Source organism: Actinoplanes sp. HUAS TT8 (genome assembly GCF_051380535.1).
Taxonomy (GTDB): Bacteria; Actinomycetota; Actinomycetes; order Mycobacteriales; family Micromonosporaceae; genus Actinoplanes.
Window position 1 is genome coordinate 3939298 of the sequence record NZ_CP195646.1, and the last position, 57228, is coordinate 3996525.

At 71.3% G+C, this 57228-nt stretch carries 49 protein-coding genes (2 of these 49 cut by a window edge); 24 read left to right on the top strand and 25 right to left on the bottom strand.

Translation table 11 applies throughout. From position 1 onward, the window contains the following. The 6 genes from ACSHV8_RS17905 to ACSHV8_RS17930 all read right to left on the bottom strand — a co-directional run. Window positions 1-116, bottom strand: partial view of a hypothetical protein gene (locus tag ACSHV8_RS17905; RefSeq protein ID WP_436534485.1) — the 5' portion only. 460 nt of this gene lie to the left of the window's left edge; 116 of the gene's 576 nt are visible here — the first part of the coding sequence; it begins with the start codon at window positions 114-116; the stop codon falls past the left edge of the window. A 63-nt stretch (window positions 117-179) separates the two neighbouring features. Then, the gene (locus ACSHV8_RS17910; RefSeq protein ID WP_436534487.1) at window positions 180-1136 is read right to left on the bottom strand and encodes an anti-sigma factor RsbA family regulatory protein; all 957 of its coding nucleotides are present in this window, start codon (window positions 1134-1136) and stop codon (window positions 180-182) included. Then, window positions 1133-1933, bottom strand: coding sequence for an MEDS domain-containing protein (locus ACSHV8_RS17915; RefSeq protein WP_436534489.1), 801 nt, complete (start codon window positions 1931-1933; stop codon window positions 1133-1135). The genes ACSHV8_RS17910 and ACSHV8_RS17915 overlap by 4 nt, the downstream gene beginning before the upstream one ends. Before the next feature lie 48 nt (window positions 1934-1981). Then, window positions 1982-3814: a putative bifunctional diguanylate cyclase/phosphodiesterase gene (locus ACSHV8_RS17920; RefSeq protein ID WP_436534491.1), complete on the bottom strand. Its 1833-nt coding sequence runs from the start codon at window positions 3812-3814 to the stop codon at window positions 1982-1984. Continuing rightward, window positions 3811-6447: an amino acid permease gene (locus tag ACSHV8_RS17925; RefSeq protein ID WP_436534493.1), complete on the bottom strand. Its 2637-nt coding sequence runs from the start codon at window positions 6445-6447 to the stop codon at window positions 3811-3813. Before ACSHV8_RS17925 ends, ACSHV8_RS17920 begins: the two co-directional genes overlap by 4 nt. Window positions 6448-6487: 40 nt before the next feature. After that, a complete protein-coding gene (locus tag ACSHV8_RS17930) occupies window positions 6488-7045 on the bottom strand; it encodes a GNAT family N-acetyltransferase (protein WP_436534495.1) in 558 nt (185 codons plus the stop codon). A 50-nt stretch (window positions 7046-7095) separates the two neighbouring features. On the opposite strand from ACSHV8_RS17930, the gene ACSHV8_RS17935 reads away from it, so the two are divergent. Beyond that, window positions 7096-7686 (top strand): TetR/AcrR family transcriptional regulator, encoded by a 591-nt coding sequence (locus tag ACSHV8_RS17935; protein WP_436534497.1) that lies wholly within the window; start codon window positions 7096-7098, stop codon window positions 7684-7686. A 40-nt stretch (window positions 7687-7726) separates the two neighbouring features. Here ACSHV8_RS17935 and ACSHV8_RS17940 read toward each other — a convergent pair whose 3' ends face one another. Continuing rightward, window positions 7727-8938: an EAL domain-containing protein gene (locus tag ACSHV8_RS17940; RefSeq protein ID WP_436534499.1), complete on the bottom strand. Its 1212-nt coding sequence runs from the start codon at window positions 8936-8938 to the stop codon at window positions 7727-7729. 182 nt (window positions 8939-9120) lie between these two features. Between ACSHV8_RS17940 and ACSHV8_RS17945 the strand changes: the two genes are divergently transcribed. The 4 genes from ACSHV8_RS17945 to ACSHV8_RS17960 all read left to right on the top strand — a co-directional run bounded on the left by ACSHV8_RS17945 (window position 9121) and on the right by ACSHV8_RS17960 (window position 15308). Next, on the top strand, window positions 9121-10350 hold the full coding sequence (locus ACSHV8_RS17945) for a lactate racemase domain-containing protein (RefSeq protein ID WP_436534501.1): 1230 nt from the start codon (window positions 9121-9123) through the stop codon (window positions 10348-10350). A gap of 28 nt (window positions 10351-10378) precedes the next feature. Then, complete coding sequence (gene larB, locus ACSHV8_RS17950; protein WP_436534503.1) at window positions 10379-11044, top strand: nickel pincer cofactor biosynthesis protein LarB; 666 nt, start codon at window positions 10379-10381, stop codon at window positions 11042-11044. Window positions 11045-11421: 377 nt separating this feature from the next. Next, window positions 11422-12717, top strand: coding sequence for a carbohydrate-binding protein (locus ACSHV8_RS17955; RefSeq protein ID WP_436534505.1), 1296 nt, complete (start codon window positions 11422-11424; stop codon window positions 12715-12717). Between the two features lie 275 nt (window positions 12718-12992). Continuing rightward, window positions 12993-15308 carry a glycoside hydrolase family 9 protein gene (locus ACSHV8_RS17960; protein ID WP_436534507.1) on the top strand — a complete coding sequence of 772 codons (2316 nt, stop codon included), beginning with the start codon at window positions 12993-12995 and terminating at the stop codon, window positions 15306-15308. Between the two features lie 22 nt (window positions 15309-15330). On the opposite strand, the gene ACSHV8_RS17965 is transcribed toward ACSHV8_RS17960, so the two are convergent. Together ACSHV8_RS17965 and ACSHV8_RS17970 are read right to left on the bottom strand one after the other, a co-directional pair. Next, the gene (locus tag ACSHV8_RS17965; protein ID WP_436534509.1) at window positions 15331-15879 is read right to left on the bottom strand and encodes a DUF6817 domain-containing protein; all 549 of its coding nucleotides are present in this window, start codon (window positions 15877-15879) and stop codon (window positions 15331-15333) included. A gap of 10 nt (window positions 15880-15889) precedes the next feature. Next, window positions 15890-16867, bottom strand: a complete 978-nt coding sequence (locus tag ACSHV8_RS17970; protein ID WP_436534511.1) for a cation diffusion facilitator family transporter — start codon at window positions 16865-16867, stop codon at window positions 15890-15892. Window positions 16868-17105: 238 nt separating this feature from the next. On the opposite strand from ACSHV8_RS17970, the gene ACSHV8_RS17975 reads away from it, so the two are divergent. Next, window positions 17106-17990 carry a pyridoxamine 5'-phosphate oxidase family protein gene (locus tag ACSHV8_RS17975; protein ID WP_436534514.1) on the top strand — a complete coding sequence of 295 codons (885 nt, stop codon included), beginning with the start codon at window positions 17106-17108 and terminating at the stop codon, window positions 17988-17990. Here ACSHV8_RS17975 and ACSHV8_RS17980 read toward each other — a convergent pair. Genes ACSHV8_RS17980 through ACSHV8_RS17995 form a run of 4 tightly spaced genes read right to left on the bottom strand, consistent with a single transcriptional unit; the run spans window position 17974 to window position 21356 of the window. Further along, complete coding sequence (locus ACSHV8_RS17980) at window positions 17974-18837, bottom strand: flavodoxin family protein (RefSeq protein WP_436534516.1); 864 nt, start codon at window positions 18835-18837, stop codon at window positions 17974-17976. The two genes, ACSHV8_RS17975 and ACSHV8_RS17980, sit on opposite strands and share 17 nt — an antisense overlap. Beyond that, complete coding sequence (locus tag ACSHV8_RS17985; RefSeq protein ID WP_436534518.1) at window positions 18834-19256, bottom strand: VOC family protein; 423 nt, start codon at window positions 19254-19256, stop codon at window positions 18834-18836. The genes ACSHV8_RS17980 and ACSHV8_RS17985 overlap by 4 nt, the downstream gene beginning before the upstream one ends. Next, on the bottom strand, window positions 19249-20583 hold the full coding sequence (locus ACSHV8_RS17990; protein WP_436534520.1) for an FAD-binding oxidoreductase: 1335 nt from the start codon (window positions 20581-20583) through the stop codon (window positions 19249-19251). The genes ACSHV8_RS17985 and ACSHV8_RS17990 overlap by 8 nt, the downstream gene beginning before the upstream one ends. Further along, on the bottom strand, window positions 20580-21356 hold the full coding sequence (locus ACSHV8_RS17995) for an SDR family NAD(P)-dependent oxidoreductase (protein ID WP_436534522.1): 777 nt from the start codon (window positions 21354-21356) through the stop codon (window positions 20580-20582). The genes ACSHV8_RS17990 and ACSHV8_RS17995 overlap by 4 nt, the downstream gene beginning before the upstream one ends. A 174-nt stretch (window positions 21357-21530) precedes the next feature. Here ACSHV8_RS17995 and ACSHV8_RS18000 point away from each other — a divergent pair, with 174 nt between their 5' ends. Beyond that, a complete protein-coding gene (locus ACSHV8_RS18000; protein WP_436534524.1) occupies window positions 21531-22157 on the top strand; it encodes an MBL fold metallo-hydrolase in 627 nt (208 codons plus the stop codon). On the opposite strand, the gene ACSHV8_RS18005 is transcribed toward ACSHV8_RS18000, so the two are convergent. From ACSHV8_RS18005 to ACSHV8_RS18040, 8 genes are all read right to left on the bottom strand, one after another. After that, window positions 22154-23362, bottom strand: coding sequence for a glycoside hydrolase family 1 protein (locus tag ACSHV8_RS18005; protein WP_436534526.1), 1209 nt, complete (start codon window positions 23360-23362; stop codon window positions 22154-22156). The two genes, ACSHV8_RS18000 and ACSHV8_RS18005, sit on opposite strands and share 4 nt — an antisense overlap. After that, a complete protein-coding gene (locus ACSHV8_RS18010; protein WP_436534528.1) occupies window positions 23362-24138 on the bottom strand; it encodes an ATP-binding cassette domain-containing protein in 777 nt (258 codons plus the stop codon). The genes ACSHV8_RS18005 and ACSHV8_RS18010 overlap by 1 nt, the downstream gene beginning before the upstream one ends. A 5-nt stretch (window positions 24139-24143) precedes the next feature. Next, entirely contained in the window at window positions 24144-25181 is a 1038-nt protein-coding gene (locus ACSHV8_RS18015) for an ABC transporter permease (protein ID WP_436534530.1), read from the bottom strand. Between the two features lie 11 nt (window positions 25182-25192). After that, window positions 25193-26173, bottom strand: a complete 981-nt coding sequence (locus ACSHV8_RS18020) for a sugar ABC transporter substrate-binding protein (protein ID WP_436534532.1) — start codon at window positions 26171-26173, stop codon at window positions 25193-25195. A 146-nt stretch (window positions 26174-26319) separates the two neighbouring features. Further along, entirely contained in the window at window positions 26320-27237 is a 918-nt protein-coding gene (locus ACSHV8_RS18025) for a ketopantoate reductase family protein (RefSeq protein WP_436534534.1), read from the bottom strand. Next, window positions 27234-28199 carry a heme-binding protein gene (locus ACSHV8_RS18030; RefSeq protein ID WP_436534536.1) on the bottom strand — a complete coding sequence of 322 codons (966 nt, stop codon included), beginning with the start codon at window positions 28197-28199 and terminating at the stop codon, window positions 27234-27236. Before ACSHV8_RS18030 ends, ACSHV8_RS18025 begins: the two co-directional genes overlap by 4 nt. A 278-nt stretch (window positions 28200-28477) precedes the next feature. Beyond that, window positions 28478-29359, bottom strand: coding sequence for an LLM class F420-dependent oxidoreductase (locus tag ACSHV8_RS18035; RefSeq protein WP_436534538.1), 882 nt, complete (start codon window positions 29357-29359; stop codon window positions 28478-28480). 23 nt (window positions 29360-29382) lie between these two features. Further along, window positions 29383-30483 (bottom strand): acyl-CoA dehydrogenase family protein, encoded by a 1101-nt coding sequence (locus ACSHV8_RS18040; RefSeq protein ID WP_436534540.1) that lies wholly within the window; start codon window positions 30481-30483, stop codon window positions 29383-29385. A 169-nt stretch (window positions 30484-30652) separates the two neighbouring features. Between ACSHV8_RS18040 and ACSHV8_RS18045 the strand changes: the two genes are divergently transcribed. The 14 genes from ACSHV8_RS18045 to ACSHV8_RS18110 all read left to right on the top strand — a co-directional run bounded on the left by ACSHV8_RS18045 (window position 30653) and on the right by ACSHV8_RS18110 (window position 48349). Beyond that, window positions 30653-31960, top strand: a complete 1308-nt coding sequence (locus ACSHV8_RS18045) for an NtaA/DmoA family FMN-dependent monooxygenase (RefSeq protein ID WP_436534542.1) — start codon at window positions 30653-30655, stop codon at window positions 31958-31960. 170 nt (window positions 31961-32130) lie between these two features. Further along, window positions 32131-33171: an LLM class flavin-dependent oxidoreductase gene (locus ACSHV8_RS18050; RefSeq protein ID WP_436534544.1), complete on the top strand. Its 1041-nt coding sequence runs from the start codon at window positions 32131-32133 to the stop codon at window positions 33169-33171. A gap of 90 nt (window positions 33172-33261) precedes the next feature. Next, entirely contained in the window at window positions 33262-34980 is a 1719-nt protein-coding gene (locus ACSHV8_RS18055) for an ABC transporter substrate-binding protein (RefSeq protein WP_436534546.1), read from the top strand. Further along, the gene (locus ACSHV8_RS18060; RefSeq protein WP_436534548.1) at window positions 34977-35939 is read left to right on the top strand and encodes an ABC transporter permease; all 963 of its coding nucleotides are present in this window, start codon (window positions 34977-34979) and stop codon (window positions 35937-35939) included. Before ACSHV8_RS18055 ends, ACSHV8_RS18060 begins: the two co-directional genes overlap by 4 nt. Next, window positions 35936-36784 carry an ABC transporter permease gene (locus tag ACSHV8_RS18065; protein ID WP_436534549.1) on the top strand — a complete coding sequence of 283 codons (849 nt, stop codon included), beginning with the start codon at window positions 35936-35938 and terminating at the stop codon, window positions 36782-36784. The genes ACSHV8_RS18060 and ACSHV8_RS18065 overlap by 4 nt, the downstream gene beginning before the upstream one ends. Further along, a complete protein-coding gene (locus tag ACSHV8_RS18070; RefSeq protein ID WP_436534551.1) occupies window positions 36781-38445 on the top strand; it encodes a dipeptide ABC transporter ATP-binding protein in 1665 nt (554 codons plus the stop codon). Before ACSHV8_RS18065 ends, ACSHV8_RS18070 begins: the two co-directional genes overlap by 4 nt. A 9-nt stretch (window positions 38446-38454) precedes the next feature. Then, a complete protein-coding gene (locus ACSHV8_RS18075; protein ID WP_436534553.1) occupies window positions 38455-39660 on the top strand; it encodes an LLM class flavin-dependent oxidoreductase in 1206 nt (401 codons plus the stop codon). Continuing rightward, window positions 39657-40562 carry an LLM class flavin-dependent oxidoreductase gene (locus tag ACSHV8_RS18080; protein ID WP_436534555.1) on the top strand — a complete coding sequence of 302 codons (906 nt, stop codon included), beginning with the start codon at window positions 39657-39659 and terminating at the stop codon, window positions 40560-40562. Before ACSHV8_RS18075 ends, ACSHV8_RS18080 begins: the two co-directional genes overlap by 4 nt. After that, window positions 40559-41785 (top strand): acyl-CoA dehydrogenase family protein, encoded by a 1227-nt coding sequence (locus tag ACSHV8_RS18085; protein ID WP_436534557.1) that lies wholly within the window; start codon window positions 40559-40561, stop codon window positions 41783-41785. Before ACSHV8_RS18080 ends, ACSHV8_RS18085 begins: the two co-directional genes overlap by 4 nt. Before the next feature lie 9 nt (window positions 41786-41794). Next, window positions 41795-42817, top strand: a complete 1023-nt coding sequence (locus ACSHV8_RS18090; protein WP_436534559.1) for an aldo/keto reductase — start codon at window positions 41795-41797, stop codon at window positions 42815-42817. Then, on the top strand, window positions 42814-43782 hold the full coding sequence (locus ACSHV8_RS18095) for an aldo/keto reductase (protein ID WP_436534561.1): 969 nt from the start codon (window positions 42814-42816) through the stop codon (window positions 43780-43782). Before ACSHV8_RS18090 ends, ACSHV8_RS18095 begins: the two co-directional genes overlap by 4 nt. A 3-nt stretch (window positions 43783-43785) precedes the next feature. Beyond that, a complete protein-coding gene (locus ACSHV8_RS18100) occupies window positions 43786-44829 on the top strand; it encodes an LLM class flavin-dependent oxidoreductase (protein ID WP_436534563.1) in 1044 nt (347 codons plus the stop codon). Further along, the gene (locus ACSHV8_RS18105) at window positions 44826-46136 is read left to right on the top strand and encodes an NtaA/DmoA family FMN-dependent monooxygenase (RefSeq protein WP_436534565.1); all 1311 of its coding nucleotides are present in this window, start codon (window positions 44826-44828) and stop codon (window positions 46134-46136) included. Before ACSHV8_RS18100 ends, ACSHV8_RS18105 begins: the two co-directional genes overlap by 4 nt. After that, the gene (locus ACSHV8_RS18110) at window positions 46133-48349 is read left to right on the top strand and encodes a putative bifunctional diguanylate cyclase/phosphodiesterase (RefSeq protein ID WP_436534567.1); all 2217 of its coding nucleotides are present in this window, start codon (window positions 46133-46135) and stop codon (window positions 48347-48349) included. Before ACSHV8_RS18105 ends, ACSHV8_RS18110 begins: the two co-directional genes overlap by 4 nt. A gap of 88 nt (window positions 48350-48437) precedes the next feature. Here ACSHV8_RS18110 and ACSHV8_RS18115 read toward each other — a convergent pair whose 3' ends face one another. Continuing rightward, window positions 48438-48950, bottom strand: a complete 513-nt coding sequence (locus ACSHV8_RS18115; RefSeq protein WP_436534569.1) for a LytR C-terminal domain-containing protein — start codon at window positions 48948-48950, stop codon at window positions 48438-48440. Window positions 48951-49020: 70 nt separating this feature from the next. Here ACSHV8_RS18115 and ACSHV8_RS18120 point away from each other — a divergent pair, with 70 nt between their 5' ends. After that, window positions 49021-50487 (top strand): gamma-glutamyltransferase, encoded by a 1467-nt coding sequence (locus ACSHV8_RS18120; protein ID WP_436534571.1) that lies wholly within the window; start codon window positions 49021-49023, stop codon window positions 50485-50487. Here the strand turns inward: ACSHV8_RS18120 and ACSHV8_RS18125 are convergent. The 3 genes from ACSHV8_RS18125 to ACSHV8_RS18135 form a co-directional block, all read right to left on the bottom strand. After that, window positions 50477-51928: a diguanylate cyclase domain-containing protein gene (locus ACSHV8_RS18125; protein WP_436534573.1), complete on the bottom strand. Its 1452-nt coding sequence runs from the start codon at window positions 51926-51928 to the stop codon at window positions 50477-50479. The two genes, ACSHV8_RS18120 and ACSHV8_RS18125, sit on opposite strands and share 11 nt — an antisense overlap. Before the next feature lie 132 nt (window positions 51929-52060). Further along, window positions 52061-55144, bottom strand: a complete 3084-nt coding sequence (locus ACSHV8_RS18130; protein WP_436534575.1) for an NACHT domain-containing protein — start codon at window positions 55142-55144, stop codon at window positions 52061-52063. 21 nt (window positions 55145-55165) lie between these two features. Then, entirely contained in the window at window positions 55166-55630 is a 465-nt protein-coding gene (locus ACSHV8_RS18135) for an Lrp/AsnC family transcriptional regulator (protein WP_436534578.1), read from the bottom strand. A 111-nt stretch (window positions 55631-55741) separates the two neighbouring features. Here ACSHV8_RS18135 and ACSHV8_RS18140 point away from each other — a divergent pair, with 111 nt between their 5' ends. Together ACSHV8_RS18140 and ACSHV8_RS18145 are read left to right on the top strand one after the other, a co-directional pair. Beyond that, window positions 55742-56968 (top strand): APC family permease, encoded by a 1227-nt coding sequence (locus tag ACSHV8_RS18140; RefSeq protein ID WP_436534580.1) that lies wholly within the window; start codon window positions 55742-55744, stop codon window positions 56966-56968. Window positions 56969-57044: 76 nt separating this feature from the next. Continuing rightward, window positions 57045-57228 carry the 5' portion of a restriction endonuclease gene (locus ACSHV8_RS18145; RefSeq protein WP_436534582.1) on the top strand. The gene runs 1427 nt beyond the window's last position, so 184 of the gene's 1611 nt are visible here — the first part of the coding sequence; its start codon is at window positions 57045-57047; its stop codon lies beyond the right edge, outside the window.

The following is a 57228-nucleotide window of genomic DNA, read 5'->3' on the forward strand; positions in this document are numbered from 1 at the left end:
CTGGAGATCAGCGGCAGCCCGGAATCCCGCGCCACCCACACCGCCGCCAGGAAACTCTCCCCGGCGTCCAGGTGCTCGCCGACTCGCGCTCGCAGCTCAGCCTGCCGCCGCGCCACCAGCCCGGATCCGCTCACCGCTCCACCCCGGAAGTGAGCCTACCGGCCCGCCCCCAGACGTGGTCAGTGGCTCGGGTCGCCGACGGTCAGGCGGATGGTGAAGCCGTCGGAATGCCGGTACAGCGCCACGTGGCTGCACGTCTGGTGGGCGATCCACAGGCCGAGCCCGCCATTGGCACCGTCGCCGGCCGGCAGCAGGCCCGCGAACGGATCTTTCGGGCCGGCGCCGCTGTCGGTGACGGTCACGACGATGCGGTCGGTGCCGCTCCAAAGTCTGAGCCGGATCGGCCCGCGCCCGTGCCGCTGGGCGTTGGCCACGGCTTCGCTGACCGCCACGATCAGGTCGTCCACCTCGGCCGGGGGAACATGACCCCGGTCGGCCGCGCGGACCGTCCGGCGGGCCTCGGAGAGGTCGGGGTCGACCAGGTCGGCCACCGGGTCGGCGTGCTGGAGCGGGTCCGGGATCGGGGCGCGGGGTTCGCTGAGGTAGAGCGTCGGGTCGGTGAAGTCGGCGTTGGGCCGGTGCTGCCCGTCCGGCCCGGCCGTCCGCGGGTGGGTGCGCATCACGTCGGCCAGTGCGGTCGGCGGGGTCACCCGGGTGTCGTAGGCGCAGATGCTCCACAGCGGGAACTCGTCGTAGGCCTGGTTGATGGCCGATTCGTAGCGGGCCCACCAGTCCCAGGTGGCGTCCAGCGCGACCTGGGTCAGTTCGCCGAGGATGCGGATCTGGGTGGCTCCGGCGGCGACGTGGTCGGTGAGCAGTTTCCGGTACGACCGGATGACCGTGGCCGGCCGCTGGTACACCGCCCCTTCGGGCAGGAAGGTCACCGGGGCGCTCGCGGGCAGCGCCGAGCGCAGCAGCTCCCGGTTGTGCCCGGTGAGGGCGACCACGCTCGGTTCGCCGTGCGCGACACCGTCCAGCAGGAAGGGGACGGCCAGGCCGAGCAGTTCCTCGTCCGACCCGAAGCATCCGGCGGTGTGGAAATACCCGACGTGTCCGCTCGCCGCGCCCGACCTCATCGCGCCAGCTCCACCCGTACGTCGGGGAGGTCGAGGAGGTCGGCCAGGCGGGCGGCCGAGGTCAGCCGGGTGCGGACCACCGCGGTCAACCGGCGGGCGTTCGCGTAACGCTGCAGGACGAACAGGGATCGATGGTCGATGAAGCGCAGCCCGGTGGCGTCCACGGTCACCTCGCCACCGACCGGTTCCAGGTCGGTGCGCCACAGGGCGGTGCTGAACAGTTCCTCGCCGGCCATGTCCAACTCGCCGTCGAGCAGCGCCTCACCCGGTGTCGAGCCCGCGTGCAGCTGGAACGTCACGCCTTCGGCCCGGCTCTGCTCGTGCAGGCAGGCCAGCTCGCCGACCAGCGGATCGCCCAGCTCGGCCCGGTCGTAGGTGCACAGCGCCCGCATCGGCGCGTTGCGCATGTACCGCCCGATCGCATACTCGTAACGGGCGAAGGCTTCCCGCTGGGCGCGGGTGCGCACCAGCGCGGTGACGTCGGCCACCACCCGGAAGCCGGTGAACCCGTCGGCCAGCGCCTGCTCGGTGACCGCGGTGTAGGCCGCCACCTGGGCGTCCGGGTCGATCACCAGCCCGTCGGCGTAGGCCTCCTGCCACGAGATGATCCGCACGGCCCCGGCCCGGGTGACGCCGCGCAGCCAGTCGGCGGTGGCCGTCCCGGAGCGGGCGCCGGGCACGAACCAGACCCGTTCGCCGGCGGCGAGGCCCGCTTGCAGGAACTGTCGCGCATGCCGGTCCAGCTCGTCGTGATCGTCATATGACCAGCACGCGTGCAGGGCCGCGGCGTCAGTCATGGCGCAACAGTAGTCATCCCCCGGGCCGGCCGTCGAGGCGCGTCCGCCTCATCCCGCGCCGACGATGGCGGCGATCTCGTCGGGATCGACCGGGGTCGAGAAGAGGAAGCCCTGGCCGGACGAGCAGTCCTGCTGCAGCAGGTAGGCCCACTGCTCCTCCTCCTCGATGCCTTCGGCGATGGTACGGAGGCCGAGGGCGGAAGCCATGTGCAGGACGCTGCCGACGAGAACGGCCGCCTTGGGCCGCTCGATCAGGCCGTCGACGAACGACTTGTCGATCTTGAGGATGTCGACGTCGAGTTCCAGCAGATAGGCCAGCGAACTGTAGCCACTGCCGAAATCGTCGATCGCCACCCGTACGCCGATGCGATGCAGTTCCGCGAGCACGGCGCGGGCCCGGCCGTAGTGGTCGACCAGGACCTGCTCGGTGATCTCCAGGACCAGGCTGTGCGGGTCCAGGGCGGATTCGCGCAGGCAGTCCTGGACGTAGTCGAGCAGGCCCGGGTCGGCCAGCTGGGTCGGTGACAGGTTGACGCTCATGTACAGGGTCTCGCCCGCCGGCAGCTGCCGGTTCCAGGCGCCCAGCTGGCGGCAGGCGGTACGCAGCACCCAGGCGCCGAGCTCGGTCATCAGGCCCAGGTCCTCGGCGAGCGGGATGAAGCTGGCCGGGGCGATGACGCCGCGCTGCGGGTGGTGCCAGCGCAGCAGCGCCTCGGTCCCCTGCGTCCGACGGGTGCGCATGTCGACGATCGGCTGGTAGACGAGCCGGAACTGGTCGAGCCGGAGGGCGGAACGCAGGTCGGCCTCGACGACGGCGCGTTCCATGACGGCGACGCGCATCGGCGGTTCGAACCGGGCGAAGCGGGCCTTGCCGCTGTTCTTGGCCGCGTACATCGCCAGGTCGGCGTCGCGGAGCAGGCTCAGGGCGTTCTCGTCGTCGGCGCCGGACGACTCGGCGACGCCGATGCTGGTGTCGATGGTCAGCGGGCGGCCCTCCAGCCAGGTCTGTTCCTGGAGGGCGGCCAGCATCCGTTCGGCCAGGTCCTCGGCGATGCCCGGGTCCTCGGCCTGCTCGACGAGGACGGCGAACTCGTCGCCGCCGAGCCGGGCGACGATGTGGTCCTCACCCACGCAGGCGGCGAGCCGGCCGGCCGCGATGGTCAGCAGCTGGTCGCCGGCGAGGTGGCCCAGGCTGTCGTTGACGGTCTTGAAGCCGTCCAGGTCCAGCAGGAAGACCAGGGCCGGAAGCCCGGTGGTACGGGCGCGGGCCAGCGCCGCCTCGGCCCGGTCGAGGAACATCGCCCGGTTCGGCAGGTCGGTCAGTGGGTCGTGGAAGGCCTGGTGGTGCAGCTTGTCCTGGGCCTGCTCGGCCGCCGTGCGCAGGCCACGCTCGGTGGTCAGGGACTCGACCAGTCGCTGGACGAGCGGCCGGGTCACCGATCCGGCCAGGCGGGCCTCGCCGCGGGCGGCCGCCTTCACCGCCTCGGCCAGTTCGACCCCGCTGGTGCCCTTGACCAGGTAGCCGTGCGCCCCGGACATCAGGGCCTCGATGACCAGGGACTCGTCGCCGTAGGCGGACAGGACGATGACCGCGGGCGCGTCGGGCAGGGCGGTGATCGCCTTGGTCGCGGTCAGGCCGTCCATGCCGGGCATGCGCATGTCCATCAGCACGACCGACGGGCGGAGCTGCATGGCCATGGACACAGCCTCGCCGCCGTCGCGGGCCCCGCCGACCACCTCGATCCCGGGGACACGGTTCATCAGGCGGATCAGGCCGTCGCGCACCTCGTCGACGTCGTCGACGACCAATGTCCGTACGTCGGAAATTGTTGTCGTTCGTGAATTTCCCGGCTGCTGTTCGGTCCACTGATGTCCGGTCATGACGTGGCGACCTCACGCTCGGTTGCCGGCATCCAGATCTGGACCCGGGTGCCGTGGCCGGGGGTGGAATCGATCGTGTAGCGCCCGGCGGTCAGCTCGGCCCGCTCACGCATGCCGGCCAGGCCGAAGTGGCCGCCGGAGACGAACGACGGCATGTCCTCCAGGGCGAAGCCGACACCGTCGTCGACGATGGTCAGCTCCACGCCGTCGCCGCCGGGCGCGTCGGTCAGTTCGACCCGGGCGCGGTGAGCGCGGGCGTGATTGGCGATGTTGGTCAGCGCCTCCTGCACGACCCGGTAGAGCACGGTCTCGGCCTCGGGGCTCATCCGCCGGGCGGTGGAGACCGCGACGGGGCAGTCCAGGCCCGTACGCCGGCTGAAGGAGCCGGCCAGGTCGCGCAGCGCCGGTTCGAGGCCCTGCTCGTTGAGGGCCGGCGGGCGCAACTCGGTCATCAGCGAGCGCAGGCCGCGAATCTCCTGCTCCAGGCGTTGCTGGGACTCGGCCAGCAACGCCTTGCTGTCGGCCACGTCGTCGTATTCGAGGGCCAGCGAGGCCTCCTCGAAGCCGTAGCGGACGGCGGTCAGCCGCTGGATCGGGCCGTCGTGCAGTTCCGCGGCCAGCCAGGTGCGTTCGTCCTCACGGCCGCGGATCGTCTGGGCCAGCAGCTGTCGACGTTCGCGCTCGACGGTCTCCAGGTCGTGCAGGGTCTGCGCGAGTTGCTGGCGCTGTTCGGTCAACTCGCCCGCGCGCTGCTCGATCTCCTGGTTGGCCGCTTCCAGGGCCATCGTGCGCTGGGCGACGAGATCCTCCAGGTGATCGCGGTAGTTGCGCAGCTCCTCGCGGGCCACGTCGAGCGCGATGGCGGCCTTGGCGATCTGGCTCTGCATGACGTTGAAGTTCTCGGCCATCACGCCGATCTCGTCGCGGGTGTGCACCGTCACCGGGGTCTCGTCGACCTGGGCGTGCGCGTCGTCGAGACGACCGCCGGCCAGGGCTTCCATGGCCTTGGTCAGGTCGGCCAGGGTGCCCTGGGCGAGCCGGTCGGCGCTGGCCGCCAGCTGCCCGGCGGCCTGCGCGATCGTGCCCGGCAGGACCAGCCCGACGGTGACGGTGAGGATCGCGACCGCGACGAAGATGTCCTGCAGGACCGTGGTGAGCATGAGCTGGCCGCGGTCGACGGTCTGCACGGCGAGCAGGTAGCCGGCGCCGTCGAGCACCATCACGGCCAGCATCGCGCCGGTCAGCTTGAGGTGCATCGAGCGGAAGTAGATGGGCAGGCCGGCGTCGCGGCGGTCCCGGATGACCCGCCAGGTGTAGAAGATCGCTCCGGAATAGGCCAGGGCCAGGCCGAACAGTACGGTCGGCAGGCCGTACTGCTCGAAGCCGAGCACCGTCGACAGGCCCCAGACGGCCGCCGCACCCACGCCCAGCATCACCGTGCCCCGGGGCGCGCGCCACGGCCGGGGCAGCTCCGGGGCGTGCCGGCGCAGCAGCCACACGGCGACGCTGGGCAGGCCGATGCCGATCAGGTAGGTGAAGTTGGCCGCCGCGATCATCCAGACCGGGTCGCCGGCCAGCAGGAACGCGATCGCCAGGGCGGCGGTCAGGGTGGTCGCCACCCACGGGGTGTCGGTGCGCGAGCGGTGCGACAGGACCCGGGGCAGCAGCCCGTCCTCGGACAGCTGCGACAGCGTCCGGGCCGCCCCGGCCAGGGGCTGCAACGTCCCGTGGAACATGTTGAAGATCATGAACATGATCGCGCCCGACTTGGCCGCCGCGCCCAGGATCGTGCCGTAGACCGGGCCGAGGCTGACGGCCAGGTCGGCGCTGAGCCCGTCGGTGCCGATCACACCGAGCCAGACGACCGGGACGAACAGGAAGTAGACGCCGGCCATGGCGCCGCTGGCGATCATCGCGCGGCGCACGTTCCGTACCGGATCCTTGGTCTCGCCGACATGGCAGGTGGCCGCCTCGAACGCGGGCGCCGCGAACCCGATCAGGTACAGCCCGGCCATCGCGCTGGTGATCTCGCCGAAGACGCCGGCGAACGGCGAGACCAGGTGGAACGTCGCCGCCTGACGCCAGTCGACACTGCCGGTGACCACCGGCCCGACGACCGACAGGAACGCCAGCACGGCCGACCCGACCGCGATCGGGCTGGCCAGGCGGGTCACCCAGCGCACGCCGGCCAGGTTGACGGCGGTGAAGAAGACCACGATGGTGACCGCCAGGACCGACACCGGCACCTGCGGGAGCACCCACTGGTGGATCGCCGAACCGGACAGGATCGCGGTCAGCCCGCAGGTCGGGATCCAGCCCCACCAGTAACAGACGCCGGTCAGGTTGGCCAGGACCGCACTGTACGGCCGGAACGCCTCGGCGCAGGTGGCGGCGATCCCGCCGACCCGGTTCGGCCACATCAGGACCAGTTCCAGCCAGCCCGGCGCGGCCGCCCAGGACAGCAGCAGGCCGACGACCAGCAGCGGAACGGCGGCACTGCCCTGGGAGACGACGAGGGCGGGGATGAGGAACAGGCTCTGGTTCGACCCGCCCATGGCCAGCGCGGTGGTCCCGAACCAGCCGATCGTCCGGGGATGCTCGCGCAGGGACCAGTCCTCGGCCACAGCGGTCATCGCGCGCACTCACCACCCCTCGTCGCCCCTATCGGCGCGATCAGGGTTTGCCTGAGCCCACTTTCCATTCCGGGGCGAGAATCGCCCAGACCTGCTTGTCGTAGCGCACACCCCGGAACGGCCAGGCCTCGCGCCGGACCCCCTCCAGGGTCATGCCGAGACGCTTGGCCACGGCGGAACTGCGGTCGTTGTCGGCCCGGCAGTGCCACTCGGCCCGGTGCAGGCCGCGGGTGGTGAACGCCCAGTCCAGCAGGACGGTGCTCGCCCGGGTGATCAGGCCGTGGCCCTCGGCCGACGGCTCCAGCCAGCAGCCGACCTCGCAGTTGCCGAACGCGGCGCTGAAGTCGGTGAACATGACCCCGCCGACCAGGGTGCCGTCGAGCCGGATGCCGAAGATGCGGGCGCCGTCGGCCGCCTGGCGCTCGGCGTACCGGCTCAGGGTGCCCCGGGCCTCGTCGACGCCGGTGGTGACGAACGCCGGGCCGACCCAGGGGCGGATGTGCTCGCGGGCCCGGTCCATGTGCTCGGCGAACTCCTGGGCGTGCCACACCTCAAGCGGGATGAGGTGTGCGTTGTCCCGCAGTGGTACCTCGAACATCCGGGCCTCCCGTTCACATAACGCTTGTTGTGTGAATGTAGCGTGGCGGGATGCCACGCACCAAGGGAGATCACGAGGCGCGCCGACGCGACGTCTCCGAGGCGGTCTGGAACGTGCTGGCCGGACGCGGATTCGCCGGGCTGACCCTGCGCGCGGTGGCGGCCGAGCTGGGGGCGACGACCGGGCTGCTCACCCACTACTTCCCGACCAAGCAGGCGCTGGTGTCGCACGCCCTCGACCTGCTGGAACAGCGGACCCTGGCCCGGCCGCGGCGCGAAGGCGGTGACGGACTCGCGGCGGTGCGGGACGCGCTGCTCGACGTACTGCCACTGACGGCCGAGGCGGTCGACAGCAACCGGATCTGGGTCAGCTCGTGGGATGCGGCACTGTCCGACCCGGGGTTGAGCGCCGACTACGCCCGGAAGTACGCGGCGGGCCGGGAACGGCTGGGCCTGCGGATCGCCGCCGCCCAGCGGCTGGGTGAGCTGCCGCCGGGCGATCCCGCGTCCCTCGCGGCGGCGGCCCACGCCTTCGTCCTGGGTCTGGTGGTCCAGGCACTCTTCGACCCGGCGGCCTTTCCCCCGGCGCGGCAGGTCGAGCTCCTGGACGCCTACCTCGCCGCGCTCCACGCCACGGCGTGAGGCGCCGGGAAGACCACCCGGGCGAAAGAACTGGCCGGGGTCACAGCGCCGGCAGGGACACCGAGTCGAGTCGCTGCAGGACCACGCGGCCGATCGAGGCGACCAGCTCGGGGTCCTCGGTGCGCAGCACACCCACGCCCGTTCGGTGGCACAGTGCCACCGAGTGGTGCGGGGTCATCACGATCAGACAGCTCTCGCCCGGGAACGGGGTGGACGGCCCGTCCGGGGCCAGGACGGCCGTGTAGAGGGCCTGCCGGCTCACCTGATCGGCCTGCGGCTGCCACTTGGCCAGCTCGTCCGGGCTGCAGTAGGAGCCGAGGGCCACCGCGTGCTGCCGGCCGTCGACGGCCGCGGCCACCCGTTCCAGGTCGCGGCGGGCCGACGCCTCGTCGATGACGTGCGCGCCGCCGGACTCGGCCACCTCGTACGGGCTGCCGACCGGCCGGTGCAGGCCGGCCCGGGGCGAGCGCAGCCCGGTCGACGTCGCGAGCGCGGAGAAGCGCAGGTCGGCCGGTCGTGCCGGTCGCCCGAAGTGCCATCCCTGGCCCCAGTCGGCGCCGAGCGCGCGGGCCGTGACCACGTCCTCGGCGGTCTCGATTCCTTCCGCGATGATCTTCGCTCCGGTACGGCGGGCCGTGGCGGCGACGACCGCGCACACCTCCGCGGTCGAGGCGGCGTCCGGGTTCCGCAGCAGGTTCATGTCCAGCTTGATGACGTCCGGGTCGACGAACGGCAGGAACGCCAGGGACATCGGGTCGGCGCCGACGTCGTCGAGCGCGATGCCGTTGCCGAGTTCGTGCGACTGCCCGGCGATGCCCAGCAGCGCGGCCGGGACCGCGGACAGCGCCCGTTCGGTGAACTCGGTGATGACCCGGAACGGCAGCCCGCCGAGCAGCAGTCGCATCAGGCGCGGCGACAGCGGCTGGTTCAGGGCGGCCGGTTCGGCGTTGATGAACACCAGCGGCGGCGTCAGCGGCATCTCGAGCGCGGCTTCCAGGCCCCGTTCGGCGCAGAGCATGTCGAGCGGGGCGAGCAGGCCGGCCCGGGTGGCCGCGGCGAACAGCTGGTCCGGGCGTTCCAGGGCGGTGCCGGCCGGGCCGCGCGCAAGCGCTTCGACGCCGACGACGGCGCCGGTGGCCAGGTCGACGATCGGCTGGAGCACGGGCATGACCTGCCGCTCGCGGATGAGCGTCGCCAGGTCAACGTCCACGGCGACGGCCGGAGCCCGGTCGTCCACTGCCACCTGCGCCACGCCGTCCCCCGCCCGTTTCTGTCTGACCGTTGTCGGTCAAGCTCCGAACACATCGGCGCTGCCGGGCACCGCCTGAAGGATTCCGACGACATGAGGGACGTGACCGTCGGTTTGCCGGGGCCGACGGCTTGGATCGCATTGATCGGTTGCGGTGAACCGCCCGCAGGCCGCATCGTGCGGGCATGGCTGAGAGCATCGGTGCCCCTGAGGGCATCATTGACGATTTCGACGTACGGGCATTCGTGCTCGACCGGCTCGCGTCCGAAGAGCTCGACGGCGCCCGGGTGTGCGTGATCGTCCCGGACGCGACCCGCAGCTGCCCGCTCCCCCTGCTGCTGGGCGCCGTGCACGAGGCGCTGCACGGCCGGGCCGCCGCGGTCACCGTCCTGATCGCGCTCGGCACGCATGCCCCGATGTCCGAGGAACAGCTGGCCAAGCACCTCGGCGGGCCGTACGAGGGGTTCGACATCCGTAACCACGAGTGGTGGCTGCCCGAGACCCTGGTGTCGCTCGGCGAGATCAGCGCCGAACGCGTCGCGCAGCTGTCCGAGGGCCGGATGCGCCAGGCGATCGACGTCACCCTCAACCGGGCGGTCGTCGAACACGACGTGTGCCTGGTGATCGGGCCGGTCTTCCCGCACGAGGTGGTCGGGTTCTCCGGCGGCAACAAGTACTTCTTCCCGGGCATCGCCGGGCAGGAGATCATCGACTTCTCGCACTGGCTCGGCGCCCTGATCAGCAGCGCCGAGATCATCGGCACCCGCGGGATCACCCCGGTGCGGGCGCTCATCGACGAGGCGGCCGCGATGATCCCGGCCCGCCGGCTCGCACTGTGCCTGGTCGTGGAGTCGGGCCGCGGGGCGTTGCACGCCGCGTCGTTCGGTGCGCCGGAAGACGCGTGGGCGGCCTGCGCCGACGTGTCCGCGCAGACCCACGTGCGCTACCTCGACGCGCCGGTGCGGCGGGTGGTGTCGATCATCCCGGAGAAGTACGACGACATGTGGACCGGGGCGAAAGGGTTCTACAAGGTCGAGCCGATCGTGGCCGACGGCGGCGAGGTGATCATCTACGCCCCGCACATCACGCGGATCTCGGCCATGCACCCCGAGATCGAACAGCTCGGGTATCACTGCCGGGACTACTTCGTGAAGCAGTGGGACCGGTTCAGCGATCAGCATTGGGGGGTGCTCGCGCACTCGACTCATCTGCGCGGGGCGGGCACATGGGATCCGGTCGCCGGGGAGCGGCCTCGCGTGACGGTCACGCTGGCCACCGGCATACCCGAGTCCGTGGTACGCGGCGCGAATCTCGACTACCTGGACCCGAGGGCGGTCGACCTGGACGCGCTGGCCGCCGACCCGTCCACGTTCGTCGTCCCGCAGGCCGGGGAAATCCTCTTCCGCCTCCGATGACCACGCCCCCGATCGATAGGGTTCACCGATGTACGCCGACCTCGATCTGGACCGGACCGCCCGGCGGGGATATCCGGAGGCCGTCTACTGCGCCGGGAAAACTCCGGCGCAGGTGGCCGGTATCGCCGCCACGGTCCGCGGACGACCGGATGTGATCACCCTGTTCACCCGGGCCGAGCCGGAACACGCGGCCGCGGTCCTGGCCGAGCTGCCCGACGCCCGCCACGATGCCGACGCGGGACTGCTGGCCTGGCCGCCCACTCCTCCGACGCCGGCCGGCGGGCTGGTCGTGGTGGTCGCCGCCGGCACGTCCGACCTGCGGTACGCCCGCGAGGCCAAACTGACCGCCCGCTACCTCGGCCGGCCCACCGAACTCGTGGTCGACGTCGGCGTCGCCGGGCTGCATCGCATCCTCGGCCACCTCGAACTGCTGCGCCGAGCCCGGGTCGTCGTGGTCGCCGCCGGGATGGACGGCGCCCTGCCCAGCGTCGTCGCCGGCCTGATCGCGGCGCCGGTGGTCGCGCTGCCGACCTCGGTCGGCTACGGCGCCGCCTTCGGTGGACTCGCGCCCCTGCTGGCCATGCTCAACGCCTGCGCCCCCGGCGTTGCTGTGGTCAACATCGACAACGGCTACGGCGCCGGCCACCTGGCCGCCCAGATCGCCGCCGACCCACCCGCCGCCGACCGGCCCTGAATCCTTGCCGCCTTGGATCCCGCAGCCCCACCCCGGCTTGCACCGATTCACCGCCGCGCCCCGGGCCGGGACCGCCCTGGGCGCCGGCCGGGTGGAGGGTCGCGGGCGTGCACGGATTTGTTGCTCTGACCGCGACCAACCGACCAGATCGCCCTTGCGGGCTGAGCGTTCTGGGCGCGCCAGCGCCCTGCTCAGACCGGAAGGGTCCCCGCGGGAGCGACGGTCTGTACCCCGGCGGACCGAGGCAATGAAGAACTTGAAGTTGATCTAACGGATTGCCTCCTCGACGGCCGGGGCGAAGCGGGTCTTGACATCGATGCGTTTGAACTCTTCTATTAGGCAAGTTAACTAACCATTGCCGTCCGGGAGAGTTCCCCATGTATCGAACACGATCAGCCGTTCTCGCGGCCGTGTCGGCCGCCGTCGTGGCCGCGGCCGGTTTCGTCGCGCTCGCACCCGACGCCCAGGCCGCGACCACGTCGCGCATCCCGGCCCACGTCTTCGCCCCCTACTTCGAGGCCTACAACGGCGACAGCCTCAACGGACTGTCGCAGCAGTCCGGCAACAACTTCCTGACCCTGGCCTTCATCCAGACCGCGAGCGCCGGGTCCTGCACCGCGCAGTGGAACGGCAACACCGCCATCTCGTCGGCCACCTACGGCTCGGACATCACCGCGATCCGGGCCCGCGGCGGCGACGTCATCCCGTCGTTCGGCGGATTCGCGGCCGACAACACCGGCACCGAACTGGCCGACTCGTGCAACAGCGTGGACGCGATCGCAGCCGAGTTCCAGCGGGTCATCACCACCTACGACATCACCCGCATCGACCTCGACATCGAGGACAACTCGCTGAGCCGCGCCGACGGGATCGACCGCCGCAACAAGGCGATCAAGAAGGTCGAGGACTGGGCGGCCGGCACCGGCCGGCTCGTGCAGTTCACCTACACGCTGCCGACCACCCCGAACGGCCTGGAGTCCAACGGCCTGGCCGTCCTGCAGAACGCGGCCCAGAACCAGGCCCGGATCGACCTCGTCAACATCATGACGTTCGACTACTACGACGGCGCCACCCACGACATGGCGGCCGCCACCCAGACCGCCGCGACCGGACTGTTCAACCAGCTCAAGGGTGTCTGGCCGGGCAAGACGGACGCGCAGTACTGGAACATGGTCGGGATCATCGAGATGAACGGCCAGGACGACTACGCCAACGACACCGGCAACCTCAACGCCGAAGTGTTCACCCTGGCCAACGCGACCACGGTGACCAACTGGGCCAAGTCCAAGGGCGTCGGCGCCCTGTCCTTCTGGGCCCTGCAGCGCGACAACGGCGGCTGCCCCGGCCAGGCCCCGGGCGAACGCAACTGCTCCGGCATCTCCCAGTCGACCTGGCAGTTCAGCCACCTGATGCAGGGCTTCACCTCGGGCGGGACCAGCACCCCCGGTTCGCCGAGCCCCAGCACCCCGTCGTCGAGCCCGTCCAAGCCGGCGTCGCCGTCCCCGTCCGCCTCGGTCTCCACCCCGGCCGGCACGGCGTGGGCGCCCGGGGTCGCGTACAAGGTCGGGCAGATCGTCACCTACAACGGCAAGCGCTACCAGTGCCGCCAGGCCCACACGTCCATCGTCAGCTGGGAGCCGCCGAACGTGCTCGCCCTCTGGCTGCCCCTCTGACTCTCATCCCGGCTCGGCCCACCAGCCGGGCCGGGCAACTCCCCGACACACAAAAGCCCGGCCACATCGGCCGGGCTTCGGGTTCAGGCAGGTCAGTGCCACCGCCGTTGTGGTCAGAGCGGGTCGACTTCGGCTCCCCGAGCCCGCCGCAGTGAGCATCGATGCGGTGGTGGCCGGCAGGGCACAGCCCCGGCGCTTCGGTCATCGTGGCTTCACAAAGTGGAAACGAAACTGTTCAATGTCTGGGAGCGCTCCCACTCCCGAAGGGCACCATCATGCGTCGTGTCTTGCTCGTCGCCGTTGCTCTGGCTCTCATGATTTCCGGGCTTTCGCTGCTCGGCCGCCCGGCCACCGCCGCGGGCGCCTACAACTACGGTGAGGCCCTGCAGAAGTCCATGTTCTTCTACCAGGCGCAGATCGCCGGGCCGAAACCGTCCTGGAGCCAGGTCTCCTGGCGCGGTGACGCGGCCGTCAACGACGGCGCCGATGTCGGGCGGGATCTCAGCGGCGGCTGGTTCGACGCCGGGGATCACGTGAAGTTCGGCTTCCCGATGGCGTTCACCACGACCATGCTGGCCTGGGGCGCGGTCGAGTACCGGGACGCCTACGCCTCGTCGGGCCAGCTGACCACGCTGTTGAACAACCTGCGGGTGCCGAACGACTATTTCATCAAGGCGCATCCATCGGCCAACGTGCTCTACGGCCAGGTCGGCAAGGGCGACGACGACCACAAGTGGTGGGGCCCGGCCGAGGTGATGCCGATGGCCCGGCCGTCGTACAAGATCGACGCCACCTGTGGCGGCTCGGATCTGGCCGGCGAGACGGCGGCGGCGATGGCGGCCAGTTCGATGGTGTTCCGGCCGACCGATGCGGCGTACGCCGACAAGCTGCTGACCCACGCGCGTCAGCTGTACACGTTCGCCGACACCGTCCGGAAGGCGTACAGCGACTGCATCACCGACGCGGCCTCCTACTACAAGTCGTGGAGCGGCTACCAGGACGAGCTGGTCTGGGGCGCGATCTGGCTGTACCGGGCGACGGGCGAGGCGACGTACCTGAGCAAGGCGGAGAGTGAGTACGACGCGCTCGGCACCGAGCCGCAGAGCTCGACCCACTCCTACAAGTGGACAATCGCCTGGGACAACAAACAATTCGGCGCGTACGTACTGCTGGCCAACCTGACCGGCAAGCAGAAGTACATCGACGACGCGAATCGCTGGCTGGACTGGTGGACGGTCGGCGTCAACGGCGAGAAGGTGCGGTACTCCCCCGGCGGCGAGGCGGTTCTCGACAGCTGGGGTTCGCTGCGGTACGCCGCCAATACCGCGTTCGTGGCCCTCGTGTACAGCGACAAGACGTCCGACGCGACACGAAAGACCCGCTATCACGACTTCGCGGTGCGACAGATCAACTATGCGCTGGGCGACAACCCGCGACAGTCCAGCTACGTGATCGGTTTCGGGGCCAACGCGCCGAAGAATCCGCATCACCGTACGGCGCACGGGTCCTGGTGGGACAACATGACCGTGCCGGCCGACACCCGGCACGTGCTGTACGGCGCTCTGGTCGGCGGGCCGTCCTCGCCGGACGACGCCTACGCCGATCAGCGCAGCGACTATGTCATGAACGAGGTCGCGACCGACTACAACGCCGGGTTCACCTCGGCCGTGGCCCGGCTCTACCGGGAGTACGGCGGCAGCCCGGTGGCCGGTTTCCCGCAGGCCGAGAAGCCGGACATGGACGAGATCACCGTCGAGAGCACGGTGATGCAGGACGAGACCCGGGACACCGCCCTCAAGGTGATGATCTACAACAAGTCGGCGTACCCGGCACGGGCCCTGACCAGCGCGTCCTACCGGTACTACTTCCGCCGCGAGGGCACGGCGGCGATCCAGGTGACCCCGGGTTACACGCAGGGCTGCCCGGCGCCGTCGACGGCCACGCAGGTGTCCGGCGATCTCTGGTACGTCGAGGTCAACTGCGCCGGGTACCGGATCGCGCCGGCCGGGCAGTCCGCGTACCGGATGGAGGTGCAGTTCAAGGTGGGTGTGGCCGACGGTGGCACCTGGAACCCGGCCAACGATCCGTCCTACCTGGCCGGGACTTCGATCAACCCCAGAATTCCCCTGTACGAGGCGGGCAAGCTGATCTGGGGTCAGGAGCCGGATTCCACCTCCCCGTCACCGTCACCGTCCGGTTCGCCGTCCACGTCACCGTCACCGTCGGTCTCGCCGTCGGTCCCGCCCTCGCCGTCGACCAGCCCGACCCCCAGCGCCGGTTGCCGGGTCACCTACACGACCAGTGACTGGGGCAGTGGCTTCACCGGAACGGTCACCGTCGCCAACACCGGCACCTCGGCCTGGACGTCGTGGAACCTGGGCTTCACGTTCCCCGGCAACCAGAAGGTCGGTCAGGGCTGGTCGGCGACCTGGGCCCAGACCGGTACGCAGGTGACCGCGACGAGCCTGTCCTACAACGGCGCCCTGGCGGCCGGGGGTTCCACGAGTGCCGGCTTCAACGGCACCTACAGCGGCACCAATCCGCCGCCGACCGCTTTCACCGTCAACGGCATGGCCTGCACCCGGGGTTGATCCGGTACGGCGGCCGGCCATGTCATCCGTTGCCGGCCGCCGCCCGCAGGACCCGCTGAACCTCGGCGGTGACCGCGGGCGAGGTCACCGGCGCCCACCGGGCGAACAGGTCCCGGAAGTAGTCGCCGTGCTTGGCGTACAGCGCCGGGTTCTGCTCGATGACGTCGAGTTCGTTGACGATGCTCAGGTCCACGAACGGCCCGACCTCGCCCGGGCCGAGCGTCCGGTCGTGCCCGGTGAAGCGGTCGTGCACGACGGACGTCTCGGCCAGGTGGGGCCAGGTGCGGTCGCGGTCGCACGCGCCGTACCGGTACACCAGTTCCTCGGCCTCGACGCCGATCACGGCCCGGAGCAGGGGCCGGTCGGTCCACGCGATGAGCGCCAGGTCGAAGCCGTCGGTGCTGTAGGCGGCGTGGGTGAGGCCGGCCAGCTGCACGTACGGCGCCGCGCCGCACGCCGCGAGGCGTTCCGCCACCCGGCCCAGGTGAGCGTAGAGCGTGCCGCCGGGGTGCTCGATCGACTCGGTGCCGTGCTCGCGCAGGAACGCCCGCGCCGCGCTGTCGAAGGCCATGAATCCGACCCTAGCCAGGTCGCCCCGGTTCGGCGCGGTAGGCCAGGCCGTGAGCGTCGTCGCAGTGCTCGGCCAGGTCGTCCGGGCCGGCGTGGTCGACCTGCAGGGTGCTGTGGGTGATGCGGTGCCGGGTCTGCAGCAGGTCCTCGATGCGGCCGCGGACGGCGTGGCAGTCGCTGCGCGGGACGACCAGGACGTGGGCCGAGAGGGCCGGCTGACCGGAGGTGATCAGCCAGACGTGCAGGTCGTGGACCTCGACGACCTCGTCCAGGGCGACCAGTTCGGCGCCGAGCGCGGCCGGGTCGAAGCCGGCCGGAGCAGCTTCCAGGAAGATCCGGCCGGAGTCGCGGATCAGGCCCAGGCCGGCCTTGACCATCAGCGCGACGACGATCAGGGTGGCGATCGGGTCGGCCCGGGTGAAGCCGGTGGTGACCATGACGACACCGGCGATCGCGGTGGCGATGAACGCGTACAGGTCGTTGAGGACGTGCTGGAACGCGCCCTCGACGTTGAGGCTGGACCGGTTGGCCCGGCTCATCGCCCACGCGGCGGCGACATTGACGACCACGCCGACCAGGGCGGTGACCAGGACCAGGCCGCCGGCCACCTCGGGCGGGTGGATCAACCGGCGGACCGCCTCGTAGGCCAGCCACGCGCCGAGCAGGAGCATGGTCAGCCCGTTGGCCTGGGCGGAGAGGATTTCGGCGCGCTTCAGGCCGTACGTAAATCCGCCCTTGGGTTTTCGCGCCGCCAGGCGCATCGCGATCAGGGCGAGCACTATCGCACCGGCGTCGGTCAGCATGTGGGCGGCGTCGGAGAGCAGCGCCAGGGATCGGGCGAGCAGGCCTACGACGACCTCGCCGAGCATGAACGCGCTGATCAGCCCGAGGGCAACGCCGAGCCAGCGCCGGTCGGCGTCGGCCGAGACACCGTGGTCGTGGCCGGCGTGCCCGTGCTCGTGGTCGTGATCGGCGTCAGGGGTCGGCATGGCGCGGCCTCTCTGGCGGTCGGGACGATGCACCGGTCGAAACCGGCGGTCGGGACGATGCGTCGGTCGAAACCGGCGGTCGCACCGATGTGCCGGTTGAAACCGGTGGTCAGGACAGTGTGCTGGTCGAAAACATATGCAGCTATTGCCATGGTTGCACATCGAGCTGTGACCCCGGTTGTCGATCCGTCACCTAACCACTAAAGTTGGTTTTGAAGGTTAGCCAAAGGGGGCGGACATGTCCGTTTTTCACCACGGGGAGCTGGCCGCGCAGAAGCGCGCCGGCCTGCTGGACCACGCCGCGCACGTCTCCGCGATCATCGGCCCGCGGATCCCGGGCATGGCCCGCACGTTCCTGGACGAGCAGCCGATGCTGGTGATCGGCGCCGCCGACCGGGACGGCCACGTCTGGGCGACCCAGCTGACCGGCCGCATCCGGGTCACCGGCCCGTCGGCGATCACGGTGGCCTCGGCCCCGGCGCCCGGCAACCCGCTGCACGAGGTCCTGAGCGAGCCGGCCCGGGTCGGCATGATCGGCATCGAGCCCGGCACCCGCCGCCGGATCCGGATGAACGGCACCGCGTTCCCCACCCCGAAAGGTCTGCGGGTCGAGCTGGACCAGGTCTACGCGAACTGCCCGAAGTACATCCAGCAGCGCGAGTCCTGGCTGGAGCCGGCCACGCCGGGCGCCCCGCGGGACGGCGACCGGCTCACCGGCGAGCAGATGGCGTTCGCCGCCGCGACCGACACGTTCTTCGTCGCCAGCACCGGGCCGGACGGCAGCTTCGACGCGTCGCACCGCGGCGGCAATCCAGGATTCCTGCAGGTGCTGAGCCCGACCCGGCTGCGCTGGCCCGACTACAACGGCAACGCGATGTTCAACACGCTCGGCAACCTGGAGGCCGATCCGCGGGCCGGCCTGCTGCTGCCGGACTGGAGCACCGGCGCCCTGCTGCACCTCAGCGGCACCGCCGTCGTCGACTGGGACCCGGCCCACGCCGCAGCCGTGCCCGGAGCGGAACGCCTGGTCGACTTCACCGTCGAGCGGGTCGTCGCGATCGAGAACGCGTCACCCCTGCGCTGGACCCGGCCCGTGATGTCCCGGTTCAACCCCGCGGCGTGACGATGCGCTCGAACGTGCCGAAGGCCGCCGCCCGCTTGGCCAGGTCGTTGCCGACCCGGGCGTGGGCGGCGGCGGTCTCCTGGATCTCCCGCGCGTGCGCCCGCTTCTCGGCCATCGAGATCACCGACGTGCTCAGATCCGTCCACCGGACCGCGCCCCCGGCCGCCAGCTCCCCCACGCTGCCGCAGGTCGCGCAGGTCACGGCCACCCCGTCGAGGGTGATCACGTCGAGGTGGCACATCGGGCACAGTCCCGGCTCACCCAGGTAGGTCACGTCGTCGAACTCCACGCCGAGCTGCGACGCCACGTTGGCGCCGAGCCGTCCGGCCCGGTCCAGCGCGGCGTCGTCGAGCAGGATCGACCGCGGTGTTCCGGCGCCGCCGAGGACGATCTGGTCGACCACGGCCATGTGCATCGAGAACACCGTGCTGTGCAGCAGCGGCAGGGCCAGGGTCTTCCACTGCGGGGTGAGCGAGCCGCCGACCGCGATCAGCCCGGCCACCCGCGGCTTGAGCACGCGCTCGTCGACCCGGAACGGCACGGCCGGCTCGACGCCGCCACGCCGGACCTCGACGAGGTGTTCGATGATCGCGGCGTCGGCGTTCGGGCCGAGCAGGAAATCGATCACGGTCTTGAGGCGCGCGGCGATGGTCCGGCTCATGATCGGGGAGCTGACGATCAGGCCGTCGCACTCGACCAGGCGTTCCCACAGCCACCACAGGTCGTCGTCGCCGGTCAGGTCGGTCAGCCGCACCAGCTGCGCGTCGCCGGCCGCGCGCAGCGCCGCGGTCAGCAGGATCTCGGCACTGCCGCCGGGTTGCCCGCAGCCGAGCCCCAGAACCTTCATGACACCGTTCCTCTCGACAGCAATTCCACCAGGTTGCCTTCCGGATCGGCGACGAACGCCATCCGCACGCCCGGTTCCGGCGACGGCCGCGGCGTCATCACCGCTCGACCACCAAGACCCACGACCTTCGCGTACGTGTCGTCGAGCTCGGCCACGTCGAAGGCCACGTGCCCGAAGCCCTCGGCCAGCGCGGCCTGCGCCGGGTCGGCCGCCCGCGGCCCCGGCGACGATCCGGGCCGGTGCAGCAGTTCGAGGCGGTCGCCGTGCTCGCGGTGGATCAGCATCACGATGTCCAGGTCGATCGCGTCCACCCGCAGGTCCAGCTCACGGTCGTAGCCGAACGCGGCGCAGTACCAGCGGGCGGCCGCTTCGAGGTCGCGCACCGACAGCCCGGCGTGGTCGAGGCGGGCCTCACCCATGGACGTTCAGCCCTTTCACGTCACCGGTCAGATAAGAGGCGAAGATTCCGTACGGGTCCCGGGCCGCGCGGATCTCTTCGAGTCGCCGGTAGTTACGGTCGGACAGGAAGCGGTCCTGCCGCCGCGTGAAGTCGGTGTCCCCGAGGTACACGCCGGCGCCGTGCCGGGCGAGGTCGGCGGTCCGCGCGTGCACCCAGGTGCGGTACTTCTCGTCGTCGGCCGGGTCGCTGTAGATCGCGTACGTCGCGATGTAGACGTTGCCCTGCACCGAGAACGCCATGTCGGGCAGCTCGCGCTCGGGCGCCCAGCCGTACCAGATGGAGAACGAGTGTTCGGTGTCGAGCTCGCTCCAGAGCCGGCTCAGCGAAGGCGCCAGGACGTCGGCGGGCGCGTCGGTCCAGGTGCAGTCGACCGCGTACCGGTAGCCGTCCGGGTTCTGCGCGGCCTGGGCCACGCACTCCTCGGCCAGGGAGGTCGGCCCGGTCACGTGCGCGACCTGCCGGTCTTCGAGGGGCCCGCCGTCGAAGACCCGCAGCAGCTCGGCGGCCTCGGCGTCGGAGCCGGCCATCACTGTCGTGTGCAGCAGCAGTGTGGGTTCGCCGGGCAGCCGGGTGGCGGCGATGACCGGTTCGATCCGCCGGTCCAGCGTCGGCAGCAGCCCGTGCATCCAGGCGAGGAGCGCGGCGGCGTCGTCCGGGTGGAACGAGCGGGTGTCGTGCCACATCGCGGCCGGCGCCTCGTACGTCTGAAGGTGGAACGCCGTGACGATGCCGGGGAAGCCGGGCCCGGCGCCGCGGGCGGCCCAGTAGAGGTCGTTGTTCTCGACGGCGTCGGCCCGGATCCGCTCGCCGTCGGCGGTGACCACGTCGATCGCGATCACGCTCTCGCAGGCCCAGCCCATCCGCCGCCCGTTCCAGCCCTGGCCGCCCTGCAGCAGGTAGCCGCCGAGGCCGACCTCCGGGCAGTGCCCGACCGGGAACGCGCGCCCGCGCTCGGCCAGGAACGGTGACACGTCGAGTCCGCCGCGGGCGGCCGGCCCGGCGACCAGCACACCGGTCGCCTCGTCGTAGTCGAGCCGGTCGAGCTCGGCCAGGTCGATCAGCAGCGCGTCGTCGCGCAGACTCCAGGCCGCCCAGGAGTGGCCGCCCGAGCGGACGCTGACGCTCAGGTTCTCCGCGCGGGCCAGGCGCACACCGGCGGCCACGTCGTCGGCGTCGGCCGCGAGCAGGATCGCCGCCGGGTAACGGTCGGGTCGCCGGTCGTTGAAGATCCGGCCGACCCGCGCGTCCTCGTATCCCGCGTCGCCGCGGCGCACCAGGTTCGTCATCCGACGGCCGCCGCTCCGCCGTCGACCGGGATGTTGGCTCCGGTCACGTGTGAGGACTCCGAGCAGGCCAGGAAGAGGATGGCGTTGGCGACGTCCTCGGGCTGCCCCCATTTGCGCAGCGGGACGGCGGTACGGATCGCCTCGGCCGGGCCGTCCGGATCGGTCAGGGTCGGTAACGTCTGGGGTGTTTCGGTCATCGCCGGGCTGACCGCGTTGACCCGGATGCCCTTCGGGCCGCCCTCGACCGCGAGCTGATAGGTCAGCGCGAGCACACCGCCCTTGGCCGCACCGTGCGCGTTCTGCGGCATGAAGAACGCGCCGCGCGACCCCGAGATCGAGCCGACGTTGACGATCGCCCCTCCCCCGCGCCTGATCAGATGCGGCCACGCGCAGCGGGTGACCAGGAAGACGATGTCCAGTTCGTGGCGGATCGTGAACGACCAGTCGTCGAACGACAGCTCGTCGATCGCGCCGAACCGGATCGCCGACGCGTTGTTGACCAGCACGTCGATGCCGCCGGCGAGCTCGGCCGCGGTGTCGACGAAGTGCCGGGCGCCGTCCTCGGTGGCCAGGTCGACCGGTGCGATCGTGTCGGTCCGGCCGCCGGCCGCGCGGATCAGCCCGGCGGTCTCCTCGGCTCCGGCCCGGTCGAGGTCGGCGCCGATCACGTGGGCGCCCTCGCGGGCGCAGACCATCGCGGTGGCGCGGCCGATGCCACCGCCGGTCCCGGTGACGAGCACGGCCAGGCCGGCCAGGCGCGGAGGTCGGGTCACGATGACTCCCTTACTTTCACTGTGTGAAAACGTGTTTCACATGGATGCCGACTGTAATGAGATCGCCGTCACAGGTCCAGCCCGGATTCGCCGTCGCCAGACCAACTCACGGTCAGATTTTCAACCAACAAAACCGATCTTCGCCGTACGAGAATGAGGGTTTAGGGTGTCGCCATGAAGCTGACCCATCTCGGACACGCGTGCCTGCTCGTGGAGACCGACGTGCGCCTCCTGGTCGACCCGGGCACGATGTCGGACTTCGCCGCGCTCACCGACCTGGACGCCGTGCTGGTCACCCACCAGCACCCCGACCACGTCGACCTGGAGCGGCTGGCCGCCCTGCTCGCCGCCAACCCGGGTGCGCGCCTGATCGTGGACCCGGACACGCGTCCGGCCGCCGGGCACCTGCCCGGGCTGGAGGTGGCCGGGCCGGGCGATCGGCTGCGGTTCGGCGCCACCACGGTCGACGTGCACGGCGGGTTGCACGCGGCGGTGTACGGGCCGGTGCCGGGCTGCACCAACAATGCCTACCTGGTGGACGACGGCGCGCTGTTCCACCCGGGTGACTCGTTCGCCCGGCCGCCGGGTGACGTGGACGTGCTCGCCGTGGCGATCGACGGGCCGTGGCTGAAGCTGGCCGAGGCGGTCGACCATGTGCGGGCGGCCGCGCCCCGGGTCGCGGTGCCGATTCACGAGGGTGAGACCGTCGACCCGGGCAAGTACACGGGGATGCTGGCCGCGTTCACCCCGGACAGCGTGCAGGTGCGGCCGCTGACCCGGGGTGAGGCGACCGGGCTCTAGACCCCTTCCCGGTACGCCTGGACGAGCCGGGCGTACTCGGCGGCGCTCGGCTTGGGACTGCGCGCGAAGGTCGCCCGATCGACCTCGACCAGTCCCAGCCGGATGCCGTACCCGAAGATCCACTCGTAGTTGTCGAGCAGGGTCCAGTGCAGGTAGCCGAGCACCGGGACACCGTCGGCGATCGCCTCGTGCAGGCCGGTCAGGGCGGGCGCGAGGAACGCGGCCCGGCGACTGTCGTCGTCGGTCGCCATGCCGTGCTCGCTGACCAGGATCGGCACGCCGGTCTCGGCGTGCACGTAGCGGACCGCGTTGCCCAGCGACGACGGGTGCACGTCGGAGAAGAGCGCGCCGTCCTCGGCCGGGACCAGGCCGTTCGCGTCGTAGCGGGCGCGTTCGTAGTTCTGCACCCCGACGAAGTCGTCGTCACGGACGAGACGCAGCCAACGGCCGTACACCTCTGATCGTTTCTGGTCTCTGATGGTGGTGACGCCGACCGCCTGGTCGTCGACGACGGCCAGGCTCAGCCCGACCGGAAGGTCCGGGCGGCGGGCCTTGATCGCGGCCTTGCCGGCGACGTGCCCGGCGGCCATGCCGGTCTCCAGGGCGTCGAACTCCTCGGGCAGCGCGACGTTGGCCAGCCGGTACCGGTCGACGCCGGCCGCCTCGGACGCCGCCTGCAGGGTGGCCCGTTCCAGGTCGTGGACCGCCTGCGGGATCGGGGTCCAGGAGAGCAGGCGTGGCAGGTTCGGCTCGTTGAGCGTGACCGCGGAGGCGATCCGGTCGCCGATGCGGTCGGTGAGCACGCCGCAGTAGCGGGCGAACGCCTCGGCCGCGCCGGGGTCGAGCCAGCCGCCGCGGGCCGCGAACCAGTGCGGGGCGGTCATGTGGTTGTAGGTGACGACCGGCGCCAGGCCGAGCTCGACGCAGCGGTCCACGATCGCCGCGTAGTGGTCGAGGGCGGCCTCGGAGAACTTCCCCTCGACCGGTTCGACGCGGGACCACTCGACCGAGAACCGGTACGCGGTCAGGCCCATCCCGGCGACCAGGTCGACGTCCTCACGCCAGCGGTTCAGACCGTCGCAGGCCGGGCCGGACGGCTCGCGGAAGACGGTGGGTGTGACGTGCTCGGCGAACCAGGTGTCGCTGGTGTCGTTGCCGCCCTCGATCTGGTGCCCGGACGTCGCGACGCCCCACAGGAATGCCATCAGAACATCGACCTCCGTGCTCCGGTGATCCAGCCGACCAGCTGGTCGTTGTCGGTCTCGGTGGTGGTGACGTCGGCGACCTTGCGGCCGCGGTTGAGCACCACGATACGGTCGCAGACCTCGGTCGCGAGGGGCAGGTTGTGGGTGACCAGCACGCAGGCCACGCCCTGCTCGGCCATCCGGCGGATCAACGCCTCGACCTGCCTGGTCTGCTCGTAGCCGAGCGCGGCGGTCGGCTCGTCCAGCAGCAGGACACCGTTGCGGTCCCCGGTGACCCGGGTCGCGGCCCGGGCCAGGGCGACCACCTGCCGCTGCCCGCCGGAGAGCATCTCGACCGGGCGGGTCACCGCGGCCGTCCGCACGCCCAGCCGGTCGAGCTCGGCCGCGGCCCGCTTGCGCTGCGCCTTGTGGTCGACGAACCCGAGCCAGCCCAGCGGCCCCTTGCGCAGGATCTCCCGGCCGATGTTCAGGTTGGTCGCGATGTCCTGGGCGTCGACGAGTGCCAGGTCCTGGTAGACCATCTGCACGCCGGCCGCGGTGGACTGGCTCGGCGAGTGGAACACGGTCTCCTCGCCGTGCACCAGGATCGTGCCGGCGGTCGGCTGATGCGCCCCGGACATCACCTTGAGCAGGGTGGACTTGCCGGCCCCGTTGTCGCCCAGCAGGCCCAGGACCTCGCCCTGCTGGACCGCGATGTCGATGCCGTCGAGCGCGCGGACGTAGCCGTAGTGCATGTCGATGCCGCGCAGTTCCAGCGCGGGCGCCGTCTCGGTCACGCCGATCACCTCGTTCCGGTGTGTACGGACGCCTGGGCGGTGGCCACGAGGCGCCGGGAGACCGTGGTCGAGACCCATTTCTCCAGGCCGAGCGAGCCCAGCAGGAGCAGGCCGGTCACCGCGGTCGCCCAGTACGGCTGGATGCCCTTGATGGTGAGCCCGTTGGAGATGGTGCCCAGGATGAGCGCGCCGACCAGGACCCGGGGCAGCGAGCCCCGGCCCCCGCTGAGCGCGACCCCGGCCAGGGCCACCGCGGTCAGCGCGTTGAAGATGATGCCCGGGTTGGCGGCCGGGTTCGCCTCGGTCACCATGGCCGCCGTGACCAGGCCACCCAGTGCCGCGCAGAACCCGCTGACCACGAAGCCGAGCACCTTGTAACGGTCGGCGTTGATGCCGGAGCGGCGGACCGCCTCCGGGTTGCCGCCGACCGCCATCAGCCGGATGCCGTCCCGGGTGCGGGTGAGGAACGCGGTGCCGGCCAGGAAGAGCACGGCCACCACCCAGACCGGCGCCGGGATCCCGGCGAACCGGTCGGTGCCCAGGAACATCAGGTCAGTCAGCCCGGGGATCGTGTACCCGCCGGCCAGGGCCGCGGCCAGCCCGGACAGCACCGACAGGGAGCCAATGGTGACGATGATCGGGTTGAAGCCGCGCAGCGCGATCAACCCGTTCACCACCCCGACGACCACACCGACGGCCAGGCCGGCGACGATCCCGATCCCCACCGGGACGCCGTGCGTCATCAGCCAGCCGCACACGCAGCCGGCCATCGCGGCGGTGCCCGGGATGGACAGGTCGAGCGCCCCGCAGATGACGCCGACGGCGATGCCGGCCGCGAAGATCGCGGTCAGCGCGGCCGCGTTGGCGATCAGGATCGCGTTGTCCACACTGGCGAAGTACGGGCTGGCCCACAGGCTGAAGCCGATCAGCAGCAGCGCCCAGAGGACGAGGATGCCCCGGTCGCGGACGAAGATGAGCCAGCGGACGCCGGCCGGATCCCGCTCCGGCCCGGCGGCGACCTGCTCGGTGGTTTCGGCGGTCACGGTCATCTACCTCAGCCCTTCGCCGTGATGACCTTCTGCGGAACGATCAGGATCTGACCGTTCGCCTTCGGGTCCGACTGCATCGCCACCAGCGTGTCGAAGGACTGCGCCATGTCGGCGTCGAACTGCAGCGCGACCGAGGCGTAGATCTTCCCGTCGGTGACGTTCTTGAGCACCTCGTCGTTGCCGCCGAAGTCGGTGACGCACTGCGGCGTCTTGCCGGCCGAGGCGAACGCGCCCAGCGCACCGAGCGCACCCTCGTCGTTGGAGGCCATCACCGCGCTCAGGGTCGGCTTGCCCTGCAGCACGTTGCCGACGTCGGTCTGCGCGCTCGCCCGGTCCTTGGCGATCACGCTCTGCACGATGGTGGCGCCGGGCGCCGTGGCCTTGAGGGCGGCCGCGGCAGCGTCCTCGAACTCCTTCTTACCGGCCTGACCCTCGGAGCTCTGCGCGGCCAGGACCTCGGCCTTGCCGCCCATCTTCTCGTTGATGCACTCGCCGAGCTTCTCGCCCAGCGCCTTGCCGCCGGCCGCGTAGTCGACGTAGTCGAACGTGACGCCGGGCTGCGGGCCGGTGAACCCGTACTCGTCCGGGCGGCCGTTGACCAGCAGCGGAATGCCCTTGCCCTGGGCCGTCTTGATGATCGGCAGCATCGACGGGGGCGCCACCGCGAGGATCCAGCCGGCGCCGACCCGGCCGGCGCTGAGCACCTCGTTGAGCTGCTGGGTCTGCTTGCTGGGGTCGAAGTTCGGGTCCTGGACGATGACCTCCCAGCCCTTGCCCTTGGCGTAGGCCTTCACGCCTTCGGACAGCCCCTTCAGGGCCGGCGGGGCGAGCGAGAGCGGGGAGAAGACCAGCGTCTTGGACAGGGCCGTGGAGGCGCCGGCGGTCGAGCCGGCGGAATCCGAGGCGTGGCTGCAGGCGGCCAGCACCATCAGGGCGGCACCGGAAGCGACTATGGCGCGCAGGGGGCGCGAAGGGTGAGAACTCACGGCCGGACTCCTCGCTGTGATCTTGCTGGTTAGACCTTGCGAATCTCGACTTTCATCTAGCGAAAGTGACTTTCTCGTTCGCCTGCGAGAAACGTAAACGACGCCTGTAAAGATGTCCATGGCTGGGCGGCCCCGTTTCCGGGCCGTTACCAGGACCTCTGTAGACCGCTCACCAGGGCCACCATCGCGTCGTGGGCCGGCGTGGGCACGCCGACCCGTCGGCCCTCGGCCGCGATGCCGCCGTTGAGCACGTCGATCTCGGTCGGCCGGCGGGCCAGGACGTCCTGCAGCATCGACGGCTTGTGTCCGTACGCCTCCCGGATCGCCTCCTGCACCGCCTCCTCCGGATCGCGGGTCAGCCCGATGCCGGCCGCCGCGCAGACCGCCCGGGCCTCGGCGATCAGGATGTTCACCTGGGCCAGCAGACCCGGATCGGTGCACACCTGGCCCACGGTCAGGCCGGTGAGCGCGGCCAGCGGGCTGGTGGCGGCGTTGAACACGACCTTGGTCCACTGCGGACCGCGGGCGTCGGCGACCGCGTGGGTGGTCAGGCCCCCCGCGTTGAGCAGGCCGGCCAGCAGCTCGATCTCGTCCCGCGCGGCCGGTCTCGACTCGAACGGGCCCAGCCAGGAGTCGCCGGGAGCGTCGTAGCGGACGGTTCCGGGGGCGGTGACCGCGCCGGCCGTGACGATCGTGCCGCGCATGACCCGGGGCAGGACCCGGGCGATCAGCTCCTCGTTGCCGATGCCGTTCTGGACGCTGACGACGGCCGCGTCGGCCAGGGCGTCCCGGGCGGCGGCGACCGCCGCACCGGTGTGCGACGACTTCGTGGCGACGATGCCCAGGTGACAGGGTGGCAGGTCGGCGGCGCTGGTCCGGGCGTGGACCGGGGCGGTGAAAGCGGCCTGGCCGGTGACCGTCAGGCCGGCCCTCTCGATGGCGTCGACGTGCTCGCGCCACGGGTCGACCGCCCAGACCTCGACGCCGGGGACGCGGGCCAGGTGGGCGGCGTAAAGGCTGCCGATGGCGCCGCAGCCGAGCACGGCGATGCGGGTGTCGCTCATGCGGCCACCGCCTTGGCCAGGGCCGCGCACTCGGCCGGGTCGATGCCGCCGACGCCCAGGCCGCCGACCACGCGACCGCCGGCCAGCAGCGGCAGGCCGCCCGGGACGCCGAGCACGGTCACCGGATTCAGGTGGGTCACCGCGTCCCCGTACCAGCGGGACAGCAGGTCGCTGGCGACACCGAACCGGGCGGCGGCGGCCGCGACGCCGAGCGCGATGTCGACTCCCCCGGTGGCTGCGTCGTCCATCCGGTCCTGCTGGATCGGGTCGCCCCCGCGGTCGACCACCGCCACGCTGACCTGCATCTTTCGGGATCGGGCCTCGGTCAGCACCTGATCGCACAGCTCCCGCGCCCAGTCCAGCTCGTGCTGCCCGGTCGCGGGCCGGGCCGGTTTCAGGCCGAGACTTTCCTCGGGCGGCACCGTCAGGTCACCGAAGCGCTGCCGCCAGCGGGCCGCGTCGTCGCCGTGCTGGCCGACGTAGGGGAGATCCAGTGCGTACGCGATGAGCAGGTCCTCGGGGTTGGCCGGCTCGCCGGCCGCGCTGACCACCTCCGGCGCCACGCCCTCGGGCAGGAACGGACTGACCGTGGCGCCCGAGGCGGCGACCCCGGCGACGACCACGCCGTAGTCGTCGCGGACCGGGATCGCGCCCGCGCCGGGGAACATCGCCTCGGGGCTGACCTGCACGAATCCCGCCGAGATGGGCGCCGGCAGGGTGGTCATCCGGTGCAGGTGCTCGGTGCTGGTGATCTGCTGGGTGGCGGCGATCCACGCCTTGGACCGGGCGCGGGCCATGCCGCCCGGGCCGCCGTGGTCGAGCCGGGACGCGGTGATCAGCGCGCCGCTGGCGCCGACGATCGCGATGCCGCCGCGCAGTCCGAGCTGTTCGGCCTTGTCGACGGCCCGTTCGACGATCCGTCGCGCGTCGGCCAGCGGCAGGTCCCGGGGATGGCGGCCCATCAGAGGAGAGCCGTCTCTACGCAGGTCAGGGCCGATATTGAATGTGGCACGGGACAGTCCTCCGTCTTGACGCGACGTCACTTTCGGCCAATGAAAGTAACTATCGTGGAGGCTAGACCCGCTCTCCGGGGGTGTCCAGACATGCGTCGGCCCCGGCGCGACAGCGGTCACGCCGGGGCCGATGGACGGGCAGATTCATCGCGTACGGAAATCAGGTCCTGAACAACCGCAACCCACAGCGAACCCGAGGCCGATCGCCGGGCCGGACCACGTGTGGGTCAGGCCACGGCGGCTCGTTCGAGGCCGAGAGCGGCCGCCGCCCGGGTGAGGGCGTCGATGTGCTCGTCCGGACTCTTCAGCCCGGCGCCGCCGGTGTTCACCGCGAGGTGGGTGGCGCCGGACCGCCGCCACGCCTCGGCCGACTCGGCGAGACCGTCGGGCGTGCCGGTCCAGTGCAGTGAGCCCTCCAGGCCGATCGTCGACGGGTCGCGGCCGGCCGCGGTGGCGGCGCGTTCGACGGTGCCGCGGGCGGCGTCCAGTTCCGGGCCGGGCGTGGTCTGCGGGAACCAGCCGTCGGCGAGGCGGCCGATGCGCCGGTAGGCCGGTTCGGACTGGCCGCCGAACCACAGCGGGATCGGGCGTTGCACCGGTCGCGGGGCGATCCCGGCGCCGGTCACCGTCTCGAACTCACCGCGGTGGGTGATCGAGCGTTCGGTCCAGTAACGGCGCAGCAGCGTGATCTGCTCGTCGTAGCGGCGGCCGCGGTCGGCGAAGTTCAGGCCGAGCGCCTCGAACTCGACCGGGTTCCAGCCGACGCCGATGCCGAGCCGGAACCGGCCGCCGGTGAGCACGTCCACCTCGGCCGCCTGCTTGGCGACCAGCGCGGTCTGCCGCTGGGGCAGGATGATCACGCTGGCCGCCAGTTCCAGCGAGGTGAGCGCGGCCAGGAAGCCGAAGAGCACGAACGGTTCGTGGATGCTGGTGTCCACGTCGTACGGGCGGGTCCAGCCGGGGTGCGCGTCCCGGTCCGCGCCCAGGACGTGGTCGGCGACGCGCACGTGGTGGTAGCCGAGCTCGTCGGCGGCCTGGCCGTAGGCGCGGATGGCGCCCGGATCGTCACCCAGGCTGTTCTGCGGGAAAACGACACCGATCTTCGTCACGGTCGTACCTTTCGTCGTGAGGTCTAGCGGGTCAGTGCGGTCAGCTGGGCATGCCGGGTGTCCGCGCTCTGGCCCTGCACCAGCACGAACAGGGCGGAGCGGGCGTGCAGCTGGGCGGTGTCGGCGCCGGTCAGGGCGCGGCCGGCGCGGGCCACGACCAGGGCCCGGGTGATCGCGGCCAGGGCCTCGCCGCTGGCGACCTTGGTGGCCAGGCGCTCGTCGAGCCGGTGCCGCCCGCCCCCGGACGCGGCGGCCTCGTCGGCCAGGGCGTAGGCGGTCTCGCGGATCCGGGCGACCCGGGGCGCCCAGGTCGCGGCCACCGCTTTGACCAGCGGATCGGGGGTCTCGTCGAGCTCCCGCAGGACCGTGGCGGCGAGCCCGAAGTGGTGGGCGCGGGCGTCACTGGCGATGGCGAGGTCGTCGAAGCGGGTCTCGGCCAGGGAGCGGCGGGAGATCACATGCTCGTCCGGGACGGCCACCCGGTCCAGGATCACGCGTTCGGTCCGGCTGCCGGTGACCGCGGCCAGGCCGAGCGCGGCACCCTGACGGACCCCGTCGCCGATCTCGACCAGGGCGGTGACCACGGTCCCGGTGGTCTTCTCGACGGCGGCGACGGTCAGGGCGGCGTTGAGGCCCCAGCCGCTGACCCAGGAGATGGTGCCGTCGAGGATCCAGCCGCCGTCGGTGCGGGTGGCCTCGATGTAGCGGTGAGGGTAGCTGCGCACGTCGCTGATCCCGGCGCCGAGCAGCACCTCGCCGGTGAGGACCCGGCGGGCCAGGTCGGACACCGGGCGGCCCGGTTCGGCCGAGCAGGCCAGGCGGCCGGTCAGCGGGACGTGCTGGGCCCAGACCAGCCAGGTGTTGAAGCAGGCGCCCGCGACGATCTCGTGGATACGGCGGTCGGCTGCCGGGTCCAGGCCGCGGCCGCCGTACTCGGCCGGGGCCAGGTGGTTGAGCAGGCCGAGGTCGCGCAGTTCGTCGATGCGGGCGGCCGAGACGCCGTCCCGGTCGGTACGCAGCGCGTCCGGGCGCAGGACGCGCTCGGCGTACTCGTGGACGGTCTTCACGAAGGGATGTGCGTCGGCGTCGTCGACCGCCTGCGCCGAGGTCGGGGCGAGGTGCATGGGACTCAGGATGACACGCGATCTATAACCTATCATTTACATAGGTTAACTAGGCTATGGCGACCTACCGTGCCATAGTGGAGCCGGCGACAGACGCGAGCCCTACCTGCACAAACGCCGGCTGAACACCGCGTCCTGAGTTCTGATCGCGCCCGACGGGAGAAGCCCGATGACCCATCGCCTCTATCTGAGCGTCGCGCTCAACAGCACCGGCTCCGCGGCCGGCTCGTGGGCCGCGCCCGGCACCAGGTGGAACCGGTTCAGCGACTGGGACCACTACCTGCGCTCGGCCCGGCTGGCCCACGAGGGCGTGTTCGACATCGTCTTCGTCTCCGACCATCCGGCGTTGCAGCGCGACAACACGTCCCGGCCGATCCACAGCTTCGACCCGACCGTGCTGTTCACGGCGATCGCGGCGGCCGTGCCCGACATCGGGTTCCTGCTGACCGCGTCGTCGTCGTACAACTCGCCGTACAACCTGGCGCGACGACTGGCCACCCTCGACCACATCTCCGGCGGACGGGTGATCTGGAACGTGGTGTCCAGCTTCAACCCGGACATCGCCGCCAACTTCGGGGCGGCGCCACTGCCCGAACGCGCCGAGCGCTACCGCCGGGCCGACGAGTTCGTGCGGGTCGTCAAGGATCTGTGGCTGAGCTGGGACACACCTCCGGACGAGACGCCGGACGGGCCGCTGTGGGACGCGAGCACTGCCCGGCGCATCGACCACCACGGGGAGTTCTTCGACGTGGCCGGGCCGCTGAACGTGCCGATCGGGCCGCAGGGGCACCCGGTGATCTCGCAGGCCGGCGCCTCCGACGCGGGGATCGACCTGGCCGCGCGGCACGCCGACATCGTGTACGCGTCATTACTGCACAAGCAGTCCGCGTACGACTATCAGGCGCGGCTCGCCGAGCGGGCCCTCGCGCACGGCCGGGACCCGGGCGACCTGCGCCTGCTGCCCGGGCTGACGGTCGTCCTGGGTGAGACGCGGGAGGAGGCGTACCGCAAACACGAGGCGTTGCACGGGCAGCGCGGGGAGGACGGGCTGATCGCCGACTTCCTGCACCGCAACTGGGCGGTCGACCTCGACCACCGGATCGACCCGGACAAACCCCTGGACCCGGCGCTGTTCACCTACACCGAGGATCAGAAACGGCCGGTCGGATTCGTGAAAGCGTTCGCCGAACTGGCCGCGGCCGAACAACTGACCCCCCGGCAGATCGTGCGCCGGGTCGAAGGCGGTCACCGGCTGGCCGTCGGCACCCCGCGCGAGGTCGCCGACACCATCCTGGACTGGTGGGGCAGCGGGGCGGTGGCCGGCTTCAACATCCACATCCCGGTTCTGCCGGACGGCATCGCCGAGTTCAACCACCTGGTCATCCCGCTGCTCCAGGAGGCCGGCGCGTTCCCGACCGCCTACGACGGCTCCACGATCCGCGAACGTCTCAAACTTCCCGACCCGAGAAACCGCTGATCCGGTACGGACTCAGCGGTGCACCGAAAGCGAGATGCGGCCCGCGAAGAGCGGTGACGAGGTGGCGCCGTGAGCGTCGCCGCAGGGACGCACGACACCTTGAAAAACGCCCGATCCCTTGATTATCTATAGGGTAGGTAGAGATTGACGGTAGCCGGGAGGGCGTTCTGATGGGTCTCGAATTTCTCTGGTACATCCCCAACCAGGACCGTCCGGGACACCGTGGCGACGACGTGGTCGCCGGCCACAACAGCCTGGACACCCTGACCACGCAGGCCCTGGCCCTGGAGGAGCACGGCTGGGGTGGCGCGCTGCTCGGCACCGGCTGGGGCCGGCCGGACACGTTCACCGTCGCCACCGCCCTGGCCGCGCGGACCACGACGTTCCAGCCGTTGATCGCGGTCCGGCCCGGGTACTGGCGGCCGGCCCACTTCGCGTCGGCCGCGGCGACGCTGCAGCACCTGTCCGGCGGGCGGGTTCTGATCAATGTGGTGTCCGGGAAGGACAATCTGGCCGCGTACGGCGACAGCGAGGGCGACCAGGCCCAGCGGTACGGCCGCACCCGCGAGTTCCTGCGGATCGTGCGCCGGCTGTGGGCCGAGGAGAACGTCACCTACCAGGGCGAGCACTTCCAGGTCACCGATTCGACGGTGGTGCCGCGGCTGACCGAGCCCCCGCGGCTGTACTTCGGCGGCGCGTCCGAGGCGGCCGAGCGGGTGTCCGCGACCGAGGCCGACGTGCAGCTGTTCTGGGGCGAGACGCTCGACGGCGTACGGGAAAGAATCGATCGTCTGAAAACGCTCGGTGCCGAGCTGGGCCGCGAACATCAGCCCCTGGAGTTCGGTCTGCGCATCACCACCTTCGTGCGCGACACCACCGAGCAGGCCTGGGCCGACGCCGAGGCCCGGGTCGCCGAGATGGCCCGCACCGCCAAGGTCGACCCGAACCGGCACACCGCGGTCGGCCAGCAGCGACTGCTCGACCTGGGCGGGCGCGGCGACGTGCTCGACGACAACCTCTACACCGCGCCCGGGCGCTACGGCGGGGGCGGCGCCGGCACGACCTGGCTGGTCGGTTCGGCCGCCGACGTGGCCAAGTCGCTGCGCAAGTATCAGGACCTGGGCATCACCCACTTCGTCCTGTCGGACACCCCCTACCTGCGGGAGATCCAGCGGCAGGGCGACCAGTTGCTACCCCTGCTGCGCGCCTGACCGATCACCGTCCGGCTCAGGCCCGGACTCTGCCCATTTTCCTACTTCGCCCATCGGCTTAATAGTTAATAGACCTTCCGGGAGACAACCGTGTCCGACCTTCGTAACTCCATCGAGAACGCCGAGTCCGGCCGCCGCCGATGGCCCTGGATCGCCGGCGGCACCGTCCTGGCCGTCCTGCTCGCGGCCGGCATCGCGGTCGCCGCGAACCGGGGCGGCCCGTCCGCCCAGAGCGCCGGCAGCGACGAGCCGGTCAACGGCGGCACGCTGCAGTTCGCCCTGATCGACTACCAGCGCAGCCCCGACCCGCAGTGGGGCACGAACTACGCCGAATCGCTGATCGGCAACAACGTCACCGACAAGCTGACCTGGCAGGACCCGGACACCGGCGAGATCACCCCGTGGCTGGCCGAGTCCTGGGAGTACAACAGCGACCTCACCGCGTTCACCTTCCACCTGCGCCACGACGTGACCTTCAGCGACGGCACGCCGTTCGACTCGGCGGTGGTCAAGGCCAACTTCGACCAGTACGTGCACGGCGACCAGAAGCTCGGCATCAACCCGAACGGGGCGGTGCTGCTGGCCGGGTACGTCGAGACGCAGACGCCGGACCCGTACACGGCGGTCGTCCGCTTCGCCAAGCCGCTGGCCAGCTTCCTGCAGGCGTCCTCGTTCACCGCCAACGCCCAGCCCGGCTTCCTCTCGCTGTCCACGCTCGCGCTCAGCGCCGAGCAGCGCACCGACCCGACCAAGGTGATCGGCACCGGCCCGTTCGTCTACGAGTCGTGGGAGGAACAGGTCAAGACCGTCCTGGTCAAGCGCAAGGGCTACAACTGGGCGCCGCCCGCGCTCAAGCACCAGGGTGAGGCCTACCTCGACAAGATCGTGTTCAACACCATCCCGGAGGCCAGCGTCCGGACCGGCTCCCTGGAGTCCGGCACGATCGACGCGACCCTGGACGTCGGCACCACCGACGAGAAGCCCCTCGAAGCCAAGGGCTTCAAGATCATCCACCGGAGCGTGTCCGGCACGGCGATCTACTTCAACTTCAACTCGCAGCTGTTCCCGACCAACGACATCGCCGTCCGCAAGGCCGTCCAGCTCGGCTGGAACCGGGACTCGGTCAAGAAGACGGTGCTGACCGACTCCTACTCGATCGCCACCTCGGTCCTCAACGACTCGGTGCAGGGTTACGTCGACTACAGCGGCTCGGTCCTCAAGTACGACCCCGACCAGGCCAAGAAGATCCTGGACGACGCCGGCTGGGTGCCCGGCGCCGACGGCATCCGGGTCAAGGACGGCAAGCGGCTCACCCTCAAGCTGCTCGGCATCAGCAACCTGGTGGTCAACAAGCCGGCCTACGAATCGGTCCAGCAGGACCTGCAGAAGATCGGCGTCGACCTGCAGCTGACCGTCGTGCCGATCCCGGACTACACCGCCCAGGTGGCCAAGGCCAAGACCGACTGGAACATCACCGCGGCCAACCGGTCCCGCAACGACCCGGCCGCGCTCAACCTGGTCTACAACCCGAAGCTCGGCAACTCCAGCTTCCTGGACGCCAACTCCACCGGCGTCGACGTCGCCGAGGTCACCAAGTCCCTCGACGACCTGGAGACCACCCTGGACCCGGCCCGGCGCAAGGCCTACGCCAAGACCGCCCAGGACCTGCTGGTCGAGAAGTATGCGCTGGTCAACCCGATCTACAACCCGTCCCAGGTGATCGCCCAGGCGAGCTACGTGCACGGGATCGTCTTCGACGCCCAGTCCCGCAACCACTTCGTCAACGCCTGGAAGAGCAACCAGAGATGACCGGGCTCGCGCGGTACGCCGCGCTCAAGGTCGGCCGGGCGCTGTTCGTGGTCTGGGCCGCGTTCACCGTCACCTTCGTGCTGCTGTTCGTCCTGCCGGCCAACCCGGTCGACCTGCTGTTCGACCCGGCCGAGGTCAACGCCATCCCGCCCGAGGTCAAGGCTCAGGTGGCGGCCAACTACGGGTTCAACGAGCCGGTCCTGCTGCAGTACCTCGGCCGGCTCGGGCACGCGCTGACCGGTGACTTCGGCAGCTCGGTGCAGTCCGGCAAGCCGGTGCTCGGCGCGATCGGCGACGTGCTGCCCAGCACGCTCGCCCTCGCGCTGGGCGCGCTGGTCCTGGCCGTACTGCTGGCCTTCGGGATCGCCCTGGTGGCCACCGCGACCCGGCGCCCGTGGCTGCGCGACCTGGTCGAGGCCCTGCCCTCGGGCGCGGTCTCGGTCCCGGTCTTCCTCTCCGGCATCCTGGTGCTGCAGATCTTCTCGTTCCAGCTGGGCTGGTTCCCGTCCTTCGGCGACCAGGGCTGGCGCAGCCTGATCCTGCCGCTGATCACCCTGGCCGTGCCGGTCGCCGGGCCGATCGCGCAGCTGCTGACCCGCAGCTTCGCCACCGAGTTCGCCTCCGGGTACGTGACCACCAGCTGGGCCAAGGGCGCCACCCGCGGCCGGATCATCGTCGGCGACGTGTTCCGCAACGCCGGCCTGCCCGCGCTGACCATCGCCGGGGTCACGTTCGGCAACCTGATCGCCGGCGCGGTCATCACCGAGACCGTCTTCGCCCGCAAGGGCCTGGGCCGGATGACCCAGACCGCGATCAACACCCTGGACGTGCCCCTGGTGGCCGGCATCGTCGTGCTCGTCGCGGTCAGCTTCGCCCTCATCAACCTGATCGTCGACCTGGTCTACCCGATCCTCGACCCGCGGTTGCGGGCGACTCTGACCGCCGGGAGCCCGGCATGACCACGCTGACCGCGGGCTGGGCCCGCCCCCGATGGCCGAAACTCACCTGGGTGCGGCGGCCGGTCCTGGTGCTGTCCTGGATCATCGTGCTGGTCGCGATCGGTTGGGCGGTCGCGCCGCACCTGTTCACCTCGTACAGCCCGTTCGCCGGGGACACGTCGGCCAGCTTCGCGCCGCCCAGCGCCGAACACTGGTTCGGCACCGACCGGCTCGGGCGCGATCTGTTCGCCCGCAGCGTCTACGGCGCCCGCACCACCCTGACCGCCACCCTCCTGGCCGTCCTGATCGCTTTCGGACTCGGGGCGTTCGTCGGGCTGATCGCCGGGTTCGCCGGCGGCATCGTTGACACCGCGATCATGCGGGTGGTCGACGTGTTCCTGGCCATCCCCAGCCTGCTGCTGGCCATGGTGGTGGTGTCGGTGCTCGGCTACTCGACCAACAACATCGCGCTGGCCGTCGGGATCTCCTCGATCGCGTCGTTCGCCCGGGTGATGCGGGCCCAGGTGCTCACCGTCGTCACCCAGGACTACGTCAAGGCGGCATACGGCCTCGGCGTCGGCCGGCTCGCCGTGATGCTGCGCCACGTCGTCCCGAACGCGCTCAGCGCCGTGATCGCCCTGGCCGCCCTGGAGGTCGGCACCGGGGTGCTCGCCGTGGCCTCGCTGGGGTTCCTCGGCTACGGCGCTCCCCCGCCGCAACCCGAGTGGGGACTGCTGGTCGCCGAGGGACGCGACTACGTGGCCGTGCACCCGTGGGCGTCCATCCTGCCCGGGCTGGCGCTGGCCGCGGTCGTCATCGCCACCCACCGCATCAGCACGTCGTTCCGGAAGGAGAACCGGCGATGAGTTCACAGACCGTTCCGGAGGCGGCCTCCCCGACCGTGCCCGAGGCCGTCGCCCCGGCCGCGCCCGCGGCGTCATCCGCGGCCGACCCGCTGCTGCGGATCAGCGGGCTGGCCGTCGACTACCGCACCGGAAGGGCGTGGACGCCGGCCGTGCGCGGCGTCGACCTGCACGTCCGGCCGGGCGAGTTCGTCTCCCTGGTCGGCGAGTCCGGCTCGGGCAAGACCACCCTGGTCCACGGCGCGCTCGGCCTGCTGCCGGCCGCCGCGCGGATCCGATCCGGCTCGATCGTCTACTCCGACGTGGACGTGACCGGCTGGAACGACCGGCGGATGGCCCTGGTCCGCGGCAACTACGTCGGTTTCATCCCGCAGGACCCGAACACCTCGCTGAACCCGGTCAAACGGGTCGGCCAGCAGGTCATCGAGGCGGTCCGGTTCAACCGGCCCAGGGGCGCGTCCGCCGCGTCGTACCGGGAAGCGGCTCTGGAAAGCCTGCGCACGGCCGGTCTGCGGGAGGTCGAGCGCGTCTTCCACCAGTACCCGCACGAGCTCTCCGGCGGCATGAAGCAGCGCGCCCTGATCGCCATCGCGCTCGCCGGCCAACCGAAGATCATCGTGGCCGACGAGCCGACCAGCGCCCTCGACGTCACCGTCCAGAAGCGCATCCTCGACCACCTGGCCGGTCTGCGCGAACGGCTCGGCATCGGGATCCTGCTGGTCACCCACGATCTCGGCGTCGCCCTGGAACGTTCCGACCGGATCCTGGTCATGCGGTCGGGCGAGATCGTCGAGTCCGGTCCCGTGGCCACGGTTCTGGACAACCCGAAAAGCGAATACACCCGCCGGTTGCTCGATGCGGCCCCCTCGCGCCACGCCGGGCGCCTTCTTCCCCCTTCCGGCGTACGGACCAAGCCGGTCCTGCGGGCCGACGCCCTCACCAAGATCTACCGCCTGCGCAGCGGTGCCCAGCTGCGCGCGCTCGACACGGCCGGCCTGGTCCTGCGCGAGGGCACCACCCACGCGATCGTCGGCGAGTCCGGGGCCGGCAAGTCCACCCTGGCCGGGATCCTGGCCGGATTCGTCACCCCCGACCACGGCACCGTGCACCTGGACGACCGGGAACTGACCGGGCTGCGCCGCCGGCAGCTGCGCGAGGTCCGCAAGGACCTGCAGTTCGTCTTCCAGAACCCGTTCACGTCGCTGGACCCGCGATTCACCGTGCGGCGGCTGATCGCCGAGCCGCTGCGCGCGTTCGGCCTGCCCACCGCCGAACGGGTCACCGAACTGCTCGACGCGGTCGCGCTGGACGAGTCGTACCTGGACCGGCGGCCCGGCCAGCTCTCCGGCGGCCAGCGCCAGCGTGTCGCCATCGCCCGCGCGCTCGCCCTCAACCCCCGCGTGGTGATCCTCGACGAGGCGGTCAGCGCCCTCGACGTGTCGGTCCAGGCGCAGATCCTGCGGCTGCTGGCCGACCTGCAGGCCCGGCTCGGGCTCAGCTACGTCTTCGTCACCCACGACCTGGGCGTGGTCCGGCTGATCGCCGACGACGTGACGGTCATGAAGGACGGCGCCGTGGTCGAGACCGGCCCGGCCGAGCGGGTCCTCACCGCGCCCGCCCACGAGTACACCCGGCAGCTGCTCGCCGCGGTCCCCCAGGTCTAAGGAGCCGACGTGCTGCACCTCAATGTCAACATCCTCAACGCCGGGGTCTTCGGCGGCTCGTGGCGGTTCCCGGGCACCGACGGCACCGCCAGTTACACGATCGAGCACTACACCGAGATCGCCCGCAAGGCCGAGGCGGCCAAGCTGGACGCGGTGTTCCTGGCCGACGGGCCGGTCCTCGACCCGAACATCCGGCACCGGCCCGGCAACAACCTGGAACCGACCACGGTGCTGGCCCGGATCGCCGCCCGCACCGAGCGGATCGGCCTGATCGGGACACTGTCGTCGTCCTACAACGACCCGGTCGAGCTGGCCCGCCGGCTCGGCGACCTGGACTACGTGGCCGGCGGCCGGTTCGGGTGGAACGTGGTCACCACCGCGGGGGCGGCCGCCGCGGCCAACTTCGGGCGTCCCGGCGAACCCGAGCACGCCGGCCGGTACGCCCGCGCCGCCGAGGTCACCACCCAGGTCGTCGCCGCCTGGGCCGACCGGACCGCGCTGCGCTCGCCCCAGGGCCGGCCGGTGGTGGTGCAGGCCGGCGGGTCGACCGACGGGCGGCGCCTGGCGTCCCGGGTCGGCGAGGTGATCTTCTCGGCCGACCAGGACCTGGCCCACGCCCGGGCGTTCCGCAACGAGATCCGGGCCGGGGCGGCCGCGTTCGGGCGCTCGCCCGAGGAGATCGTGGTGCTGCCCGGCCTGTCGACGGTCGTCGGGAGCACCGAGGCCGAGGCGAACGCCCGGCGCGAACTGCTCGACGAGCTGCTGCCCACGGCGTACGCCCGCAATCGCCTGGCCGGGCAGCTGGGCTTCTCGCTCGACGGGCTCTCCGATGACGAGCCGATCCCGGACGAGCTGCTGGTCGAGCCGGACGAGGCCGGCGGCTCGCAGACGTTCTACCGCGTCGTCAAGCAGATCATCGACCGGGATCGGCCCACCCTCGGGCGGCTGCTGAAACGGCTCTCGGGCGGGGGCGGGCACCGGATCGTGACCGGCACCCCCGAGCAGATCGCCGATGACATCGAGATCTGGTACCGGGCCGGGGCGGCCGACGGCTTCAACGTGATGCCCGACGTGCTGCCGTCCGGCTTCGACGACTTCGCCGACCACGTCGTGCCCGAGCTGCAGCGACGTGGCCTGTTCCGCACCGAGTACGAGGCGACCACCCTGCGCGGCCACCTCGGACTCGGTCTTCCCGCCCTGGAGGCCGTCCGATGAGTATCACCGTTCAACTCGCCCTCGCGGTCGGCGGCGACGGCCTGCTCTCCCTCGACGACGCCGTCCGGATCGCCGCCGTCGCCGAGGAGGCCGGGGTCGCCGCGATCCGCCTGGCCGACAACTCCGGCCACGGGCCGGCCCTCGACCCGTCCGTGGTCGCGTCCTACCTGGCCGGGCGGTACAGCGGCGTCGGCTGGGTGCCGACGCTGCCGACCACCGGCAACGCCCCCTACAACGCGGCCCGGCGGATCCTCTCGCTGGACCGGGCCACCGGCGGCCGGGCCGGGGTGGCGCTGCTGCCCGGCCGCGGCGACGAGGTCAGCGAACAAGCCGCGCCGGACCCGGGCGCGACCGACCCGGCCCGCCGCTGGACCGAGTACGCCCGGGTGCTGACCGGCCTGTGGGAGTCCTTCCCGCGCACCGCCCTGATCGGCGACCAGGACTCCGGCGTGGTCGTCGACGACACCGCGATCGCGCCGATCCGACACGAGGGCGCGTTCTACCGGGTCGCCGGCCCGCTCGACGGCCCCTCCTCCGCGCAGGGCCGCCCGGTCCTGGTCGCCGACCTGGACACCCTGGACGTGACCGCGGTCGCGGCCGGCGCCGACGTCGTCGTGGTCGACCTGGCCCGGGCCGCCGGAGTGGACGCGGCGCTGAGTCAGGCGCTGCGACGGGCCGGGCGCCGCCGCGACGAGGTCGCCCTGCTCGGCCGCGTACGGACCGGGAGCCCGGAACAGTTGCGTGGCTGGGCCGCCCACCACCTGCTCGACGGCTTCGAGCTGATCCCGGAGGGCCGCGCCGAGGACGTGATCGCGGTGCTGCGGGCGCTGACGCCACGGCCACCGGCACCGACCCTGCGGGCGGCATTCGGCCTGGCCGAGGCGCTGGCGGTGGCCGCATGACCGCCGAGGTGACCGCAGCCACGACAGCGAGCGCGGCCGGGACGACGGACTGGACCGTGGCCGGGATCCGGGCCGGGGCCGAGCCGATCCTGCGCGTGCTCGCGGCCGGCGCCCGCGACCGGGAGGCCGACCGCCGGTACGCCTACGCCGAGGTCCGCGCCCTGGCCGAGCAGCGGATCACCCTGACCGGGATCGCCACCGCCGACGGGGGCGCCGGCGGCACGGTTCGCGACGTCGCCGACCTGATCATCGCGATCGCCCGGGCCGACTCGAACGTGGCCCAGGCCCTGCGCGGCAGTTTCCTGATCGCCAACCAGGTCGCGGCCCGCCCCGACCTGCCGAACCGGGCGACCGTCCTGGCCCGACTGCGCGCCGGCGACCTGTTCGCCGGCACCGGCAACGAGCGGACCGGCGGCCCGAGCGGGTCGGTGCACACCACGCTGCGCCGCGACGGCGACGGCTTCCGGGTCGACGGCGAGAAGTACTACTCGACCGGCGGCCTGTACGCCTCCTGGTTCACCGGCTCGGCCGTCGCCGAGGACGGCCGGGTGTACAGCTTCACCGTCCCGGTCGACCGGGACGGCGTGCAGCGGCTCGACGACTTCGACGCGGTCGGGCAGCGGCTCACCCAGAGCGGCACGACCCGGCTGGCCGGTGTGCGGGTCGCGGCCGACGAGGTGACCAGCCGGGACAACAGTGCCCTGGACATTCCCTGGCTCGGCTCGTTCGCGCAGCTGTACCTGGCCGCGGTCGAGGCCGGGATCGCCGCCGCCGCGTTCGACGACGCGCTCTGGTTCGCCCGGGAACGGGCCCGGCCGATCAAGCACAGCACGGCGGCGCGCAGCGTCGACGACCCGTACGTGCGGCACACCGTCGGCGAGATCGCGGCCCGCGCCCAGGCCGCTCGGGCGGTGGTGCTGCTCGCGGCCGAGCAGCTCACCGCCGTACGGGAAATTGCTCGTGACGAACAGCGGAGCGCGGCCGCGGCCGCGTCGGTGACCGTCGCCCAGGCCGGCGTGATCGCCGTGGAATCGGCGCTGCGCGCGGCCGAGCTGCTGTTCGACGTCGGCGGCGGCTCGGCCACGAGCCGGGACCTCGCCCTGGACCGGCACTGGCGCAACGCGCGCACGGTCGCCAACCACAATCCCCGGCAGTGGAAGGCGGCCGTGGCCGGCGCCTGGCATCTGACCGGCGAGGAACCCCCGACCACCGGTTTGTTCTGAAGGAGAACGATGACCACGCGATACCTGGGCCGCACCGGCGTGCGGATCGGCCCGCTGACCCTCGGCACGATGAATTTCGGTCGCCACCAGGACGAGGCCGAGAGCCTACGGATCATTCACGCCGCGCTCGACGCCGGGATCACCTCGGTCGACACGGCCGACGTGTACGCGCAGGGGGTCTCCGAGGAGATCACCGGAAAGGCGCTGCGGGGGCGGCGGGACGACGTCTTCCTGGCCACCAAGTTCCACAACCGGATCGGCGACGACCCGTCGCACGCCGGTAACTCGCGGCGCTGGATCGTCCGCGCCGTGGAGGACAGCCTGCGCCGCCTGGGAACCGACCGCATCGACCTCTACCAGGCCCATCGCCCGGACCCGCACACCGATCTGCTGGAAACGCTGCGGGCCCTGGACGACCTGATCCGGGCCGGGAAGATCCTCTACTACGGCACCTCGGTCTTCCCCGCGCATCAACTGGTCGAGGCGCAGTGGCTGGCCGACAAGCACGGGCTGACCGCGCCGCACACCGAGCAGCTGCCGTACTCGCTGCTGGTGCGCACCAACGAGCGCGAGGTCTTCCCGGTCGTCCGCAAATACGGCCTCGGTGTGATCAGTTACGGTCCGCTGGCCGCCGGCTGGCTCTCCGGCGCCTACCGGATCGGCGCCGATCAGCCGACCTCGGCGCGGGCCGACCTGATCCCCGGCCGCTTCGACGTCAGCGCCGACCGCAACCAGCGCAAGCTGGCCGCCGCCGACGCCCTGGCCGGGCTGGCCGAGGAGCACGGGCTGAGCCTGATCGAGCTGGCGGTGGCGTTCGCGCTCAACCACCCGGCGATCAGCAGCATCATCATCGGCCCGCGCACGGCCGAGCACCTCGACACGTACCTGAAGGCCGCGACCGTGCGGCTCAGCGCCGACATCCTGGACCGGATCGACCGGATCGTCGAACCCGGCACCCACTTCCTGGAGCGCGACACCGGCGTCGACACTCCGTCCCTGCAGCCCGACCAGCTCCGAAGGAACCCCGCATGAGCGACCGCTACGACCGTCTCGCCTACCGCCGCACCGGGAGCTCCGGCCTGAAACTGCCCGCGTTCTCGCTCGGGCTGTGGCAGAAGTTCGGCACCGACTACGCCTACGACACCCAGCGCGACATCGTGCTGCACGCGTTCGACCTGGGCATCACCCACTTCGACAACGCCGACCGGTACGGGCCGCCGCACCGGGCCGCGCAGAAGTTCTTCGGCGAGGTGCTGCGCAAGGATCTGGCCGCCCACCGCGACGAGCTGATCCTGACCACCAAGGCCGGCAACCCGATCGGGAAGAGCCCGTATCTGACCGGCGGCTCCCGCAAGTCGCTGCTCGCCTCGCTCGACCACAGCCTGCGCGACCTGGGCACCGACTACGTCGACGTGTTCTACCACCACCGGGCCGACCCGGAGACGCCCCTGGAGGAGTCGGTCGGCGCGCTGGTCAGTGCCGTTCAGCAGGGCAAGGCGCTCTACGTCGGCGTGTCGAACTACGATCCGGCGCTCGCGCATCAGGCGGCCGTGCTGCTGCGCGGGGCCGGCGTGCCGCTGCTGGTCCACCAGCCGCGGTACTCGATCTTCGACCGGACGCCGGAGACCGGTGGGCTGCTCGACGTGGCCGCCGCCGACGGGTTCGGGCTGGTCGTCTACTCGCCGCTGGCGCAGGGCCTGCTCACCGACAAGTACCTGGACGGCATCCCGGCCGGCGCCCGCGCGCTGAACAGCGCGTTCCTCAAGCCGGAGTCGATCGACGACGCGTACCGGCAGCGGGCCCAGGCGTTGAACAAGATCGCCTCCGACCGCGGGCAGTCGCTGGCCCAGCTCGCCCTGCAGTGGGTGCTGCGGGACACCCGGGTCACCTCGGCGATCCTCGGCGCCAGCTCACCGGAACAGCTCGACCACAACGTCCAGGCGCTCGACTTCCCCCCGCTGACCGCGGAAGAGTTGTCGCTCATCGACGGCGTCTGATCCATGACGGACAACCGCGTAGGGGCCGGCCTCGCCGACGGCCGGCCCTTCCGGCTCGGATTCCTGCTGCACCTCGACGAGGATGTGCCGCCGGCGACCGCGTACGAGCAGGCGATCGAGCTTTTCCGGCTCGCCGAGGAGCTCGGCTACGACTCCGGGTGGGTCATCCAGCGGCACTTCCGGCAGGGCAACGAGCACGTCTCGGCGCCGTTGGTGCTGCTCGCGGCGATCGCCCGGCACACCCGGCGGATCCGGCTGGGCACCGGCGTGCTCGTCCTGCCCCTGGAGGACCCGCTCAAGGTCGCCGAGGACGCGGCCACCCTGGACGCGCTCAGCGGCGGACGCCTGGAGCTGGGCGTCGGCTCCGGGCCGTTCCCCGGTGCCTGGGAGGCGTTCGGGCAAGAGATCAAAAACCGACATCAGCTGTACGAGGCATCGGTCGCCCGCCTGCACGACGTGCTCGACGGGGTGTCGCTCAACAGCCTGGGCGAGGTGCTGCACCCGCCCGGGCACGGCGTCCGGGACCGGCTGTGGCAGGCCACGACCAGCGACCCGGACCTGGCCGTCTCCGCCGCGCAAGCGGCCGGCAAGGCCGGTGACGGCCTGCAGCTGTCCCGGGCGACCGCGTGGCGCGAGGCGTCCCCGGCGGTGGCCCGGGCCCGGCAGGCGACCTGGATCGACGCGTACCGGGCGGCGGCCACCCGGGAGCCACGGGTGCAGGTGTCGCGCGCGGTCTACCCGCACCCCGACCCGGCGGAAGCGATCCGCCTGGTCACGCCCGGCGTCCGGCGGTGGCAGAGCTGGCTGTCGCCGAAACGGGACGTGGCCGGGCTCGGCGTCGAGGAGTACCTGGCGGCCGACCACGCGCTGCTCGGACCGCCCGAACTGCTCGCCGAGGACCTGGCCGGCGACCCGGCGCTGCGGCACGTGACCGATCTGCTGGTCAGCTTCGTGCCGGGGGTGCCCGACCGGGCCGAACACCGGCGACTGCTGGAGACCACGGCGCGTGACCTGGCGCCCCTGCTCGATTGGCGGCCCGCGGCATGACCTTCCACCTGATCATCTCCCTGATGACCCCCGGGCACTTCCGGCACGCGTGGCGGCTGCCGCACCGCGACCCGCGGGCCTACCTGGACGTCGACCACTTCACCCGACTGGCCCGGATCGCCGAGGAAGCCCGGATCGACGCGGTGTTCCTGGGCGACGCCCCGGCCCTGCGCGGCGAGATCGAGGACGCGCCCGGCACCGGCCTCGACCCGCTGGTGCTGCTCGGGCACGTGGCCGCGCTCACCACCCACCTCGGCGTGGTGATCACCAGCTCGACCACCTACAACTCGCCGTACAACCTGGCCCGGCGCTTCCAGGCCCTGGACCACGTGACCAAGGGGCGGGCCGCGGTCAACATCGTCACCACCGGAACGCCGGCGGCGGCAGCCAACTTCGGGGCCGGAACCCACCCGGCCCGCGCCGACCGGTATCGGCGGGCGCGGGAGTTCCTCGACGTGGTGACCGGGCTGTGGGACGGCTGGGCGCCCGGGGCGATCGTGGCCGACAAGGCGACCGGCCGGTACGCCGACTCGTCCCGCATCGACCGGCTGGACCACCAGGGCGAGTTCTTCTCGGTGGCCGGGCCGCTGCCGGTCCCGGCCGGTCCGCAGGGCCGCCCGATGGTCGTCCAGGCCGGCGGCTCCGAGGGCGGCCGGGACCTGGCCGCCCGGTTCGCCGACGTGGTGTTCACGGTGGCCCGGACCAGGGAGCAGGCGGTCGCGTTCCGCGACGACATCCGGCAGCGGGCGGCCGACGCCGGGCGGGACCCGGACAGCATCAAGGTGTCGCTCGGCGTGGTCGTGCTGGTGGCCGGCACCGAACAGGAGGCTCACCTGCGGCAGCGGGAACTCAACGCGACCCTGCCGATCGAGCAGCTCGCCGCGGCGCTGACCGCCAACCTCGGGCTGCCCGCGGGCCGGTTCGGGCCGGACGACCCGATCAGCGCGGCCGACCTGCCCGAGGTGGCGCCGGACAGCGCGTTCTCGGCCGGGTTCGGGGCGGCGCTGCGCGCCCTGATCGCGGAAGCGCCACGGACCCCGCGGGAACTGGTCGAAGGGGGTGCGGGCGGGGCCGGGCACCGGCTGCTGGTCGGCTCACCCGAGCAGATCGCCGACGACCTCGAGGAGTGGTACGCGGCCGGAGCGGCCGACGGGTTCACCGTGATGCCGGCCGACACCGCGGTCGACCTGGAGGACTTCGCGACGCTGGTCGTGCCGCTGCTGCAGAAACGCGACCTGTTCCCCACCGAGTACACCCATCCCACGCTGCGCGAACGACTCGGACTGGGTCATCCGGGACCCGCTTGACTCAGATCACCGGTGGCCGGGCCGATCACACCGGCGTGATGGGTCCGAGGCGGCGGGTGGCCGTGCTGGTCGCGGTGTCGCTGGCGACCGCCGTGCCGGTCGTCCTGCTGTCCACCAGCTCGGCCGCGTCGTACACCCAGCTGGGCAGCAGCCTGCTCGCCTGCCTGGCCGCCGCCTTCGGGGTCGCCGCGGCCCGGCGGGCGACCGGCACCGCACGCTACGGCTGGTTCCTGCTCGCCGCGGCCAGCCTCAGCTGGGGGCTGGGCAACTTCTACTGGTCGTACAACGAGCTGGTCGCCCACGCCGAGGTGCTGTTCCCGTCCCTGGCCGACGCCGGCTACCTGCTGTTCCCGCTGCTCGGCGTCGCCGCCCTGTGGCTGATCTCGGGCTGGACGTCGGCCCGGGCCCGCCTGACCGTACTGCTGGACGGCCTGATCGCGGGCAGCGCGCTGTTCGCGGCCGGGTGGACGCTGACCGTCCGCGACGTGTGGCAGGCCGGCGCCGAGACACCCCTGACGTTCGTGGTGCTGCTGGCCTACCCGGTCGGCGACATCGTGCTGGCCACCATGGCCGTACTGATGGCGGCCCGGACCCGGCGTGGCGGACGCGGCGTCGGCATCCTGCTGATCCTCGGCCTGGTCGGCATGACCAGCGCCGACGTGCTGTTCGCGGTCGCCACCTCGGCCGGTACCTACTTCTCCGGGCAGGCCTCGGACGCCGGCTGGTTCATCGCGTTCACCGCGCTGGCCTCGGCCGGCTGGCTGGCCTCCCGACGCCCGATGACCCTGGCCGAGGACGGTGGGGTGAGTCGCTGGCAGATCAGCGTCCCCTACGTCCCGTTCGGGGTAGCCGCCGTCGTCGCCGCCGGGCAGAGCCTGCTCGGCGGCCGGATCGACCCGCCCGAGGCGGTGTCGCTGCTGGCCGGACTGATCCTGGTCCTGCTGCGGCAGCGGTCGACCATGCTGAACAACGCGACGCTGACCCGGCGGCTGCGGCACCAGGCGTACCACGACCCGCTCACCGGGCTGGGCAACCGCGCCCTGTTCACCGAACGGCTGGACAGCGCGCTCGGCGAGGGCACGCCGGTCGCGATCGTCTACCTCGACCTGGACGACTTCAAGCTGATCAACGACTCGCTCGGGCACGACGCCGGTGACGCCGTGCTGAACCGGGTCGCCGACCGGCTGCGGGCCCACTTCGCCGAGCCGGACACCGTGGCCCGGCTCGGCGGCGACGAGTTCGCCGTGCTCACCACCAGGGTCGACGACCTGCCCGAGCAGGCCCGGCGGCTGCTGGCCGAACTCGGCGACAGCACCATCCCGATCGGGGCCAGCATCGGCATCGCGGTCACCGCGCCCGGGATGACCAAGCCGGAGGACCTGCACAAGAACGTCGACCTGGCCATGTACGCGGCCAAGCAGCGCGGCAAGAACACGTACGCCGTCTTCGAACCGGCCATGCGGGAGAACTTCGATCAGGAGCTGATGTGGCGGGCCGAGCTGCGCCAGGCCCTGGCCGACGACGCCCTGCACGTCGTCTACCAGCCGATCGTCGGCCTCGGCGACCACCGCCTGGCCGGCGTCGAGGCGCTGGCCCGCTGGGGTGCGGTGCCGCCCGAGGTGTTCATCCCGGTCGCCGAACGGGCCGCGTTGATCGACGAGCTCGGAATGTTCGTGCTGCGTCAGGCCTGCGTCGACTTCGCCGAATGGCCGGGCGCCCGCGACACCTACCTGTCGGTCAACGTCTCACCCCGGCAGCTGCTCGACCCGCGCTTCCCCGACCGGGTGGCCGGTGTGCTGGCCGAGACCGGGCTGCGCCCGGGGCAGCTGGTCCTGGAGATCCCCGAGACCGCGCCGGCCGACGAGGTGGCCGGCGCCCTGGACCGGCTACGCGCGACCGGCATCCGGATCGCCATCGACGACTTCGGCACCGGCCACGCCTCCCTGCGCCACCTGCACCGGTTCCCGGCCGACATCATCAAGATCGGTCGGATGTACGTCGGTGAACTCGCCCGTGAGCCGGTCGGCCACCCGATCCTCGGCACCCTGCCGCACCTGTTCGCCGCGGCCGGCCTCACGGTGATCGCCGAGGGCATCGAGGACGAGGGCCAGGCCACGCTGCTGCGCGACCTGGGTTACCCGCTCGGCCAGGGCCACCACCTCGGCCGGCCGGGCACCCTGGCGTCGATTCCCCTGAACGCGATCCGCGTCTGACCCTCGGTAGCGCGTGCTGCTACGGCCGAGCGCAGGCGACGCCGGACTCGGCCTGCCGTACACGGGCGCTGGTCGAGGCGGCGTCTGATCAGGCCGCGCAGGTGCCGGGCGGTGCGGTCGGCTCGCCGAGCTGGGCCAGGGACTGGTTGACCTCGGTCTGGGTGGCGAGCTGGCGGTACTGCGAGCCGACGACGACGTCGATCACGTCGGTGGTGCGGGCCGGGTCGAAGTCGGGTTCGGCCTCGCCGAGGAAGAACGCACGGATCCACTGGGCCGCGCCGACCGACTTCGGTCCGAACTGGATCACGGCGACCTGGGTGGACTTGGTCTTGCTGGTGGCCGGCTTCTCCATCACGAAGCCCCGGTACTTGAAGTCCTCGGTGGCCTGCTCGGCCACGCCCGCGGTCCGGGTGCCGTTGAGCACCCGCAGCTTCACCTGCGCCGGGCCGGCCGGGAGCCGCAGATCGACCCTGGTCGAGCAGCCCTCGCTGGCCATCGCGGCACCCTGCGTGTCGTGCACGACGGCGAATCCGGCGACGGCGAGACCACCCACGGCCATGCCACCGATGACGCGGTAGGCCCGCGTGCGCGTGTCTTTCATACCGCCCCATTTGCCCCATCGATGGCTGGGCTATGCGGTGATCTCGATCTCCTTATTACAGTACGGACTTGTGAACGTCACCCCGGTCGCCCTGGCCGCCCCGCACCCGGCCGCCGCCGACGCCGCGCGAGCCGTGGTCGCCGCCGGCGGCAACGCCTTCGACGCCGCGCTGGCCGCCGCCGCCGCGCTGACCGTGGCGTACCCGAACCAGTGCTCGATCGGCGGTGACCTGGTCGCCGTCGCCCGCCCGGCCGGGCAGGCACCCCGGGCGGTCCTGTCGATCGGGGCGGCCGCGGCGAACGTCGACGTCGAGGCGTTGCGGGCGGCCGGGAGCGAGATGCCGTACGCCGGTCCGCAGACGGTGACCGTGCCCGGGGTGGTCGCCGGGTGGGCCGCGGTCGCCGGGCTCGGCGCGCGCCTGCCCCTGGGCGATCTGCTCGCGCCGGCTCGTGCCCTCGCGGCCGGCGGGGTGCCGGTCAGCCCCGGGCTGCGGCGGGCCGTGCTGGCCGAGATCGACGTGGTCCGGGCCGACCCGGGGCTGTCCGCGCTGCTGCTCGACGACGCCGGTGAACCCGTCGGCACGCTGGTCCAGCCGGCGCTCGCGGCGACCCTGGACGCTCTCGCGGCCGACTGGCGGTCCTACTACACCGGGGACGTCGCCCGCCGGCTGGTCGCCGGGCTGACCGCGCTGGGCAGCCCGCTGTCGCCGGCCGACCTCGACGCGCACCGGGCCGAAGTCGTCGAGCCGCTGACCCGGGTCGTCGACGGGGTGACCTGGCACGCCGCGCCGCCACCGGTGCAGGGCGCCACGTTCCTGGCCCTCGCCGGGTCGGGCGACCTGATGGCCGACTCGTGGCGGGCCCGCCGGGCGCGGGACCGGCTGCTCGGGGATCCGCGGAACGGGCCCATTGATGTGGACGGTCTTCTCCTCCGTACGGGAATGGCGGAATTTGATCGGAAAATCGGACCGAAAGCGGCTGGTGACACCGTGGCGGTGGCCGCGGTCGACGCGGACGGGAACGCGGTCACGCTGATTCAGAGCGTGTTCTGGAGTTTCGGGTCGGGAATGCTGGAACCGGGGACCGGGATCGTGCTGCACAATCGGGGGTCGTCGTTCAGTCTCGACCCGGCGCATCCGGCGCGGATCGCCCCCGGGGTGCGTCCGCCGCACACGCTGTGCCCGACTCTGGCCGTGGACGGGGAGACCGTCGTGGCGCTCGGGTGCCAGGGTGGGCGGTCGCAGCCGTGGATCCTCGCGCAGGTGGCCGGCGACGTACTGGAATCGGATGATCTGGATGGGTTGGTGGCCCGGCCGCGGTGGGTGATCGGGGCCGAGGAGATCGACCGGGACGGGCCCACGCTGGTGCTGGAGCCGGGTTTGACGGTGCCGGAGATGACGTCGGGGTTCGTCGTGGAGACCCTGGCGGAGCGGCATGACGGGGCCGGGCATGTGCAGGTCGCGCGATTGAGGGACGGCGTGCTGGCGGCGGCCAGTGATCCGCGTGCGGATGGTGATCCGGTCGTTCTCAGGCCATGACGCGGCGGCCCTTTCCGGCGTTTTTTGCCTGATACATCGCGGTGTCGGCGTGCCGGATCAGGTCGTCGGCGTCGCCGCTGTGCCGGTCCCGGACCGCGACGCCGACACTCGCGCCGATCCGCACCGTGTGATCGAGCAGTTCGAACGGCTCGGCCAGCACGGACACGATCCGGTCGGCGATCGCGGTGGCGTCCGAACGGTCCTGCAGGCCCTCCACCAGCACGGCGAACTCGTCGCCGCCGAGCCGGGCCACCGTGTCCGACTCGCGCACACACCCTCGCAGGCGGTCCGCGACCAGGACGAGCAGCAGGTCACCGGCGTGATGGCCGTACCGGTCGTTGACCGGTTTGAACCCGTCCAGGTCCACGAAAACCGCGGCCACCGGCTCGTCCGTCAGATCCTGCCGCTGGACCGCGGCAACCGCCTGCTCGGTGAAGAACGCGCGATTGGCCAGGCCGGTCAGGCCGTCGTGAAACGCCTGGTAGCGCAACTGCGACTCACGGCTGCGGAGCTGGTCGAGCATGCCGCTGAGCTGGGCGGTCAAGGTGCGGTTGTCGGCCGCGCCGATCAACTGGCGGACCACGACCAGCACGACCAGGATCAGCGTCAGGCAGAACAGGAACGTCTCCGGGCGGCCGGCCCGGATCGCGGTGATCACACTGGTCAGCAGGGCCGCGGTCAGGGGGAAGTACGGCAGAGCCAGCCAGGTCTGACGCGCGGCGCGACGCTCCCGGGACGGGCCCTGCGAGGCCGAGGTCGCGGCCAGACCGATCAGCAGATACCCGCCGAACCAGCCGAAATCCAGCCACGTGCCGGCGACGTACGTGCCGGCCATCACCTGGAACGCGTAAACCCCGTGGGCCAGCGAGAGCGACACCGCGCCCGTGACCAGAAGGGCGACACTGCCACGCAAACTCTGCCGGACGTGACCGAAAACGAGCAGCGCCATGGTCATCACGCCGACATCACCGATCGGGTACGCGATCCCGATCATCCAGACCTCGGGATCCGACTTGTCCGACCGGACCAGCGGGCCGAGCACGAACGCCCAGCTCACCGCCAGCAGCGAGACGGACATCATGGTGGCGTCGAGAGCCATCCGCCAGCGGCCCTGACGGGCGGCCGAGAGCAGGGCCAGACCGATCGCGGTCAGCGGGAGACTGCCCAGGTAGCCGACGTCGGCCAGCGACGGGTACGGCATCGGGCGGTGGCCGATCAGCTCGTACCAGCACCAGACGATTTGGCCGGCGCCCCACAGGCCGGTGCCGGTGCCGATCAGGGCCCAGCCGGCGCGCACCGAACCGCGGTGGCGGCGGGCGGCGAAGGAAGCGCAGAGGGTGCCGTAGAGCGGGGCGACGACCAGGGCGAGGTCACCGAACGCGATCATGGTGTGGTCGCTGCCCGGCCGGAGGGCGAGGACGGCCAGGTAGAGAGCGGCCATGACGGCTGGGATGAGGCGCCCGGTGAGTGGGGTCACACGTTCATTCGACCCCGCGCCGGGTCGCCGAGGAGGAACTTCCCGGGTGCAGCCCGGTGATCATCGGCCTCGCATGTCGGCGGTCACCCTGCTCAGCTAGCGGACGGCCCCAGAGTCCTCACTCGGGAAGAAATCGCCGCTATGGACGACAGCCCGCTCGCCGAGTTTCTTGATGATCGGGTCGAGTTGATCAGGATCCCGCTCACGGCAGAATTGAGCCACCTCATGCAAGTAGCCCGGTATATCCGTTTCGACAACAGCATCGCACAGCCATGGCTGCCTCCGGAGCAAGGCTGGATGGCTTAGCGCGAGAAGCAGGATTGGGACATTGACCCCACCACGCCATTCATCGCGAAAGCGCACCACGAGCCGGTCGAGAGTCTCAGCGCCGAGGTGGGGACCGTCCCGGAGGAGACACTGCATGAGCACGTTGAGACTGCCGTGAAAGATGCCAGAGCGATCGGACTTATCGAGCAGGTCGGCCAGGCTGACATAGGCCGCTTCGTCATACGGCAAAAGGCGGGCCAACCCGGCGGCGGGCCAGCCCCAGACGAACAGTTCGACGACTCGAACATGAAAGTCACGGCCGAACGCCGTCGTGCGAGCTGGGGCATCCATCGTGTCCTCGCCGGACTCGAATGTCACCCACCCCGTACGCAGTGCCGCCTCGCCGACGAAGTCACCGACAAGCCGAGCTTCGTGGAAGGCCGACGTTGGTTCGGACCACGGATCGTGTACCGACACGACCAATCGTGACTCCTCTCGGCGCAACCAGGCGAAGAGACCTTCCTGCGCCTCTTCGGTGAGACCGCTGCGCCACAGACGCACGACCGATTCGAAGTCCGGCGCGCCGTTCCCGCACAGCTCATCGACCGTGACCCCGACCTTCGGCCGGCACAGCACGGCCAGCAACGTGAGGTTCGCCGTGTAGGCCGCGGTCCGATTGACCAGGTCGAACGGTGTCGGACGGTAGGCGTCGTCCGTGATTCGTTTGCGCGCCATCCGGAACAGTTCGAGGATGACTTCGAGCAGCGTCTCCCGCTCGGTTTCGGGACGCGCGGCGATCATGTCCATGAGGAATGGCAGGATCTGTTCGCCGTTGCTCAGCGGCTGGTGCGAGAGCAGCGTCCGCAGCACCCGTTCGTCGAGGGTCGGCTGGTAGGCGCGACGCCGAGCACGCTGCCAGTCCTCGGCCAGCCCGGTCAGCAGCTCCACGGTGTGTTCGGCCACCAGGTATTCGCCGAACGTCGCATGCAGGAATTCGTAGGACCGCCGGCCGGGCGTCCGGGTCTCGTCGTCGGTCCGCGCGACATGAACGAAGAAGAACGCGGCAACGGTCCGGCGGGCCCGGCTGACCGGCTCACCCATCGCGGGCGCCGACCGCTCTTCCCCGGGATGCAGCGCTTCCAGATCGCGGCCCAGATCCTCCTCGCCGACCCACTGGAGGCGCCGGTTGAACATCGCGAAGGCGACCGCGGCCAGATCTCGCCGGCTCGCGATCTCCTCCTCGGCGAACCTGGCGTCGCCGAGATCGGCCGCGGCCTTCTCCCGGACCTGGCGACGGATGAACGAGTCGAGCAGCCGCCGGTACAGCTGATCGGTGGACAGATCGTCGGCGTCGAGCCCGGCCTCGGCGGCGTAGACCGCGAGCATCAGCAGCAGAAGCGGCTGACCAGCCAGGTCCTGATGACGCCAGAGCTCGGCGACGGTCAGCGGCCGGAATTCGGGCTGCGAACCGTTGGCGGTGTTCCAGGCCTCGGTCCAGCGTTGAACCCGGGGCTCGTCGAACGGCTCCAGTTTCATCACGAGGGTGCCCTCGCGCACGACCGTCCGATCCATCACCAGCGTCCGTGAGGTGATCACGACAACGACCGGCCGGCCCTGCTCCCATTCCTCCTGCTGGAAGGTCGCGGCCTGTTCGACGTATCGGGACTGCGTGATCCCGGTCGCCTGCACCAGTTCGTCGAAGCCGTCGAGCAGCACCACCTTCGTGGTGTCGGACGCGCGGCAGAACCCACCCCAGGACAGTCGATCCTTGGTGACCAGTTCGACGGCCGCCACGATCTGCTCGTGGATCGGCGCATCGGGGTCGACGTTGCGCAGCGGCACCCGGATGGTCGTGTAGGCCTCGGCCGGCACGCGGGCCGCCAGCACCTCGGTCAGCAGCGATTTCCCCGCACCCGGGTGGCCGAGAATGATCAGCGGCCGCTGGGTGCTGTCGGGCGCCGCCAGATAGGCGGTCAGAAATTCCTCGAGGTCGTCGCGTACATCGTGGTTCTCCCACCACGTCTCGCTGCTCAGCGGCGAATTCTTCTCGCAGACGGCCAGCCGGAACCGCGGGCTGACGAAGCCCTGCTCGACCTCGGGAAAGGTCAACCCGTCCGGAGCCGGCGAATCGGACCGCCACAGCGGCCTGCTCAGCGCGGTCTTGTAGTGCCTGGCCAACCCCTCCGCCGCCTCGGACGCCGCCGCGTCGATCAGCCGGCCGAGCTGCCGCGCGACACCGGTCAGCGTCTCGGTCTGACGCCGCACTTCAGCCCGGGTGGCGGCGTGCTCGTCGAGTTGCGACCAGATCCCGAACTCCGGCACGTCCTCGGCGAGCCGCACATACCGATCCCGATACCGCTGCAACGCGACCTCGACAACGCCGTCCGCCGCCGGCATCGTCATTCCCTGAGCAGCGGCAAGCCCGGCCGCGAATTCCCGGAACGCCCCGTGCATGGCCTGCAGCGCCCGCTCCACGGCGGGCAGATTCTCGGTGAAGCCGGTCAATGCGTCGGGCATCGAGATCGCACCGGCCCCGCCGAGCGGCCGCAGTTCCCCCGCCCCGATCCGGGCCCGTTCGTCATCGGTCAGTTCGAGCGTCTTGAACCGATCCCCGATGTGCTCGCCCAGCGCATCGAAGAACGACGAGATCACGAGGACGGTGTGAGCCGCCTCGATCAGCTCGAAATGGCTGCGCCCTTTGGCCGCCCTGATCCGGGCCGGCGCGCGTCCCAGCAGATCCCGCAGGATGTTGTTCGCCTCGCCTTTGGCGTCGAACCACGACAGCACGGTTTCGGAGAAGGGCGCCAGAAGCAGCATCGCTCCCCCGGCGACCCGGCCGATGATCTCGACCGGATCCTCCCCGCCCACCAGCAACCGCACCGCTTCTGCATAGGACAGTCGAGAACGGGCCACGCACGCAGCGTATCGATTCGATCAATGGACCGGCAGCGGCCCGCGGCTCTTGATCGTCCGGATGGCGAAGGTGCTGCGGGCGTCCACGACGTGCGGGACGGCGAGGATCTGGTCGAGCAGGATCCGCTCGTACTCGGGCAGGCTTCCGGCCGCGATCTCGATAAGGAAGTCGGTCTCGCCGGAGATCAGGTAGCACGCGACGACCGCCGGAATCGCGGTCAGCGCGGCCTCCACCTGCGTCGACGCCTCGTGCGAGTGCCCGCTGACCTTCAGCTGCACGAAGATCGTCAACCCGAGTCCGAGCCGCTCGCGGTCGAGCTCGGCCCGGTATCCGGCGATCACTCCGTCCTGTTCCAGGGTCCGCAACCGCCGCAGGCAGGCCGACGGCGACAGGTTCACGGCGTCGGCCAGCTCGATGTTCGGGATCCGCCCGTCGCTCTGCAGCCGCGTCAGAATCGCCCGATCGGTGGCATCAAAAGAAGACATCACAACATTATTTCCCGTACGGACAAGTCAGCCGCACAAAGTTGCACCGATGACCTCGACGGCGCCGAAGTTTGCCATCGCGTGCGGCGCGACAGTCGCGAACATTGCGTCATGCTCAGCACCCCGCGTGGCATCGCGCTCTACGTCGGCGCCCTCCTCGGCCCCGGCCTGCTCGTCCTGCCCGGACTGGCCGCGGCCCAGGCCGGCCCGGCCTCGATCCTGGCCTGGGCACTCCTGCTGGTCCTGTCCGGCCTGGTCGCCGTCGTCTTCGCCCGTTTCGGCATCGAGCACCGCTCGGCCGGCGGTGTCGCCGACTACGTCACGGCCGGCCTGGGTGAACGCGCCGGGCACGCGGCCGGCTGGTGTTTCCTGGCCGGCATCGTCACCGGCGCCCCGATCGTGTGCACGCTCGGCGCCGGCTACCTGGCCGGCGATCCGGCCCGTCAGGCGCTGCTCGCCGGCGTCATGCTCGCGCTGCTGATCGTGCTCAGCCGGCGCGGCCTGCGCACCTCGACCGGGGTCCAGCTGGCCCTGGTCGCCGTACTGCTGCTGGTCCTGATCCTGGCCGTCGGCGGTGCCCTACCCACCGCGAGCGCCGCCCATTTCCGCCCGTTCGCGCCGCACGGCTGGTCCTCGATCGGGGGCGCCGCCGCCGTGCTCATGCTCTCGTTCATCGGCTGGGAGGCGGTCGCCCCGCTGACCGACCGTTTCACCGACGCCCGCCGTCAGCTGCCGCGCGTCATCGGCGCCGCCTTCGCCGTCACGGCGGTGGTCTACCTGGCGCTGGCCGCGACGACGATCGCCGCGCTCGGCCCCGGGGCGGGCACCAAGGTGCCGATCGCCGCGCTGCTCACGGTCGCGATCGGCCCGGCCGGCCCGGTGGTCGCGGCGGTCGCGGCCGTGCTGCTGACGCTCGGCACCGTGAACGCTTATCTCACCGGGGGTGCGGCTCTCGCCCGTACGCTCAATTCTTCGTCCTTGGAATTGACCCGGTGGTTCCCGATCAGCTTGACCATGGCCGGCGCGATAATCCTCGGGCTGATCGCTGCGGGAATCGTCCCGGTGGCGGCCGCGGTGACCATTCCGGTGTCATTCTTCCTGCTGGTCTACATCGGTTGCATGCTCTCGGCGGCCCGCGCCATGTCCGGCGCCCTGCGCGCGATCGCGTCCCTGGCGGCCATCGCCAACATAATCATTCTCGCGTACGCCGGAATCGCCGCCCTCCCGGCAATCCTGCTCGCCGCCGTCATCGCCGCGGCGGGCCGGCGCGGCTCTCCCCGAACCGGGAACGAGGCAGAACGCGAGCAGCCACGCCAAGCCTTCCCGGCTGATCACTGAGCCGGTTCGTATGCTTACGCAACGAAGCGTCACGCAGTAAGGTTCTCTCCGTTTTCGGGGTGACGGGGAGGGCGTCTTGGCGCGTCGTGGTGGTTTCATCGCTCAGATCCAGCGCGAGCATGCGCGTCAGGTGCGGGCGAGTCAGCAGGCTGAAGCGGCGTACATTCGCCAGCAGCAGGCGATGCGCCGGGCCGCCGAGCAGGCGGCCAAGGCCGCACAGCGAGCTTCGGCGGCCGACGAGCGGGAACGCAAACGCCTGT

What these genes read in the sequence shown, in the direction of transcription:
- ACSHV8_RS18000 (WP_436534524.1), top strand. Translation starts at nt 21,531, where the DNA reads ATGAAGCTGACCCATCTCGGACACGCGTGCCTGCTCGTGGAGACCGAC.
- ACSHV8_RS18030 (WP_436534536.1), bottom strand. Translation starts at nt 28,199, where the DNA reads ATGGGCCGCCATCCCCGGGACCTGCCGCTGGCCGACGCGCGACGGATC.
- ACSHV8_RS17990 (WP_436534520.1), bottom strand. Translation starts at nt 20,583, where the DNA reads ATGACGAACCTGGTGCGCCGCGGCGACGCGGGATACGAGGACGCGCGG.
- ACSHV8_RS17930 (WP_436534495.1), bottom strand. Translation starts at nt 7,045, where the DNA reads ATGTTCGAGGTACCACTGCGGGACAACGCACACCTCATCCCGCTTGAG.
- ACSHV8_RS18070 (WP_436534551.1), top strand. Translation starts at nt 36,781, where the DNA reads ATGAGTTCACAGACCGTTCCGGAGGCGGCCTCCCCGACCGTGCCCGAG.
- ACSHV8_RS18025 (WP_436534534.1), bottom strand. Translation starts at nt 27,237, where the DNA reads ATGAGCGACACCCGCATCGCCGTGCTCGGCTGCGGCGCCATCGGCAGC.
- ACSHV8_RS18065 (WP_436534549.1), top strand. Translation starts at nt 35,936, where the DNA reads ATGACCACGCTGACCGCGGGCTGGGCCCGCCCCCGATGGCCGAAACTC.
- ACSHV8_RS18135 (WP_436534578.1), bottom strand. Translation starts at nt 55,630, where the DNA reads ATGTCTTCTTTTGATGCCACCGATCGGGCGATTCTGACGCGGCTGCAG.
- larB (WP_436534503.1), top strand. Translation starts at nt 10,379, where the DNA reads ATGTACGCCGACCTCGATCTGGACCGGACCGCCCGGCGGGGATATCCG.
- ACSHV8_RS17970 (WP_436534511.1), bottom strand. Translation starts at nt 16,867, where the DNA reads ATGCCGACCCCTGACGCCGATCACGACCACGAGCACGGGCACGCCGGC.
- ACSHV8_RS18115 (WP_436534569.1), bottom strand. Translation starts at nt 48,950, where the DNA reads ATGAAAGACACGCGCACGCGGGCCTACCGCGTCATCGGTGGCATGGCC.
- ACSHV8_RS17955 (WP_436534505.1), top strand. Translation starts at nt 11,422, where the DNA reads ATGTATCGAACACGATCAGCCGTTCTCGCGGCCGTGTCGGCCGCCGTC.
- ACSHV8_RS18060 (WP_436534548.1), top strand. Translation starts at nt 34,977, where the DNA reads ATGACCGGGCTCGCGCGGTACGCCGCGCTCAAGGTCGGCCGGGCGCTG.
- ACSHV8_RS18040 (WP_436534540.1), bottom strand. Translation starts at nt 30,483, where the DNA reads ATGCACCTCGCCCCGACCTCGGCGCAGGCGGTCGACGACGCCGACGCA.
- ACSHV8_RS18050 (WP_436534544.1), top strand. Translation starts at nt 32,131, where the DNA reads ATGGGTCTCGAATTTCTCTGGTACATCCCCAACCAGGACCGTCCGGGA.
- ACSHV8_RS18095 (WP_436534561.1), top strand. Translation starts at nt 42,814, where the DNA reads ATGAGCGACCGCTACGACCGTCTCGCCTACCGCCGCACCGGGAGCTCC.
- ACSHV8_RS17960 (WP_436534507.1), top strand. Translation starts at nt 12,993, where the DNA reads ATGCGTCGTGTCTTGCTCGTCGCCGTTGCTCTGGCTCTCATGATTTCC.
- ACSHV8_RS18105 (WP_436534565.1), top strand. Translation starts at nt 44,826, where the DNA reads ATGACCTTCCACCTGATCATCTCCCTGATGACCCCCGGGCACTTCCGG.
- ACSHV8_RS17975 (WP_436534514.1), top strand. Translation starts at nt 17,106, where the DNA reads ATGTCCGTTTTTCACCACGGGGAGCTGGCCGCGCAGAAGCGCGCCGGC.
- ACSHV8_RS17910 (WP_436534487.1), bottom strand. Translation starts at nt 1,136, where the DNA reads ATGAGGTCGGGCGCGGCGAGCGGACACGTCGGGTATTTCCACACCGCC.
- ACSHV8_RS17965 (WP_436534509.1), bottom strand. Translation starts at nt 15,879, where the DNA reads ATGGCCTTCGACAGCGCGGCGCGGGCGTTCCTGCGCGAGCACGGCACC.
- ACSHV8_RS18085 (WP_436534557.1), top strand. Translation starts at nt 40,559, where the DNA reads ATGACCGCCGAGGTGACCGCAGCCACGACAGCGAGCGCGGCCGGGACG.
- ACSHV8_RS18005 (WP_436534526.1), bottom strand. Translation starts at nt 23,362, where the DNA reads ATGGCATTCCTGTGGGGCGTCGCGACGTCCGGGCACCAGATCGAGGGC.
- ACSHV8_RS17985 (WP_436534518.1), bottom strand. Translation starts at nt 19,256, where the DNA reads ATGGGTGAGGCCCGCCTCGACCACGCCGGGCTGTCGGTGCGCGACCTC.
- ACSHV8_RS18140 (WP_436534580.1), top strand. Translation starts at nt 55,742, where the DNA reads ATGCTCAGCACCCCGCGTGGCATCGCGCTCTACGTCGGCGCCCTCCTC.
- ACSHV8_RS18080 (WP_436534555.1), top strand. Translation starts at nt 39,657, where the DNA reads ATGAGTATCACCGTTCAACTCGCCCTCGCGGTCGGCGGCGACGGCCTG.
- ACSHV8_RS17935 (WP_436534497.1), top strand. Translation starts at nt 7,096, where the DNA reads ATGCCACGCACCAAGGGAGATCACGAGGCGCGCCGACGCGACGTCTCC.
- ACSHV8_RS18090 (WP_436534559.1), top strand. Translation starts at nt 41,795, where the DNA reads ATGACCACGCGATACCTGGGCCGCACCGGCGTGCGGATCGGCCCGCTG.
- ACSHV8_RS17920 (WP_436534491.1), bottom strand. Translation starts at nt 3,814, where the DNA reads ATGACCGGACATCAGTGGACCGAACAGCAGCCGGGAAATTCACGAACG.
- ACSHV8_RS17945 (WP_436534501.1), top strand. Translation starts at nt 9,121, where the DNA reads ATGGCTGAGAGCATCGGTGCCCCTGAGGGCATCATTGACGATTTCGAC.
- ACSHV8_RS18045 (WP_436534542.1), top strand. Translation starts at nt 30,653, where the DNA reads ATGACCCATCGCCTCTATCTGAGCGTCGCGCTCAACAGCACCGGCTCC.
- ACSHV8_RS18100 (WP_436534563.1), top strand. Translation starts at nt 43,786, where the DNA reads ATGACGGACAACCGCGTAGGGGCCGGCCTCGCCGACGGCCGGCCCTTC.
- ACSHV8_RS17915 (WP_436534489.1), bottom strand. Translation starts at nt 1,933, where the DNA reads ATGACTGACGCCGCGGCCCTGCACGCGTGCTGGTCATATGACGATCAC.
- ACSHV8_RS18125 (WP_436534573.1), bottom strand. Translation starts at nt 51,928, where the DNA reads ATGGCCGCTCTCTACCTGGCCGTCCTCGCCCTCCGGCCGGGCAGCGAC.
- ACSHV8_RS17980 (WP_436534516.1), bottom strand. Translation starts at nt 18,837, where the DNA reads ATGAAGGTTCTGGGGCTCGGCTGCGGGCAACCCGGCGGCAGTGCCGAG.
- ACSHV8_RS17925 (WP_436534493.1), bottom strand. Translation starts at nt 6,447, where the DNA reads ATGACCGCTGTGGCCGAGGACTGGTCCCTGCGCGAGCATCCCCGGACG.